We start from the raw sequence: 41,186 nt of genomic DNA, 5'->3' as shown, positions 1-41,186 counted from the left end.
CCGTGAGGGCGCCGGGCACCGAGGCGAGCCGCTCGCCGACCGCGATGACCGCGCCGTCCTCGTGCAGCGCCGCGGCCGCCGCCGCGCCGTCGCCCTCGACGCCCGTGGACGACGCGAGCGCGTCCAGCCACTCCGTCTCGGTGCCCGGCGCGGCGGGCAGCAGCGTGCCGCCCGCCTTCTCGAGCCCGCGCGTCGCGAACGGGGCGACCGCGTACGTCCGCTGCCCGTGCTTGCGCCACGCCTTGCGCAGCCGCAGGAAGACGCCCGGCGCCTCCTCCTCCGCCTCAAGGCCGACGAGCAGCACCGCGGGCGCCGCCTCCAGCGACCTGTAGGTGGCGGACGCGTCGCGGCCCGCCACGTGCCAGGCGAGGAAGTCCGCCTCCTCCGCGCTGTGCGCCCGCGCGCGGAAGTCGATGTCGTTCGTGTCGAGAGCGACCCGCGCGAACTTCGCGTACGCGTACGCGTCCTCGACCGTCAGCCGGCCGCCGGTCAGCACGCCGGCCCTGCCGCGTGCCGCGCGCAGCCCGTCGGCCGCGGCGGCCAGCGCCTCGGGCCAGGACGCGGGTTCGAGCGCGCCCGACTCGCCCCGCACCAGCGGGGTGGTGAGCCGGTCCTTGGCCTGCGCGTAGCGGAACGCGAAGCGACCCTTGTCGCACAGCCACTCCTCGTTGACCTCCGGGTCGTTGCCCGCCAGGCGCCGCATCACCTTGCCGCGCCGGTGGTCCGTGCGCGTCGCGCAGCCGCCCGCGCAGTGCTCGCACACACCCGGCGACGACACCAGGTCGAAGGGTCGGGAGCGGAACCGGTACGCCGCCGACGTCAGCGCGCCGACCGGGCAGATCTGGATGGTGTTGCCGGAGAAGTACGACTCGAACGGGTCGCCCTCACCCGTCCCGATCTGCTGGAGCGCGCCGCGCTCGACCATCTCGATCATCGGGTCGCCGGCGATCTGCTCGGAGAAGCGCGTGCACCGCGCGCACAGCACGCACCGCTCGCGGTCGAGCAGCACCTGCGACGAGATCGGCACCGGCTTGGCGTACGTCCGCTTGCTGCCGTCGAACCGGGTGTCCGGGTCGCCGACCTGCATGGCCTGGTTCTGCAGCGGGCACTCGCCGCCCTTGTCGCAGACCGGGCAGTCGAGCGGGTGGTTGATCAGCAGCAGCTCCATCACGCCGCGCTGCGCCTTCCCGGCGACGGGGGACGTCAACTGCGACTTGACGACCATGCCTTCGGTGCAGGTGATCGTGCAGGACGCCATCGGCTTGCGCTGCCCCTCGACCTCCACGATGCACTGCCGGCAGGCGCCCGCCGGGTCGAGCAGCGGGTGGTCGCAGAACCGCGGGATCTCGATGCCGAGCATCTCGGCCGCCCTGATCACGAGCGTCCCCTTGGGGACGGAGATCGGGATGCCGTCGATGGTCAGCGACACCAGGTCCTCGGGCGGTACGGCCGCCTCGCCCGAACCGCCGGAGGAGGGAGCACCGGTCGTCACTGTCATGCGTTCACCTCCAGGTTTCCGGACGTTCCTGTCGCCTCGTCGGACCAGGCCGTCGACCGCGCCGGGTCGAACGGGCAGCCCTTGCCGGTGATGTGCTCCTCGTACTCCGCGCGGAAGTACTTCAGGGACGAGAAGATCGGCGAGGCCGCGCCGTCGCCCAGCGCGCAGAACGACTTGCCGTTGATGTTGTCCGCGATGTCCGCGAGCTTGTCGAGGTCGGCCATCTCGCCCTTGCCGTCCTCCAGATCGCGCAGCAGCTGGACCAGCCAGTACGTGCCCTCGCGGCACGGCGTGCACTTGCCGCACGACTCGTGCGCGTAGAACTCCGTCCAGCGCGTGACGGCCCGCACGACGCACGTCGTCTCGTCGAAGCACTGCAGCGCCTTCGTGCCGAGCATCGAGCCCGCGGCGCCGACGCCCTCGTAGTCGAGCGGCACGTCGAGGTGCTCGTCGGTGAGCAGCGGCGTGGACGAGCCGCCCGGCGTCCAGAACTTCAGCCGGTGCCCGGCGCGGATGCCGCCGCTCACGTCGAGCAGCTGCCGGAGGGTGATGCCGAGCGGCCCCTCGTACTGGCCGGGGTTGGTGACGTGCCCGCTGAGCGAGTAGAGCGTGAACCCGGGCGACTTCTCGCTGCCCATCGACCGGAACCACTCCTTGCCCCGGTGGATGATCGCCGGGACCGACGCGATCGACTCGACGTTGTTGACGACGGTCGGGCACGCGTACAGGCCGGCGACGGCCGGGAACGGCGGCCTGAGCCTCGGCTGGCCGCGCCGCCCCTCCAGCGAGTCGAGCAGCGCGGTCTCCTCACCGCAGATGTACGCGCCGGCGCCCGCGTGCACGATGACGTCCAGGTCGAGGCCGCTGCCGAGGATGTCCGTGCCGAGGTAGCCCGCCGCGTACGCCTCGCGCACCGCCTCGTGCAGCCTGCGCAGCACGGGGACGGTCTCGCCGCGCAGGTAGATGAACGCGTGCGAGGAGCGGATCGCGTGGCAGGCGATGACGATGCCCTCGATCAGCGCGTGCGGGTTGGCGAACAGGAGCGGGATGTCCTTGCAGGTGCCGGGCTCCGACTCGTCGGCGTTGACGACGAGATAGTGCGGCTTGCCGTCGCCCTGCGGGATGAACTGCCACTTCATGCCGGTCGGGAACCCGGCGCCGCCGCGGCCGCGCAGGCCGGAGTCCTTCACGTACGCGATGAGGTCGTCGGGGTCCATCGCGAGGGCCTTCTTCAGGCCCTCGTAGCCGTCGTGGCGCAGGTACGTGTCGAGCGTCCACGACTCGGGCTGGTCCCAGAAGGCGGACAGGACGGGCGCGAGGATGTCCTGCGGCGCGGCTCCGTCGCCGTTGTTGCTGTCGCCGCGCTCGTGCTCGTCGCCGCCGCGTTCGGTCGTCATCGTCATCACTCCCCTCCCTCTTCGACAGGGCCCGCGGGATGCTCGGGATCGGAGGCCGAGGTCGGCTGCGGTGCGTCGTGGGAGCTGAGGTGCTGGGAGCCCGGCTGCGGCGCGTCCTCGGGGTGCGCGCCGTCCCTCGGCCGCACGACCCGCTGGGGCGCCTCGCCCTTGGCGATCCGCAGGCCCGTCAGCGAGGCGGGACCCGCCCCGCCGCCTCCCGCGACGGCGCCCTCGCGCGTGTCGGGGAACCCGGCGAGGATCCTCGCCGTCTCCTTGTACGTGCACATCGGCGCGCCCCGCGTCGGCTCGACGGGGCGGCCCGCGCGCAGGTCGTCGACGAGCCGCTTGGCGGAGTCGGGGGTCTGGTTGTCGAAGAACTCCCAGTTCACCATCACGACGGGCGCGAAGTCGCAGGCCGCGTTGCACTCGATGTGCTCCAGCGTGACCTTGCCGTCCGGGGTGGTCTCGTCGTTGCCGACGCCGAGGTGCGCCTTGAGCTCGTCGAAGATGGCGTCGCCGCCCATCACCGCGCACAGCGTGTTGGTGCAGACGCCGACCTGGTAGTCGCCCGACGGCTTCCTGCGGTACATCGTGTAGAAGGTCGCCACGGCCGTGACCTCGGCCGTCGTCAGGCCGAGCAGCTCGGCGCAGAACGCCATGCCCGTACGGGTCACATGCCCCTCCTCCGCCTGCACGAGGTGCAGCAGCGGCAGGAGCGCGGAACGCGAGCCCGGGTAGCGGGCGATGACCTCCCGGGCGTCCGCCTCCAGGCGTGCCCTCACCTCGGCCGGGTACTCGGGGGCCGGCGGCTGGGGCATCCCCAGCGGGACGGGGCTTGACGGTGTGGTCGTCACCGGTCGACGCCTCCCATCACGGGGTCGATGGACGCGACGGCGACGATGACGTCGGCGACCTGGCCGCCCTCGCACATCGCCGCCATGGCCTGGAGGTTGGTGAAGGACGGATCGCGGAAGTGGACCCGGTAGGGGCGCGTGCCCCCGTCGGAGACGACGTGCGCGCCGAGTTCGCCCTTGGGCGACTCGACGGCCGCGTACGCCTGGCCCGCGGGGACGCGGAAGCCTTCGGTCACCAGCTTGAAGTGGTGGATGAGGGCCTCCATCGACGTGCCCATGATCTTCTTGATGTGGTCGAGCGAGTTGCCGAGGCCGTCGGGGCCGAGCGCGAGCTGCGCGGGCCAGGCGATCTTCTTGTCGGCGACCATCACGGGCCCGGGCGCCAGCCGGTCGAGGCACTGCTCGACGATGTTCAGCGACTGCCGCATCTCCTCCAGACGGACGAGGAAGCGACCGTACGCGTCACAGCTCTCGGTGGTCGGGACGGTGAAGTCGTACGTCTCGTAGCCGCAGTACGGGTCGGACTTGCGCAGGTCGTGCGGGAGGCCCGCGGCGCGCAGGATCGGGCCCGTCGCGCCGAGCGCCATGCAGCCGGTGAGGTCGAGGTAGCCGACGTCCCGCATGCGGCCCTGGAAGATGGGGTTGCCGGTGGCGAGCGCGTCGTACTCCGGCAGGTTCTTCCTGAGCGTCTTGATCATCTCGCGCAGATGGTCGACCGAGCCGGGCGGCAGGTCCTGGGCGAGACCGCCCGGCCTGATGAACGCGTGGTTCATGCGCAGGCCGGTGATCAGCTCGTACGCGTCCAGGATCAGCTCGCGGTCGCGGAAGCCGTAGATCATGATGGTCGTCGCGCCGAGTTCCATGCCGCCCGTGGCGATCGCCACGAGGTGCGAGGAGAGCCGGTTGAGCTCCATCAGCAGGACGCGGATGACGGTGGCGCGGTCCGGGATCTGGTCCTCGATGCCGAGCAGCTTCTCCACGCCGAGGCAGTACGCCGTCTCGTTGAAGAACGACGTCAGGTAGTCCATGCGCGTGACGAACGTGGTGCCCTGCGTCCACGTGCGGTACTCGAGGTTCTTCTCGATGCCGGTGTGCAGGTAGCCGATGCCGCACCTGGCCTCGGTGACGGTCTCGCCGTCGATCTCCAGGATCAGCCGCAGCACGCCGTGCGTGGACGGGTGCTGCGGGCCCATGTTGACGACGATGCGCTCGTCGTCGGAGGTGACGGCGGACTGCACGACCTCGTCCCAGTCGCCGCCCGTGACCGTGTAGACGGTGCCCTCTGTGGTCTCGCGAGGTGTCGCGTGTGAGGTGGACATCAGGTGTACGACCTCCGCTGGTCCGGAGCCGGGATCTGGGCGCCCTTGTACTCGACGGCGATGCCGCCGAGCGGGTAGTCCTTGCGCTGCGGGAAGCCCTGCCAGTCGTCCGGCATCATGATCCGGGTGAGGGCGGGGTGGCCGTCGAAGATCAGGCCGAAGAAGTCGTAGGTCTCGCGCTCGTGCCAGTCGTTGGTCGGATAGACCTCGACGAGCGACGGCACGTGCGGGTCCGCGTCGGGCGCGGAGACCTCCATGCGGACCAGCCGCCCGTGCGTCAGCGACCGCAGATGGTAGACCGCGTGCAACTCGCGCCCCTTGTCGCCCGGGTAGTGGACGCCGGAGACGCCCGTGCACAGCTCGAAGCGGAGCGCGGGGTCGTCTCGCAGCGTGCGGGCCACCCGTACGAGGTGCTCGCGCGCGACGTGGAACGTCATCTCGCCGCGGTCGACGACGGTCTTCTCGATGGCGTTCTCCGGGAGCAGGTCCTGCTCCTCCAGGGCGCCTTCCAGCTCGTCGGCGATCTCGTCGAACACGCCCTCCTCGCCGGGTCCTGTGCGCGGCCCGCCGTACGGGCGCGACGCGGCGCCGGGCAGCGCCACCGTCCTGACGAGGCCGCCGTAGCCGGAGGTGTCGCCGCCGTTCTGCGCGCCGAACATGCCCTTGCGCACGCCGATGACCTCGCCGGTGGCATCGCGGGCGGCGGGCACCGCGCCCTCGCCGCCGCGCTCGTCGCCGCGCGGCTCCTGTTCGCCCGTCATCGGAGCAGCCCCTTCATCTCGATCGTCGGGAGGGCGTTCAGCGCCGCCTCCTCCGCCTCGCGGGCCGCCTCGATCGCGTCGACCCCGAGCTTCGAGGTCTGGATCTTGTGGTGGAGCTTGAGGATCGCGTCCATCAGCATCTCGGGGCGCGGCGGGCAGCCGGGCAGGTAGATGTCGACGGGGACGATGTGGTCGACGCCCTGCACGACCGCGTAGTTGTTGAACATGCCGCCCGAGGAGGCGCACACCCCCATGGAGATCACCCACTTGGGGTTCGGCATCTGGTCGTAGACCTGCCGCAGGACGGGCGCCATCTTCTGGCTCACGCGCCCCGCGACGATCATCAGGTCGGCCTGGCGCGGCGATCCGCGGAAGACCTCCATACCGAACCGCGCGAGGTCGTACCGTCCCGCGCCCGTCGTCATCATCTCGATGGCGCAGCACGCGAGGCCGAAGGTGGCGGGGAAGACGGAGGACTTCCGCACCCAGCCAGCGGCCTGCTCGACGGTCGACAGGAGGAATCCGCTCGGCAGTTTCTCTTCGAGTCCCATTGGTGACCCCAGCCCCTCTGACCCTCTAGTCCCATTCCAGGCCGCCGCGGCGCCAGACGTAGGCGTACGCGACGAAGACGGTGAGCACGAAGAGGAGCATCTCCACGAGCCCGAAGATCCCCAGCGAGTCGAAGGTGACGGCCCAGGGGTAGAGGAAGACGATCTCGATGTCGAAGACGATGAAGAGCATCGCCGTGAGGTAGTACTTGATCGGGAAGCGACCGCCGCCGGCCGGCGTGGGAGTGGGTTCGATACCGCACTCGTACGCTTCAAGTTTCGCCCGGTTGTACCGTTTTGGGCCCACGAGCGTGGCCATGACCACGGAGAAGATCGCAAACCCAGCTCCGAGGGCGCCGAGCACGAGGACGGGTGCGTAGGTGTTCACGCTCCCCAGCTCCTTCCAGTCGTCCTTGACCGTCTGACCGATGGACCGCACCGACCGTGAACGAACCGGCACCGTCGGCGACATATCCCCGGTGAACCCCGAAGATCGCCACCATGTGAGGCAGTTCACAAGCCCGTTTGACGGGCATCTTATGCCCGGCGGGCTGTGATCTGCGACACGGGGTACCGGACGGTCTTTGTGATCTCCACCACCTGACGAAGGATCATGAAGTCGGATGAGCGTTGATCTTCGTACGCGGTGTACTCAAATGATCACCAGTCGTGACAGACAAGCCTGTTGTCGCTGGTCAGGGAGCGGCGTTCATTATCAGGAGATGCCCGATCCAGGCAAATTAGCTCTGGAATGACCATGGATGATATGGGCCTCATGGCACCCGATGCGTCGATCCGCCGCGCGTCCGCACGGTCCCCCGAAGGAGGGGCCGGACCGCCCCGCGGTGGACGCAACCGCCGGCGACGCCGGGGCGTCCCCTCTTATGCGGGGGTGCGCGCACGCTGATGCGTGTGTGCGCACGCGTGCACGTGCACCGGTTCACGAGCGCGGGCCGGCCCGGGCCGGGGTGCGCCGGTGCGTCCGGCGCCCGTCGTCCGTCGTCCGTCGTCCGTGGCGGGGGTTCACCCGGAGCGCCCTCCGGGTATACGGACGGCAGAACGGCAGACGGGGTCGGACCGTCTCGGTAACCCTCGGGCCGCCCGGGGCCGCCGGCGGCGGGACCCGTCCTACCGCCCCGCCCCTCGCGTAGCCAGCGGAGCGACAGCCGATCCACAGAACGTGACACGCCTGTGACCTGCGCCACGGGCCGCTCCGTGCGCGAAAAAGCTGGCTTGGCCATGCGTCCAAGGGATGCTAGGCCGGGGGCAATTCGGACCTTTAGCTGAAACACAGAGATCACGACCATGATCTGCCGCGCCCGTTTCGTCCGTTACGGCGTCAATAAAGGGCCCGATGAACCGGATTCGAGGGTTCCGGACGTAACTGTGGCGCAACCCACGCTGCTTGACGGCAACCGGCCGCCCCGGATACCGGTTGTTCCCATGCCCCACACCGCTCCCATACGAACCCACCGGAAGCCCCGCCGGAACGCACCCAGGACGGTGCTTCGCGCAGGAGTTGCCGGCGGCGTCCTCAGCACCATCGCGGTTGCCGGTGCTGCCGGAACGGCGCACGCCGAGCCCGTGACCGAGACCATCGAGATGCCCACGCTCTCCGCGAACCTCTCCGCGGCGGTCGCACAGTCCGCCGCGGCGACACAGCAGGTCGCCCTGGACATGCAGATGCGCGCGCAGCTGCAGAGCCAGGAGGACACGGCGGCCAAGGACGCCGCCAAGGCCGCGAAGAAGGCCAAGTCCAAGGCAGAGGCGGAAGCCAAGGCCAAGGCGGAGGCGAAGAAGAAGGCCGAGGAAGCGGCCCGCGCCAAGGCCGCAGCGGCGGCCCACGCCTCCCGCTCGTCCGCACGCACCGAACTGGCCTCGTACTCCAGCCCGTCGGACTCGTCCTCCTCGTCCTCTTCCTCCTCCTCGACGGCGACCGGTTCCGCCGCGGCGATCGTCTCCTTCGTCGAGTCGCACATCGGCGACGCGTACGTGATGGGCTCGACGGGCCCCAACGCCTTCGACTGCTCAGGCCTCGTGCAGGCCGCCTACCGCACGGTGGGCGTGGACCTGCCGCGCGTCTCGCAGTCGCAGTCGACCGCGGGCACCCAGGTCTCCCTCAGCAACGTCCAGCCCGGCGACATCCTCTACTGGGGCAGCGCCGGCAACGCCTACCACGTGGCGATCTACGTCGGCAACGGCAAGTTCGTCGGCGCGCAGAACCCGAGCAGCGGCGTGGTCGAGCACGACCTCAGCTACGACCAGCCGACGGGCGCGGTGCGCGTCCTCTGACGCTCGGTCGCCCTCTCTGTCGTTGAAGGTCCGCGTCCCCTCCCCGGGGGGCGCGGACCTTCGCGTTTCCCGGGCAGCCGCCAGTAAGGTCACTATGAGTGACTGATAGAATCCGCCACGTCATAGCACTGGAGTCCGACCACTCCGGGAGGGGGGACGGAACATGGTTGACCGCCTCAAGGTAGAGGCCGAGTCCCTGGGCCGCCTGCTGAAGCAGCTGCACGACAGCCAGGACGACCTGCGCAAGGCGCTCTCGGCGATGGAGGACATCGGCCCGAAGAGCACAGGCAGCGTCGAACTGGACCACGCGTGCGACGAGTTCCACGACAGCTGGGACGACGTGATCGGCAAGATCGCCGACGGAACCGGGGCGATCGAGGACAAACTGCGCGCCACGAAGAACGACTTCGCGGCAACGGACGAGGCGATCAGGGCGGCGTTCGCCGCGGAGGCGAAGCGGCAGGCGCCGCCGACGTCGCCCGGGCCGCCGGGGCTGCCCAACGGCTTTCGATGGAAGGGCACACCATGAGCGCCGACGAGTACCCCACACTCGGCTTCGACCCGGCGCCGGGCAAGCCGGCTTCGGTGAACGACCTGGCGACCAAACTCTCGACAGCGGTCGGCGGCCTGGAAAAGGCGAGCTCGACGCTGACGGGGATCGCGAAGGGGGGAGAAGAGAAGAGCGTGTGGGAGGGCGAGGCGGCCACGGCGTTCTCCAAGCGGGTCGGCGAGCTTCCGCACTACCTGAAGGACAGCCATGACGCCCTGAAGTCGGCGGCCACGCAACTCACCACCTGGCACACCAAGCTCGTCGGGTATCAGGCCACGGCTCGGAAGTACGAGGCAGAGGCGAAGACGGCCAAGAGCCACGAGGCCACCGCCCAGAAATCGCACGATCACAAGGCGTCGGCGTACAACGAGGCGGGCGCGGACCCGGCATTCGGCCTGGTCGGCCGCGCGTACGGCACCCAGGCGGAGGCACACGCGGCGCAGGCCAAAATCGACGCGGCCAGCGCCCGCGTAAAACGCGCCGGCCACGCACTGGACACAGCGACGAAGCAACTGAACGCGGCCCGCGACGAACTCGAAGCGATCGTGCAGAAGGCGAAGGACCTCCTCGACCACCACCAGGCCGAGGCCCGCTCGATCGCGGCGAAACTCCGCAAGGCGGACGCCAAGGCGCCAAACCCGAGCTTCTGGGAAGGCGTCGGGGATGGCTTCAAGAAGCTGGGCCATGGCATCAAGGACTGGTGCACGAAGCACGCGGACCTCCTCAAGACGGTCGGCGACTGGATGAGCACGGCCTCGGGCATCCTCGGCGTAGCCGCCCTCGCCACCATGTGGTGCCCCCCGCTGGCGGGCGGCCTCGCCCTGGCCGGAGGCATCGCCGCAGGCGGCGCGCTGGCCGCACACGGGGCTGCGAAGCTGGGCGGCGCGGATGTGGGTTGGACGAAGCTGGCGTTCGACGGAGTGGGAGTGGTTCCTGCGGGCGGCTTCGGCAAAGACCTGGTTGCTGGGGTGAAAGTCTCTGTGAAGGCAGCAAAAGCCGGGGACGCAGCCAATAAACTCGCACTAAAAGGCGTGAACACCATCAGTAAACTCAAGTCGGCCGGCTTCGAACTAACTAAAGATACCGAAAATGAAGCGAAACTTGCCGCCGGGAATAAATACGAGTTCACACGAGATAATTTGGGGATCAAGGGAAAGTTGAGCCTCGCCTGGCACCACAATGTGGTTAAATTTTCCGAAGGGACCCTCCTTGCTGACGGAGTCAGCAAGATTTTCACCGCAGAGCAGATGCCAAAGTTGCCCGGCATCGTTTCTGCAATGCGACCAGACGGGACCCTTGATCCTATGTCATGGTGGTCACGCGGAGTGCAGATCAGTAAAGGCCTGGGGCTTCCAGGAAAGCTCCAAGAAGATTTTTCTTCCGGCGCGCCAGCAGCAAGCTCCCTGGGGTGAGGAAAATAAAAGAAAGTCAGATGTTCACGAGCTATCACGTGCCCCTTGAGGAGAGGAACAAGTACCCTGCAAATACCTACTTCGCGATCTACCCCCGCCCACTACTGCCCGACAGCAAACCCATTGCTGTGGTGATTCCTGAACTCGATGTAACTGAAGATCCATCGAGCAACAGGGCTCCAAACGGAAGCGCTACGGAGGGGCCCCACACAGACGGCAATCCAGTCAATGACGTGCTCAGTGAGTACAGGAAGGACAGTGAAGACCTCCATCTGCGCCGCGAACGCATCAAACGGCCGTTCAAAATCGCATCTCCAAAGCTTGAACAGATGTGCCTCGTAGAGTACGTAGCGACTGAATCGGCCCACTACGTGTACGCTGCCGATGGCGCTCTTCTAGCGAGAATTTATAGAACTCCTGGCCGCCTCTATCCTTGGCCTCGGCGCGTGAGGTGGCATCTGGAAGTCGCCCACAGCGACGAACCCTCTACGCGCTACTCCGCTCCGCAAGGAACCATCCGAGCCTGGACATCATTCGTCATCTTCTCACCTCTTTGGGTCGCACTCATTCTCCTTCGGCTCCTCGGCGAGTTCCTTGACTCGACCGATACCGATTACGTATGGGGATTGCCCATCCGAGCGAAATGGCGCACAGGAGTGGTCAAGTGGGGGCTGGACTACCACGGAGTAGGCAACACGTATTACATCAACCCGAAAGCTCTGGATCCTCGGGTAGCCTACGCTCAGGCCATCATCCATAACTGGACGCCACGCAGAGAAAAGAAGAACCAGTCGCAATAAGGGCACCGACAGCGCCCGCTTCTCTGGGATATGTAACGAGAAAATGGGAAAGATCAGACTCGCGATCAGCCAGCAGACGCCTGACAACGGAGGAAATGACTATCCTGCAAACGCGTGCTTCATAAGAGTGCAGTACCCCGAACCCAGACGTACGGTCGCCGTGGTGGTATCGGAACCCACAACGCCAGCGGAAGTACCGGTAGAGGAATCACCCTACAGTGACCAGAAGCTCGAGGTACCGTTCACCATCTCATTGCTAAACCTCGAAAAACTGTGTCGAGTGGAGCCTGAGAAGGAAGAGGTGGGCCACTGCGTCTACGCAGCGGACGGCACCCTGCTAGCAAGAATTCGTAGAACACCAGGTCGCTTCTTCCCGTGGCCCCGTCGAGTAACATGGCGCACGGAAGTTACTAACGTCGACGCAGCTCCCTCACTCTATGTCGCGCGAAAAGGAACTGTGCAAGGCTGGGCATCCTTTGTGGTTTTTTCTCCCCTATGGATTGCATTGCTGCTCTTCCTGCTACTCGGCGCCCTATTGGGAGAGAGCGGCGATCCAGCTGATCTTCTATGGGATCTTCCCGCACGCACAAAATGGCGTACGGGGCTCTTCGGCGGGGGTCTAGATTTTCGCGGCATACGTGGCGCCTACTATCACAACGCAAGGAAAATGGATCCTCGTGTGGCATACGCTCAACTCATAATCCACAGTCGGACTCGTTAAGAACAAGAAGTGTGCGATGCCTATCCAGTATCTCCGTGGTCGGTAAGCTGCCCGCGTCCACACCCCATGCCCGTGGTTGCAAGAATATGCCCCCTGGGGAAGTAAGTTGACGAACGTTCCACCCAGCCTGGCCGACATCGCAGGACCCAAAACCTTTATCGACGCCGACATCTCCTTCCGTATCCCCGAGGGAATGCACTCCCTCGGCCTCGACCTGTCCCCCGAGGACCGCGCCGAGCACATCAGGCACGTGGCCGACGAGGTGTGGGCCGCCGGGACGGACTACCAGCGGGAGACGACGGCGCAGATCTACAGCGAGGTCGCCGACAGCGCCGCCGAGGACGGCGCCCTCTACGCCGGCGTGGCTTTCCTTGCGCTCGACGACGGTCAACCCGCGAGTGCCTCCCTCGTCGTGCGTGCCGAGGCGACCGACAAGACGGACGCCGACGTAGTCGCCCACGGCATCGTCGAGGGGCTGTCGGCGCAGCCCGGGAAGGAGGCGTACCGGACGACCGCGGCCGGGCGGCCCGTCGCCGTGGTCTTCTCGGTGGTGGGTGCGGCCCTGGACGACGAAGACACAAGCACCCTCGACGCCGTGGCTGCGCCCGTGCTCCCGGTCGCTACTGCCGAGGCGTACGTCCCGCTCCCCCAGATCTCCCAGCTCGTCGTCCTCGGCATCAGTACCCCCACGCTGGAGATCTTCCCCGACCTGGTCGCCCTGCTCTCCGGTATCACCGAGACCCTTGAGGTAGGCGCGACCAGCGCGGATGGGGCGAGCGACGACAGCCGCAGAGCACCTGGCGCCGTCGCGCCGCGCCCGTCCCGCATCAGCGAGTTGTAGGGGAGGGGCAGGGGGCGCCTGGACAGCGCCACCGACCCGATGGGCTCAGCCCGGCTGCAGGACCATTCGGTAGCGCGCGCCGCCCGACAGCATCTTTCGGTAGGCCGCGTCGGCCTCGTCCAGTGGTACGACCTCGACCGTCGGGCGGATGCCGTGCAGCGCGCTGAAGTCCATCGTCTCCTGGACGTCCTGCGCGCTGCCCGACGGGTGGCCGCGCACCACGCGGCCCTTCAGCAGCAGCTGCAACGGGCTGATCGCCATGGGCTCAGGAACCGCGCCGATGACGACCAGCTCGCCGCGCGGCGTCAGCCCCTCGACCGTCTCGGAGATCGCCGCGGAGTTGCCCGCCGTGGCCAGCACCGTCTTCGCGCCGCCCAGCGCCTGCAAGGCCTCGGCCACCGGCGTGCCGCCCGTGCTGTCGATGTAGTGGTGGGCGCCGAGTTCCGCGGCGAACGCGGCCTTCTCCCGGCCCCTGGCGATGGCCACCGTCTCGAAGCCCATCGCGGCCGCGTACATCACGCCCAGGTGCCCGAGGCCGCCGATGCCGAGGACGGCCACGACGTCGCCCGGTTTCGCGGGGCTGCGCCGCAGGCCCTGGAAGACGGTCACGCCGGCGCACGCCATGGGAGCGGCGTCGGTCGCGGACAGCGCGTCCGGGATCCTGGCGAGCGCGTCGACGGGCGCGATCAGCGCCTCGGCGTAGCCGCCGTCGTACGCCCAGCCCGGGACCTTCAGGTTGTCGCACACCACGAAATCGCCCTGGCGGCACGGCCTGCAGTGGTGGCAGCTGCCGCCGAACCATCCGACCGTCACCCGGTCACCGACCTGCCAGCCGAGTTCCCGCGCGCCCTCGCCCAGCTCGTCGATGCGCCCGGCGACCTCGTGCCCGGGGACCACCGGGAACTGGACCCCGGGGTACGCGCCCTCGACGAATCCGGCGTCGCTGTGGCAGACACCGCACGCCTCGACGTCGATCCGCACGTGGTCCCGGCCCGGCCTGCGGACCTCGCGCTCGACGATCTCGAACGACCCGCCGGCGGCGGCCACCTGGGCCACACGGTATGTGTTCGTCTGACTCGTCTGACTCATCTCGACCTCGCCAGGAGCGGTTCGTGGATGACAACGATCACTTCAACGATCACTTCATGGAAACACCGACCTGGCCCGGCCGCCCGTCGTCAGCCCAGCCCGCTCACCGCGTCCCCGACGTACTTGGCGCCGAGGACGACGAGACCCGTCATCACGATCGCCGTGCTGTGCGCGGACATCCACGTCTTCCAGCCGCCCAGCACCCGCGTCGAGCGGTCGCCGCCCAGGAAGTACACGGTCAGCGGCACGAGCGTGCACAGTGAGCCGAGCACGACCATCACCGCGGCCGCGGCGGCGCGGCCGCCGGCCGTCGTGCCGCTGCCCGAGATGGACAGGGCGCCGCCCACCGCCAGGGCGAGGTTCTTCGGGTTGGCCACGGCCAGGAGGGCGGCCAGACCGGCGGCCCGGCCGGCGTGGAACGTGTCGATCGCCTTCATCCAGCCCGGTTCGTCGGCCGCCCCTCCCTGCCGGGGTCGCCCGCGCCACTCGAGTACGGCCATGGCCAGGAACAGGATCCCCAGGCCCAGCTTCACCCACAGCACCCAGGCGGCGGGGGTGTCGCGGCCGGCCGAGGCGCTCCTGCCGGGGGTCGCGACGAGGACGACGGTCACCACGATGCTCAGCGCGGCGAACCAGGCCAGGGCGAAGGCCGGACCGTTGGTCCGTCCGCGCGGAGTGGCGAGCATGAGGACCACGGCGATCAGCGGTACGGGGCTGATCCCGATGCCGACAGCGGAGGTCAGGATCTGCCCGATCGCGTCGCCCATGAACCGCCTCCGTTGACACGCCTCGGCCGGAAAGTGCAGGTCCGGCCAGTCAACCGGGACGGTCGCGGGCCCGGCGCGCCGAGCCGCGCCATACGGGCGAACCGCCGGCCGCCGTAGGCACGCCCGTACGCGCGCCCTCCGCGAGCGCCGCGCGTCCCGCGCGCGTCCAGCCTCGCGCCGTCCCTCGTACGGTCCACGGCGGTGGCCGCCCCCGCGCCCCTGCGGAAGCGTGGCAGGGGCCCACTGGCACCAGCAGCAGCACCAGCACGCGCACCAACGCCGGACGAGCCGCACCGCGAGGGAGACCAAGCATGGCCGAGGCCACCAAGTCAGCAACGTCCACCGGGCCGAAGCCCGCCGAACCGGCCGTCGCCGCCGGCAACGCCGCCGTGCGCGAGCGCTTCCCCTTCGACGACTCCCAGGACTTCGACGACGCCAAGCGCGGCTTCATCGGCACGGCCGACGAGACCGAGACGGAGGTGCGCGGCAGCGACGGCCGCGGCGTGTGGGGCCTTGAGGCGTACGGCTTCCTCGACCGGGAGTGCCCGGAGACCGCCAACCCCAGCCTGTGGCGGCAGAGCAGGCTGGTCGCCCAGCACGGCCTGTACGAGGTGACCGACAGCATCTACCAGGTGCGTGGCTTCGACCTGTCGAACATGACCCTGGTGGAGGGCGAGCAAGGGGTGCTCGTGATCGACCCCCTGCTCACGGCCGACACCGCCGCCGCCGCGATCGCCCTGTACCGGCGCCACCGCGGCGAGCGGCCCGTCACCGGCGTCGTCTACACCCACAGCCACGTCGACCACTTCGGCGGCGTCCGCGGAGTGGTCAGCCAGGAGGACGTCGACGGCGGCGTGCCGGTGTTCGCACCGGACGGCTTCCTCGACCACGCCGTCAGCGAGAACGTCTACGCCGGCACGGCCATGAACCGCCGCGCCGCCTTCATGTACGGCGCGGCGCTGCCCAAGAACGAGCGCGGCGGGATCGGCGCGGGGCTCGGCCAGACCACGTCCACCGGCACCGTCGGGCTGATCCGGCCCACCGTGGACGTCACCGCCACGGGGCAGAGCGAGACCGTCGACGGCATCCGGATGGTCTTCCACCTCACCCCCGGCACCGAGGCCCCGGCCGAGCTCAACATCCACTTCCCGGGCCGGGCCGCGCTGTGCATGGCGGAGAACGCCACGCACAATCTGCACAACCTGCTGACGCTGCGCGGCGCGCAGGTACGCAACCCGCACGTGTGGGCGCACTACCTCACCGAGGCCATCGCGCTGTTCGCCGGCTCCGTCGACGTCGCGTTCGCCTCGCACCACTGGCCGGTGTGGGGCCGCGAGCGCGTCCTCACGTTCCTGTCCGAGCAGCGTGACGTGTACGCCTACCTGCACGACCAGACGCTGCGCATGCTCAACCAGGGCCTCACCCCGCTGGAGATCGCCGAGACGATCGAGATGCCGCCCGCCCTCGAACGTGCCTGGCACACCCACGGCTACTACGGCTCGGTCAGCCACAACGTCAAGGCCGTCTACCAGCACTATCTGGGCTGGTTCGACGGCAACCCCGCCCACCTGTGGGAGCACCCGCCGGCCGAGGCCGCCAAGCGGTACGTGGACTTCATGGGCGGCCCGGAGAACGTGCTGCGGCGCGCCCGCGAGTCGTTCGCTGCCGGTGACTTCCGCTGGGTGGCGCAGGTCGTCAACCACGTCGTCTTCGCGGCGCCGGACAACGCCGAGGCACGCGCCCTGCAGGCCGACGCCCTCGAACAGCTCGGCTACGGCAGCGAGAACGGCACCTGGCGCAACTTCTACCTGACGGGCGCACTCGAACTGCGCGAGGGGTCCGTCGGCACGCCCACCTCCACCGTCGCCCCCGACATGCTGGCGGCGCTCACCCTGGACCAGCTCTTCGACTCGCTCGCCATCCGGGTCGACGGGCCGCGGAGCTGGCACGCCGACATCACCGTCCGCTTCAACGTGCACGGCGCGGACCCGGTCAACCTGCGCCTGCACAACGGCGTCATGGTCCACACCACCGGCGCGACGCCCGAAGCGTCCGAACCGGACGCCGAAGTCACCCTGAACGAGGCCGATTTGCGGGCCCTCCTACTCGGCACCGCCGACCTCGACGGCCTCGCCTCCCAGGGCCGGGCCGACGTCACGGGCGACGCGGGAACGTTCACGGAACTCCTCGGCCACCTGGGCAGTCCGGACCCCGGCTTCGCGGTCGTCACGCCTTGACGGCCCGTGTTCTGACCGCCACCGCCGTCTCTGACCGCCGCCGTTCCTGGCCGCCGCCGTTCCTGAGCGTCGCCGTTCCTGACCGCCGCCGTCCGCCCGGCATCGGGCTGAGGGAGCAGCCCATGCCGGACCACGAAGCCTCCGCCGGGGACGACGCCGCACGCGGCTCGGATGCCTCGGCCCGGAGCGAGGTGGAGGGCCCCGGCCTGCGGAACACCCTGGCCAACGAGCGGACCCTGCTGGCGTGGTTCCGCACCGCGCTGGCCCTGCTGGCCGCCTCGTTCGCCGTGGTCAAGCTGACCGACATCACACCTCACGCCCTGCGCCTCGCGATGGGCTCCTACCTCATCGCGCTGGCCGTCGGGGTCGTCGGCGCGGGCTACCTCCAGTGGCGCGCCCGTCAGGCCCGGATTCGTCAGGCCAGGATCCGCGGGCCCGACGCGCTCGACCGCGGCCGGAGCGCGCTGTCACTCACCGTGGCCCTGTTCCTGCTCGCCGGCTTCGTCATCGCGGTCATCGTCGTAGCCCCCTGAGCGGGCACACCGGCTGCGGCCTCGCCGCCCGAACAGCAGGAGTCCCGAAAAGCAGGAGTCCCGAACAGCAGGAGTGGAAGAGAGCGCCCGATGCGACCCGTCCGCCGACCGTCCGTGGTCCGCCGCCGCTCGTACCGCAGCGCGCACCGCGCGGCCTGGCCCAACCGCGGGCTGGCCGTCGTACTCGCGGGCGGCGGGGCGCTGCTCGGCTGGTGGCTGCCGCACGCGGAACGCTCGCACCATCTCGGCGGCCTGTCCTACGACCCGGCGGCCGCCCAGGCGACCCTCGGCGCCATCGCCGCCGGCGTCATCACGCTCACCGGGTTCGTGCTGACGGCGATCACCCTGGTCGTCCAGTCCGTGCAGAGCATGTCCCCGAGGCTCGCAGGCGTCCTGGGTTACTTCGAGCGCTCGCTGGTGCTGTTCGGCGCGCTGACCGGCACCGCCGTCTACGCCCTGGTCGTCCTCGCACAGATCAGCGAACGCCACGTGCCGCGCCTGTCGGTCACGCTGGCCATCGTCTTCGTCGTCCTGTCGACGGGGGCGATCCTGCGCAGCCTCGCCGAACTGCGCGAAGTGGTCACGGGCGGCGGCCTGGTGCGGGCCGTCGCCCAGCGGCTGCATGCCGCACTCGACCACACGTGGCAGGAGGAGCGGTCACACGCGCAACCGCCCACCGACGCGCCCCGCGAGCCGCATACGTCTCTCACCGCCGACAGCACCGACATCGCCGCGACCGACCGCGGCATCGTCCAGGACATCGACGACCGCGCCATCGCGGCGACGGCCGCACGCTGCGGCACACACGTCACGTGCCTCGTCGCCGTCGGCAGCTTCGTCGAACCCGGCGTGCCGCTCCTCCGCGTCGCCCCCGCGCCGCCGTCCGCGGCCGACGCCCGCCGCCTGACCCGCGCCGTGCGCATCGGCCCGTCCCGCCGCGTCGACCACGACCCCGCGTACGGGCTCCGCCTGCTCGTGGACGTCGCGATCCGGGCCCTCTCCCCCGCCGTCAACGACCCGACGACGGCCGTCCAGGCGCTCGACCAGATCGAGTTCGCCCTGCTGCGCCTCGCACCGCGCCCGCTCGGCACGGCCACCGTCCGCGACCCGGGCGGCACGGCCCGCCTCACCATCCCCCGGCCCGGCTGGAACGCCCTGCTCGACCTCGCGCTCGCCGAAGTCCTCCTCTACGGCGCCGACGCCCTCCAGGTCCACCGCCGCCTGCGCGCCCTGCTCGACACGCTCGCCCGGGCCTGCCCGCCGTCCCGCGCGTCGGCCCTCGTCCCGTACCGAGCGGCGCTCGACCGCACCGCGCAGGCCCTGGCCGACCCGGCCCTGATCGCCACCGCCACTGTCCCCGACCCGCAGGGCCTCGGCGGCTCTGACCCGCGTGACGGCACCGCGGCGGACGCCTGAGCGGGTCGTACGATCAAGGACCGAAGCGCAGGACGCCCCCGGAAGGCCAGGAGGCCCGCCCGCATGCCCGAAGCCGCCGCCCCTCGCACGGCACAGCAGCGCAAGAAGGACACGCTGCACCGCCTCGAACACGACGTCGACGCCTGGGTGTCGACGGCCGACCTGGAGACCGGCGCGCCCTACATGGTGCCGCTGTCGTTCCTGTGGACGGGCTCGTCGCTCCTGCTGGCGACCGCCGCGTCCACCCCCACGGCCCGCAACCTCTCGCTGAGCGGGACGGTCCGCATGGGCATCGGCGAAACGCGCGACGTCATCCTCGTCGACGGCACGGCCCAGCCCGTACGCCCGGCGGATCTGCCTCCGCAGGAGGCCGACGCGTTCGCGGCGAAGACAGGCTTCGACCCGCGCGAGGAGGCGGCCCCGTACCTGTACTTCCGCGTCAGCCCGCGCAGGCTCCAGGCGTGGCGCGAGGTGAACGAGTTCCCGGGCCGCGACCTGATCGTCGACGGCCGCTGGACGGTGGCCTGACGGCGAGCCGCCCAGCGGGGCGCGCCAGGCAGCGGGCGCACTACTGCCGGGACAGACCGGCCGGGTCGATCTCGACGGCGAACGGGGCGCCCAGGCGGGTCGTCACGCCGGAGAGCGCGGTGGTCCGCTCCACGTACCGGCCGCCCCGCAGCTCGTAGACGGCGAGCATGGGCACGGGATCGAACTCGAGGCGCCAGAAGTGCGGGATGGCGGCCTCGGCGTAAAGCATGGGCTTGAGCTTGCGGTCGATGGTGCTGTTGCCGGGCGAGACGAGTTCGACGACGAGCCGCACGTTCTCCGCGTCGACGCTGACACCGTCCTCCGCGGCCGCGTCGGCGTCGACCACGAGGAGGTCGGGCACGACCAGCCCGGAGGGCACGGTGACGCTGACGGCCCCCAGCACCTCGACCGGAGCTCTGGCGGCCCGAGCCGCCGCATGCAGGACGGTCGCGAGCCGGAACGCGGCCCGCTGGTGGCGGACGTCGGGGGCGGGAGACCTTACGAGGGACTCCCCCAGCAACTCGTGACGGTGGGTGCGGTCTTCGGGCAGGGCCAGGACGTCGGCGACGGTCCAGGGGCCGTGGTGGTCGGTGGACACGCTCAGAAACTCCGTTCGCTCAATTCCACTTGCAGGCAACGCCCGTGCCGCCATCAGCCACGAACGTGCACCAGACATGCTTGCGGCCGACGGCATGCGCGCCGTGGATCGTCATGCCCCAGGCGTGGGCCAGGCTGCCCACCAGCCGCATGCCGCGCCCACCCTCACCGGGGCCGTCCCCGTCCGGGCCCGCACCCACACCCACTTCGCAGAGATCCTGTCGTCCCGGCACGGGCAATGCCCACGGCTGATCGTCGGCAACGTAGAGGGTTGTGGCCCCCGAAGCCATGACGACGTCGAGCCCGATCGCGGGCGTGTCCGTGTGCCGGTATGCGTTGGTGACGAGCTCGGTCACGCACAGCCGTGCGTCGTCAGCGAACGCGGCGCGCCCGCGCTCGCGCAGCAGCAGGCCCACGAAGTCGCGCGCCAGCTTGGGAGCGCTGGACGAAGGCGCCAGCACGAGCCGGTAGCACTCGCCGCCCTCGCTCGGCCCCTCGGATGCATCAGCCATGTCCGGCCTCCCCTTGAGGTACGCACTCGCCGACCGTGGCTTCGGCCGCACGGAGGTACGGCTGCACTTCGGTTCCTGTGAGCGAGCGCTGCACTACTGACAGTAGGGGCATAATTGCTACGAGGCAAACCGACCACCTAACTTGCTGACGGTTGGACCGGAAGCCGGCCCACGGGCCAAACTGGAGGCAGACAGGGGAAGGTGACATGCCGCCAAGGAATAACCCGACAGTGCGCCAGGCCCGGCTGGGCCGGGAGTTGAGACGGCTGCGCGAACGAGCCGGCAAGGCTTCGCGCGAGGCGGCGGCCATGCTCTCGACCGACCAAGCGAAGATCAGCCACATCGAATCGGGCCGCAACGGCATCAGCGAGGACCGCATCAGACGGCTGGCGACCTTCTACTCCTGTGACAGCACCGCACTCGTCGATGCGCTCTGCTCGATCGCGCGCGAACGCAGCGGGCAGTTCTGGTGGGACGAATACCGAGGCGTCCTGCCACCCGGCTTCCTGGACATCGCCGCGCTTGAGCACCATGCCACGTCTCTCCAGTACTGGCAGCCCGTCACCATTCCGGGGCTCTTCCAGACGGAGGACCAGGCCCGCGCGCTGTTCGACACCGTGCTACCGAAGCTGCCCACCAGCGAGGTGGACGCACGCGTGGAGCACCGCATGCGACGCAAGAAGGTCTTCGAGCGGGACACACCAACCGACCTCGAGGCCATCGTCCATGAAGCGGCTCTGCGCATGCGCATCGGAGGACGCAAGGTCGCGCGGGGCCAGCTCGAGTACCTGCTGGAGGCGTCCGAGTGGCCGGGCGTGATGCTTCGCGTCATCCCCTTCTCTCACGAGAGCTACATCGACGTCATGCAGACGGTGCTGTACGCCTGCGGCCCTGTCCCTCAACTCGACACGGTGCACATCGACAACGCCGCGCGTGAGTCCTACCGTGACAGCCCAGCCGAACTGGCGAAGTACCGGACGCACTTCGACCTGGCCGAGCAGGCATCGATGGAGCCGGATGAGTCACGAGAGTTCATCCGGCACATTGCGCGAGAGCTGTAGGAGCAATGATGAGCACAGAGCCCACCTGGCAGAAGTCATCCTTTTCAGGAGGCGGCGACAGCTCGCAGTGCGTCGAGATCGCCGAACTGGGCGGGAAGATCCTCATCCGCGAGAGCGACGACCCGGCAGGCATCACCACCACGACCCCCGCCAACCTGGCCGCGTTCATAGCAGGCGTCAAGGCGGGCGAGTTCGACCACTTCACCAGCTGAAATTCCTGGGAATGTCAACTGTTGCCATGGTCTCCAGGTGCGCCAGGAAGGATCGCACGCTGCTCTTCGCTCCACCCTTGCGGTGGCACAAGCGAGGGGTGGACTTGAGACACCATGACGCGTGAGTCCATTTCCTCGTCCGCCTCTGCGTAGCAAACCTCGAACCTCCGCTGCGGATAGGCGATGCCCAACCTGGCGCCCCACGCTTGAACCAAAACAAGCGCTAGTTCGCGATTAGCGCTTTCCACCAAATCCGCAGGCCCTCTATTTTGCCGAAACATATGAGCGACTTCGAAGGTGTTGAAACTATCGACGATTTTTTGCCATGCCATAGGCGCCGAGCTACCGCTTGGCGCAGGCGCCCGAAGGCGACCGTCAATATATTCGCGGTCATCACCCCAGAGAGCTACAAATACGGCTCCCTCAAGCTCCACCAGCTTCGGCCAGAAAAGTCGAGAGTAGACCAGAGCTTGCACTGAATCTCCCAGTTCGCTTACGTACGAGATGGGATCGGCAGAACCCACGTCCGGGTAAGCGCGCTGCAGGATTTCCCCCACTGTAGCTTTCTCGCACATCTTCTTGTCCCTGCTCATCGAGGTGGCCGCGGAGGAGTTCATCACATTCGACCACTTCACCGGCTGACGCCTGCTGAGGACGAGTCAGGCCTGCCGATTCCTGGCACACGTCCCAGGTTCTTGGCCAGGATGCGGGGATGTCGCCCGCCACGACGGTGAATTCCGTCCGCTAGCCACACTGACGCAACGGCTCCCGATCTCGACGTGAGTAGCCACAGTTGTGAGAGTCTCACGTTTGCTCGGCTCGGGTGACCGAGTTTCTGTCGCGCCAGAGGGGCCCTTCAGGATGCGGGGCCGACGGCAGTCCAGGAACGCCAGCGCGACATGCCCGACCGCACCACGTCCCGCAGGGCTGCTACGAGCAGAGGGCCCACGGTCTCGCGCGTCCGGGGGGCCTGCTCGGCCGTGTACCCGTGGGGTACCGCCTCCACCAGCATGATCAGGTACAGGTAGCAGCGATGCAGGGCAACGTGAGAGTCCGAGGGGCGGATCTGCATAAATTACCGAAGCCGCCACAACAATGATCAAGCCGCAATCGTTTCTATCAAACGAAGGGACCATCGAGTACTTCATATTGGAGCCACGTCCCAATGACGTACTGTTTGGAATATTCACCTCCTTCCCCAACCTGCTCCGGTGACCACTCATCCGGCCCTGGATCAAGATCTAGAACGCATCGCTCAGATGCACAGTCCAACTTCAGACCATCCGAGAGGACAGAATACGATTGCTGCTTGCTGCAGGCAAATTGATATTCATAGACGCCCCCGACTGCAAGCCGAACAAGACGCCATTCATTGCTGGAGCTCGCATCCACTGCCTGGATATCGAGTGTAGCAAGCCGATCAACCGTCAACCTCCTCGGCAAATGAAGTTGAATCCCGGTGACCACAGCATCTTCAAACTTTCCAAATCTTGCAACAAATTTACTAAGACCATCTGCCGCAAGTCGCACAAAAGGCATTTGCAGACCCTCTTACTGTCAGTCAGGCAAACCCGTCAACCGAAGGCTCTCGGATCGAGTCTAAGGACCTCAAAGATAGTTTCCCCCGAAGCAGGCCCCAGCGGAGAGACACACGATGGCACGGCCCATCCTGCTGCTGTCAGATGACAGATGCCTGCCACGGTGCGCCAGCAGCAACGAGGACTGGCGCACTAGAGGACCGCTGGCGGAATACCAGAGAACCAGTGGCGCGTTTGCACAGCACGCCATTCACACAGACCTATTCCGCCCAGCCCTGCGCATTCGACATTGATTCAATTGGGAATCCGCCGACCACCCGCATTTTACTGCCGACTTTTTTCTCGTAAACGCTAGGACAGAGATAGAGAAGCCCCTCGGCGGCCTGGAAAAATGGCCTGACGAAACACGTAAACTCCGAGGTCGACCTCAAGGCCGCATTGTACGCATCCCTGCCAGCCAATATGCACGCGCAACGCGAATACAGGAAGTGGTCACTTGTTTGCAGCAGCTCCAAGCCAACCGCCAACGCCACTGGGATCTCCGCTAGCTGCCGCCTGTCCATCCCGTACAGAGCCTCACGCAGCTCTTCGGAAAACTTGACCAGATCGGTCGCATCCAGCCCATCAAGTCGCCCAGAGACCCGATCGAGAGCTGACCGCACATCGTCTCCCGACTGAGCGGGATTCGACCCGATGATGTTCCAGAAGTCGGTCACGTGATCCACCCTCACTGTCGGCGTACGGCCTTGGCTCCCCAGTTGCGATGCCGCCATACCGCCCGCGCGGCCGGACGCGCCACCCTGACCAACGACGAAATCACTCTGCTGACTACCGAGTTCGATCAGGCCGTCGGGGTCGGACGCTCCAACAACCCCGATCCGCCGCCGAAGACGCCCGGCAGCTAATCGACCGTCTGCACCGCCGGCGCGACGACATCCTGCGCTTCCTACACCACCTGACGGTGCCCTTCACCAACAACCAGGCCGAGCAAGACATCCGCATGGCCAAAATCCAGATGAAGGTCTTCGGCGGCTGGCGCACCCTCGATGGCACCAACCGTTGGCGGCCTGTGCGCTCCTACCTCGCCACCGCCCGCAAACACGGCCTCAACCCCATGACCGCCCTCCGCGACCTCTTCGCCGGGAACCTCTGGCTACCACCTGCTCACAAGTAATCAAGCAGCTGAGTAGTCACTCCAGGGTCACTCGAACGCATTCCAGCCAGTCTGTCCACGCGGCCAGATCAGTAGGGTTCCCATCCGCCTCGAGGGAAATATCACCCAATAGCGTAAGCAGATCATCCCCCGCTCGATTTGCAAATTGCCAGATGAATCTTGACATTGCCTCAAATGCCTCGCGTTCATCCAGTGAATAACTACCCACAAGATCCTCCCTAACGGGGTGTCGGGTTCATCCCGCCGTTTGTAATTGTGGTTCCGTTTCTGACCTCGGCCCACGCCTGTGTGCCGTCAGGGAGAGTCTCAAAGTATTTTTCCAACGTACCGCCGTCATGCGGAAGCTCGATCTTCGAGCGGAGGTTCTCCGGCTTGATTGCCCTCTGAATTATTGCGCGATTCTCCGGCGTATCCACCTTGAGGTGCCCAGGATGGCCATCTCGGAAGATATGTGCAGTGTTTGATCGGAACTCTGGCCTACAACCCGTATTATGCACCAATACCGGGGTAGCCCCAGCCAGCACATAGTACGTGTGGAGCTGGTTGACGGTGAGGTTGTACCGGTCGGCTGCTCCGGATGTGGGACGGGCGCTGAGCAGAATGGCGTGCTTCGACATGTTCGTGATGAGGGCGTCACCAGGGGTGAGGTCGCCCGCTTGAACCCACGAGTGTGTCGTGGCATCCCAGAAGGGGTGGTTCGAGGTAGTGTGGAGGATTGCCGTCTTACCTGAAGGCTGGCGGATGGTGACGTCCAGCAGATCGTGATCGTGATTGACCCAGCGCGCCTTGACCTCACGTGTTCCCTTGTGGTGGCCGGTGTTGGGGTCTGCCGCCTCGACCATGTCACCAGGCTTGATCTTGGAGATTGCCTTGGTGCGGCCGTGGTCCATCAGAACCGGGGTGTTGGGTGCGAAACTGCACTGCGGTGGCTTCGACTCGCCCGCGCGTGTTGAGGCGTCTGCGGACCCCTCGGATGCGGTGGCGTCGGCTTCGGAGGCTGCCTCGCCGGCGCCCTCCGCGGTTGCTGATTCCTCGACGCCCGCGGCGGTGCCCTCGGCCGCTACGGTGGCGCCCTCACCCGCCCCGGCCTCGATGGCCGCGCCTACGAGAATGGGGCCGCCGCAGACCTCAGCCAGAATACTGAAACACGCCGCGACCCCGAGTACTGTCCCAGTGGCAGCCAAAGCCATCACCGGGTGCTTCGTCACCGCGTGGTAGGCCGACTTGGCGATGTGAGCGACGCCGTGACCGAACGCCTTCCCGGCGTGGGACACATGCTTCCAGGCGGAGCACCACCAGCAGCTCTTGTGGGTCGTCGGGTGGTAGCTGCCGCCTCCCTCGTAGCCGGCGTAGTGCGACGCCGTGCCGCCGCCCGTGGCCTTGCCGTGGTGGGAGAGGCTGCCGTCGCCGTGGGTGACGACCCCGGAGCCGCAGCCCGGCATACCCGGGCCGCCGCAGGCCAGGCCCTCGCCCGTCGGGTCCGACGACGTGACCGGGTTGTCGGCCGCGTAGGTGTAGCCGTTGATCGTCTGCGAGATGTTGGTCTGCAGGAGCGGGTCGAGGCTGACGAAGCGCCCGGTCGTGGTGTCGTAATCGCGGGCGCCGAGGTGGGTGAGGCCCGTGCCGGTGTCCTGGATGCCGCCGACGAAGCCCTTGTCGCCTAGCCAGTCGGTCGAGTCGGGGTTGCCCGTGCCGCTGCCGTCGGCGCCGGGGCCCCTGGCGTTGCCGTACGGGTCGGTGTAGCGGCGTACGACGGACTGCGTGGTGTTGTCGATCTGCGTGGATGCGGTGTCGTGCCGGTCGGTGAGGACCCAGTCCAGCTTGCCGTCACTCGTGCGGACCGCGACGGTCTGGCCCGCCCAGGCGTAGTAGCGCGTGCCCGTGGCGGTTGAGGCGCCCGGCGCGAGGTGGATCTCCATGTCGCCGAGGTAGAGCGTCGTGCCGGATGTGTCGCGCGACAGGAGGCGGTTGCCGTCCGCGTCGTAGACGTAGGAGACGGAGGTGCCGTCGGCGTTCGTGACCTTCGCGAGGTTGCCCTCGTCGTCCCATTCCAGGCGCTGGGTCTTGCCGCCCACCGTGCGGGTCGTGGTGTTGCCCGCCTTGTCGTAGGCGTAGGAGGCCGTCGTGTCCGGCCGGCCGGACTGCGTCGTCACGGACGAGTCCAGCGTGTGGGGCTGATCGGTGCCCGGGACTGGGTACGTGTACGTCGTCGTCTTGTCGGACGTGCCCGACGTGGCGCCGTGGTCCACCAGCGTCGTGCGGTCGCCGACCGGGTCGTAGCCGTAGCTCTGCCAGTAGGGTGCCGGGCCGCCGAGCATCGCCTCGGACGGGTCGGCGGCGCATCCGTTCGTCGGGGTCCAGGCCTGGATGAGGCGGTCGTGGCCGTCGTAGCGGTAGCACTGCCTGTCGTTCGCGCCGTCGGCCCGGGTGTCCACCGTGGTCGGGTTGCCCGAGTCGTCGTAGGTGTAGTGCGTGTCCTGGACCGGCGCGGAGTCCGTGTCGTCCGTGACCAGTTGGCGGCCCAGACGCCGGGTGCCGTCCTCGTAGGTGTTGCTGATCTGCACCCACTTGGCGCTGTCGGCGGTCGATGTACCCAGCGTCAACTGGGACACGTCGCCGGGCTTGGTGTAGTCGGTGTTCAGGACGTAGCCGCTGGTGCCCTTGAGGGACTTCGGCATGCCGAGTTCGTTGTAGCCGAACACCTCGGACTCGCTCGGCAGGCCGCCGGCCGCCGGGTCCGTCGCCGAGTACTGCGTCCCGTCCAGGTTGTAGGCCGAGCCGAAGCTGTACGTGCCCGCCAGTGCCTCCTCGCCCGCGACCGACGGCACCGTGACCCGGGTGAACGTTGGGTGGTAGAGGGCGTCGTAGCGGACGGTCTGGCTGGTGTAGGCCTTGCCGCCGGTGCCGGAACCGCCGACGTAGCGGATGGACGCCGAGGGTTGACCCTTGGCGATCGTGTCGTACGTCCACTTCGCCAGCTGGTGATCGGCGTCCTGGACCGTGCCGTCGTACTCAGCGGTCTTCCGGCCGAGTGCGTCGTATGTGTAGCTGAGGGTCTTGCCGCGGCTGTCCGTCGTCGACGTCGTCCGGTCCAGGTTGTCGTACGTCGTCGTGCTCGTGCCGCCGTCCGGGTCGGTCGTGGACGTCTTGCGGCCGAGCAGGTCGTAGCCGTAGTGCCAGCTGTTGCCGTCCGCGTCGGTGATCTGAGCCAGGCGGCTCTTCGCGTCGTAGCGGTAGTCGACCGCCGTGTAGGAACCGGACGACGTGCCGTTGTCGTAGTCCCGGGTCTCGGTGGTGCGTCCGAGGGTGTCCACGAGGGTGGTGGTGGCCACGCCGCCCTTCGGCGGGACGACGGTCGTCCGGTCACCGCCGTAGGTGGTCGTGGTCGTCCACTTCTTGCTGCCGTCCGCGTAGAAGTCCTTCGCCGTGGCCCTGCTGTCTCCGTCGTAGGTGGTGAGGGTCTGCGACGGCTGCGCGGAGGTGATGTTCGCCAGGGTGCCCGACGGATCGCTGCCGTCGGAGTAGTCGGCGTCCGCCTCGACGGCGAGGCCGCGCGTGTCGTACTTCGTCTCGCTGATCACCCTGCCGCCGCCCGGCGCGGCCGTCTGGGTCTGGCGGGGACGCAGGAGCGCGTCGTAGATGGCGTACGAGTAGTCGTACGTCGAGCCGTCGTTGCGGAGCTTGCCCGTGCGCACGTACGAGGCCGAGGTGTTGGACAGCTCGTAGTCGTAGACGAGGCTGGCCGTCTGGCCGGCCGCCTTCGAACGGTTGGGCTGCCAGAGGCTGGTCAGCCGGCCGAGCCCGTCGTAGGCGTAGTCGGTGCGCTTGTTGTTCGGGTCGATGACCGACGTGGCGAGCCCGCGCGCCGGGTCGTAGTCGGTCGTCGTCTGGTAGTTCTTCGCGTCGTAGCTGATGGTGCTGGTCAGCGGGCCACCGGTGGCGGGGGTGTAGGCCGTCTTCGTGGTGTTGCCGTCGGCGTCGGCCACGGAGGTCACGCGGCCCTGGCTGTCGTAGGCCGAGGTGGAGACGGTCTGGTAGACGGGGGAGCCGTCCTTGTACGAGGCGAGCCGCTGGGTGGACGTCTCGTCGCCCTTGGTGGGGGCGACCCCGAAGGCCTGGCCGTCGTAGAGCGTGCGGTTGTCGGAGATGACGTCGTCTGGCCGTTTCGGAGTCGTCCCGCACGGTACGTCGACGATCTCCACGCGCGTCGGCACGGCCCTGAGCCATGCACTGTCGTTGTTGACCAGCGTGTTGCGTGTGCACTGCTCGTCGCCGCTGGTGGCCGTGTCGCCACTGTCGTCCACCTGGAGCGTCGCTCCCGTGGCCGGGTCGTACGTGGTGTGGACCGCTGTGTTCCGCGTGCCGCCGCTCGAGAGGTCCGTCCGGTTGTACACGGCCGACGGAGCCACATAGTCGGACGTGCGCGTGCCGTCCGTGCCCGTCTGGTGGTACCACTCGTCGGTGATCGTCCCGGACACCTCGTGCGTGCCGTTGTAGGTGATCGACTCACGGACCGATCCGGCGAGCGGGTTGGCGTCGGTGACCGCGGTACCCTTCGAGTCGGTGATCTTGACGCTGCGCTTGCTGCCGTCCGCCTGCTTGTCGCCGTCCATGCCGCGGAAGTACGTGTCCACGGTCTTGGTCCTGGTGGACTGCGCGTCACCGGTCGTCGTCGTGACGCTGCCGTAGCCGCGCCACTGCGACCACGTGATCCGTTTGGCGGGCGAGGTCACGTCGTCGATGTCGTAGTGCCACGCGGGCGCGCCGTTGTAGGTGTAGTCGGTCTCCTTCAGCGGAGCCCCGCCCGTCGGATCGGACTCGTTCACCTGCTCGACGACGTACTTGTGGAAGTAGTCGAGTTGTGGTGCGTCGGTGTACGGAGGCTGCCAGTAGGTCGGATAGCAGAGCTTGGTGTCCGCGTCGGGCGCGCTCGGCATGTTCGAGCCGACGACGCACTGCGGGTCCGAGTAGTTGACGGTCAGGACGGAGCCGGTCTCCGACGTGATGGTGCGGACTCGCCACTTGATGAGTGCGGCGATGTCGTCGTGTGTCGTGTCGACACGGTTGGCCATCTGGACGCCGGTGAAGGTGACCGGCTTCATGTCGACGGCCTTGCCGTCCTCGCCGGTCCGCGTGATCGATTTCAGCCAGAGCCCGGCCGAGGTGCCGTCGCCCGGGTCGGGGAAGGACTGGTCGAGCTTCCAGGAGTCGACGTCCTTGTAGGCCGCCGGGCTCGCCGAGGCGTCCCAGACCTTGGTGGTGACGGCCGTGAGCCGCTTGCGGGAGAAGAAGGTCGGTGCGGGATCGTTCTTGCACACCTTGCCCGTGCCGCAGAGCTCGTCGTAGGGCACGTCCGGCCAGTACTTGGCGGTGGTCGACGTCAGCGAGTCGCACTTCTCGGTGCTGGTGGGCAGGCAGCGCTCCGCGGTCGTGAACACCACTTGGTCGGGCGCGGTGCCGAAGACCGTGGACGACGTGATGCCGTAGTCGATGCGGGAGAGGTAGCCGCCGCGGTCGTAGGAGGTGCCGTCGGCGGTGGTGGTGCCGTCCTTGGCGTAGTGGTTGAACTCCTTCGTGTACCAGTACGACATGGCGTTGCCGTGCGGGTCGACGACGTAGTCGAGGTTCCACCGCCACGCCTGGTCGCAGGAGCTCGCGGCGAAGGTCGAGGCGTGGCAGGGCTCACCGGAGTCGTCGCCGAAGACGGGCACGTGCCACACCGAGTTGGTCTCCGGCTTGCCGGTGCTCCAGCCGGGCAGGCGGTTCTTGCCGAAGACGTACTGCGTGCCGTCGGTCGTGGTGACGGTCCAGTACTCGCCGTCGTTGTCCCCGTTGACCGCGCCGGTGGAGTGTACGATCCGCTCGCCGTTGTCGCCCTCGGGGTGCCAGTCGCCGGTCTTGGTGTCCTTGACGAGACGGGTCGAGTGCCCGTTGAGCACGAGGACCGCGTTGTCGCCGGCCCAGCACTCGTCCTGCTTCTTCGACTGCCCGTCGTCGTCGCACGCGTCGTACGACCGCTCGATGTAGGAGGTCGGCAGGTCCCAGCCCTCACCCACCCAGGACGGCTGGTTGTTCGTGGACGGGAGGCGTCCGTCGACGCTACCCGAGTCGTAGTTGATCGCGAGGGTGGGGGCCGGGCCGCCGGCGGAGGGAGGCACCGACAGCGGATACGACCAGTTGAAGTCGCCGCTGGAACCGCCTGCCTGCCATGAGGCGGACGGAGAGAGGGATGTCGCCTTGTAGGAGCCTGCTCCCGAGGTCGGGGCGGCTGTCGCGGCGAGGACGGTGAAGCCGTTGCCTGCGGCGGTTCGCACGGTCGCCGGGGATGCGGACGTCTCGACGGCGCTCTGCCACAGTCCTGTGGTGGTGTGCTGCGGGATCGCGACCGTGGCGGTCAGGGTGTGGTGCCGGATATCGTTGTGGGTCTTGACGGGTGTCTTGGTACGGCATCCCGGCGTGCCCGGCCTGGTGAGGGCACACGCCGGCAGTCGGACGAGCGAGAGCCTGGAGGCGTAGTCGCCGCCGAAGGCGTCGGCGAACCCTGAGTAGTCCAGCGTGAGTTGCGCCGAACCGGTGTGGTGGCCCGCCGTCCCGCCCGTCACCGTGAGCAGCGCGCCGTCCGCTCCAGCGTCAAGGGCCGCGGTGTGACCGGCGACCTTCACGGACACGGAGTCCGGTGCGGCGGCCGTGTGTGGCGATGCGGCGGACAGCTTGACCGGGAGGCCGCCGACGGATGCGGCCTTGGCGGAGTGCCCGGCCGGCGCCACCGAGAGTGTGGCATCGGCTGTCTTCGGCCACTTCACGGCCTTGTTCACGGTGGCGGACGTCCGTGCGGCTGCCGCCTTCGCCGGGTTCTTCGGCTTGGCGGTACTCGCCTTGAACGGGACGGCGGTCCCGGGCTTCGACTGCTGCGCCTGCACGGTGCGGTGGCCGTGGTGCTCGTTCGCCCAGGCGGCAGGCGCCGTGCCGAGCAGGGAGGCAGTGGCCGCTCCCGTCACCAGTACGGCGACCCAGCCCCGTATGCGACTGAACCGCTGTCCGCGCCAGGCGGGCGCTCTGAACGGGCCCGCGTGTGTGCCGCCACGCATGTGTGAACTCCGCATCCTTCGGGATGGTGCGAACCGATGTGCCACGGACGTCGCCGCGGGGTTTCTGCCGTCTGGAACCGTGGGTGCTGACAGGGGTCAGAGCGGGAAGAGGTACTCGTCGTAGTACATCTGCGCGATGTCCGGACCCGACATGACACCGGTCCAGACGCGCACGCGCTGGACGAGGCCGGTCGCGTAGTCGCCGTAACCGCCTGATGCGGTGCGGCCGCGCCCGATCGAGAAGGTCCCGGTCGCCTGCCACGGCTTGTCGAACGTGACTCCCCCGTCGGAGCCCTCGTCGGACGCACTGTCGCCGACCGTGCCCTGCGCAACGCCGTTCACGTACAGCGTCAGGTTCTGGTGTGCCGCGTCGTAGACGCCGGTGAGCAGCGTCCACGCCGTCGGGTCCGCGAGTTCCGCGGAGCCGATGCCGGTCGGGTCGGACACGACGGTCGCCGTGGTGGAGTCGGCGGTGGTCCTGCCGAACATCCAGGCTCCCTGCGTCGATCCGGCGGGCTGGCTGTACCACAGCGACCAGGAGTCGCGTTTGCCTCCGGACTGGCCGGCGATCGTGACGGTGTGGGCCACCGAGGTGTCCGCCAGTGAGGCCGAGTCCAGCTTCGCCCAGGCGGCGATGGTGAAGGCACCCTGGGAGTCGACCACGGGTCCGGCCGACGACACGTAGCCGTTCGACGTTCCGTCGAGCGCGAGGGCGTTGCCCATCCCGCCGTCGACGTCGTCCGTCCAGGAGGCGCCGCTGCCGAGGGTGGCCGTGTGGCCGTAACCCGAGGTGTCCTGCGCTGTGGAGCCGGAGGTTCCGCCGAGTTCCCAGTCGGCGGCCAGGGTCGGACGGGCGTCGCCCTGGGCGTCCGTCATGTCCTGGAGGTCAGCGACTTCGTCCGACGACATGATGCGGTTCCACAAGCGGACGTCGTCGATCTGGCCCGTGAAGTAGTCGGTGAACGACCCGCCGTACTGGCCGCGCCCGATCTGGAGCCCGCCCGTGGCCTTCCACGGTGTGGTGAAGGAGACCGGGTCGCCCTGCGGAACGCCGTTCACGTACAGCTGGATCGTCTCGGCCTGCGCGTCGTACACGCCGAGCAGGTGGGTCCATACGCCCATGGCCGGCGTCGCCGTGGAGACGGATCGCACAATGGTCGGCGTGGTGGAGTCGGACGTGTACCGGTTGAAGATCCACGCCTTGTACGCCGTGGAGTAGTACAGGGCGAACGACGAGCCGTGCGCACCGGCCTGCGCGGCGATCACCGCGTTGTGGGAGAGGTCGGTGAGGCGTGCCCAGCCGGAGATGCTGAAGGACTTCGTGGTGTCGAGTCCGGTGCCACTGACCGCGGCGTACCCGCTGCTGCCGTCGACGGCAAGGGCCCCGCCGGACCTGGCGAGCTTCGACCACGACGCTCCGGACGCCGAAAGCGTGGCCGGGTGGGAGCCGGCACTGTCCGCCGCCGAACCACCACTCCCCTCGTCGAAGGCCCACGCATCGACCGGCGGCGCGCCGGCACCGACCTTGAAGAAGTACGTGTAGCTCGCGGACACGTTGCCCGCCGCGTCGGCCGTCTGCACGGTCAGCGCGTTGAGTCCGCGCACGTCAGGCGCGAGGTTCAGGGCGAGACTCGACGTGGGTGACGAAAACGACTTCGTGACCTGCCGCCCCTGGTTGAGCGTGTAGATGTACTTGACCACGTCGGAAGCGCCCGCGTCGAGCGTGAAGGTGGCGGGCGCCCCTACGCCGCCGGAGGCCGAGCAGGAGTCGGGGTCGTCGGCGGTCGCGCACTCCGGGTACGCGGTCGAGGTGACGGTGGGTGGCGCGGGCCTGCTGGTGTCGACGTGGAAGGCACAGGCACCGATCGTCGTCCAACCCGAGTACATCGACGCACTCTTGCCGTCGAACGAGTACTGGTACTCCGTCCTGGCCTTGAACCAGTAGGTCTGCCCGTTCTGGAGCGTCGGCGTCTTCCAGGTTCCGGCCTTGCCGGACGTCGTCCAGGAGGACGGGCTGCCGGAGGCGACCAGCGGATCAGGGATGTCCGGGTCGTACCGGTAGAGCTGGAAGTTGGGGCGCAGCTTCGACTGGGAGCCGTCGGCCGACTTGGGGGACGCGCTCAGTGTCGGTGTGAGCGTGCGGATGTTGACGGCCACGCTCGAACTCTTGCCGCACGCGAGGTTCGGGGAGGAGAGCTTGAGGGAGGTGGGCGTGCTCGGCTTGGACACGAAGGTGACGGAGAGCGTCGGCTTCTTGGTCGCCGGAGAGGCGAACTGCTTCCACTCGAGGTCGTTCGACTCGCTGCTGGCCCGAAGACCCACCGTGGTCGTGGCGCCGGAGCGGGCAGCTCCGTACGCGACGGCACTCGTCGCGTCGAAGGAGACGTTGCCGCCCGGGCAGGAGGATGAATAGCCCTTGGCCGCGGAGACGGTGTCGATCCTCGACATCCAGGACGGCTGCCTCTTCCACGTGGACGCGGACGAAATGCCACCGGTGTGCCACAACTCGACAGGCTGCTTGGTGCAGTTCGCCGCCCATACCTCCAACGCGGTGAATGTGGCCGAAAGGATCTTCTTTCCGCTGAGGCTGTGGGTGTCGAACTGGTAGAGGGAGCGGACGACCTTGCTGTCGGCCCACGAGTCGTAGCCGGAACCGAGAGTGTGCTTGGTCTTCCAGAAGGACGTCGACGGCTGGCCCGACCACAGGGCCGTCCAGCCCGCGAGCGACGAACTGGTCGTCTGCGGGTCGAGGACGACCGGGTACGTCGTGGTGGGATCGCTCAGGAACGACCGGTCGGGCGAGACGGACAGCGTGTCGCCTGTCGCGGAGACCCCCATGACGGCCGTTTTGGCGCCCGGCCCGGGGCCGTCCGCTGCATCCGCCGGGGTCGTGTCGGCGGACGTAGCGGCGGTTTGTGCGGCGGCCGCTTCACCGGACGCGGTACTGCGGCTCGCGGTATCCGGGGTGGCAGCGGGATCGGTGGTGGACGCGGGCGTGGAGTCCCACATCAACGCGGTGCCCGTGGTGAACTGCGGGCGGCCGGAGCCATCGACCAGGGCCACCCCACCGTCGGTCTGCGAGGTCAGGGTCACGCCGCTGGTCTCCACGGGGAAGCGCACCGTGGCGAGGTCGGGGTCGAGTGCGGCCTGGCGCGTCTTGACCACGAGGTTCTCGCTGAACCCGTCAGGCAGCGCCGTCACCACGAGGTCCACGTCCGGGAGGACCGACGCGTATGTGGCGTCCGCGCCGGACAGCGTCGGAGCGGGCAGCGTCCAGGGCGACTTGATGCTGTAGGAGACACCATCGCGGGAGATCGTCGCCAGCGGAGCGGACGATCCACCGCCGGAGAAGGTGATCTTCGAGGTCGCCGCCTTGGGGCTGATCGTGCCGCCGGGTGCGGACTGCAGTGTCGTGTCGATGGGCACCCAGTCGGACCCGACCTTGGCACGCTCCGGCACCACAGCGGTGTTGAGCACGAACGTGCCGTCCGGCTGGGCGGACACCGTCTGGGTGGGCGTGGTGTCGGCAGGGACGTCCACGGGCGCCCCGGTCTCGGCCGCCTTTGCCGAGGCCTGGGCCTCCGGCGACAGGTCCTGGCCGGCGCTGTCCGCGGCGGAGCGGGCGGTCGCGGCCGAGGGCTGCGCTACGGCGGCCCAGGCACCCGCGCCGAGAGCCGGTTGCACCGCGAGCACCGCGGCGACCAGCCATGCCCGCCCAGCAGGCATGCGTCTGCCCGTCTTGTTCCTGCCCAACATGTGCCCCCCCCCCCGGGCCTATGTACGTGCAGACACCATTCGTTTACATGTCCACGATCGCGACATCGATCATGGCGTAAGGCGTGGCAAGGCGATGCAAACGGAACGACAAGTTCACCCTCGTCTTCCGTCACGGACCAGGCAAGAGCGGAAAGTTCTCGCCATATTCTCGACACATTTTTCGCATGTGTGAACATGACGTGACCGGATGTCGGACGCGTGCCGGGTCACCGCGACGCGCCGGCCAGCCTCGCCACATCCCGCAGGGCCGCTTCGAGCTCCGGGCCCACGGTCTCGCGCGTCCAAGCGGCGTGTTCCGCCGTGTACCCGCGGGGTACCGCCTCCACCAGCATGATCAGGTACAGGTAGCAGCGGTACAGGGCAACGCGCAGTCGGAGGGAGGTGCCAAAGTCCGCTTGGCCGCCGGCGGCGGCGTAACCGGCCAGGAAGTCGGTGTCGTGCTCGATGTCGGCGAACAGGGCGAGCGAGACAAAGTCCGCGGCGGGATCGCCCCAGAACATGCGCTCGCCGTCGATGATGCCGCCGAGCGCGAGGGAGCCGGGCTCACCGTCGAGCAGCAGGTTGCCCTGCCACAGGTCGAAATGGACCAAAGCCGGGCGCACCACGTGGTCCAGGACGTCCGAGGCCGCGCCCATGGTCGCGTCGATGCGGTCCGGGGTCTCCGGCAGCCAGGCCCGGTAGCGGACCGCGTCCGCCAGGACGGCGTCGGTCATCGCCGTGAACGCCTGGCGCCAGGTCCCGGACAGCGGCCCCAGCGGCTGCGCCGGGTAGCCGAAGCCCGGCCCGGTGACGTCGTGGAGGCGGGCCACTTCCCGCCCGACCTCGTGTCGCAGTCGGCGTTCCTCGTCGTGGGTCATCGAGGCGGTCTGCTCGGGCCACGGCACCCCGGGGCGAGCGGTCATGACCAAGTGCGGGACCACGGGCGGGGCGGGATCGAACACGGCGTGCACGACCTCGGGCACCGGCACGCCGACGGCCGAAGCGGCGCGGTAGAAGGTCGCTTCGCCGCGGAGCAGACCACGCTCGTAGCTCATGCCCGGTGCCCCCGCCGGCGGAGGGATCTTGACGACCCACTCGCGGCCGTCCGCCAATGAGACGCGTACGACCGTGTTGTACGTCCCACCGCTCAGCGGCGCGATGCGCGCGGCAGCCGGGTCGGCGACGCCCGCCGCTTCGAGTATCGCGGCGACGGCCGCCTCGCCCTCGTGCCGGTCCGTCCTCACGTGCGTCGCACCCACCCCCACTTGTCGGACAGGCCGGTCGAGCGGGCTACTTCAGGTGTTGGGTGAGGTCGTCCACGGTCCAGTCGGCCTGGCGGAGGAGCGAGCGCAGAGTGCCAGGCGCGAGGGAGCGGTGCAGGGGCACGATCACGGTGCGGTCCCCGTCGCGGTACTTGGCGTGGCTGCCGCGCGTCGAGATGTGGTCGAAGCCCGCGCGCTCCAGGGCTTTGGCGATGTCAGGCCCGGACAGGCCATGGGGAACAGCGGGGCTCATGCGACGCGGACCTCAAGCGGTGCGGTGATCACGTCGGTGACCTCGGGGGCGGGGGCGTCCTCGAAGTAGAGCTCCAGCGCCTCGCGCAGGTTGGAGAGCGCCTCCTCGATGGTCTCGCCCTGGCTGGCGACCTCGACTTGCAGGCAGCGGGCCACGTACCACTCGCCTTCGTGGGTGATCGCGGCAGTCAGATGCAGTGCGTGCGTCATGGGCAAATTCTGGCACGTCTGCCGGGCGCCTCGGCGGCCTCGCGGCTGTTCCGGCCGGTGCGACGGCGGGTCCCCGTGGGTCGCGGGACCGCCGTCGCGCCGCGAGCGCGCGGGCGGCGTCAGGTGCGCTTGCGGCCCACCGCGCCGTAGAGGTGCGTGTGGTCCGACGACGTGTCCGTGCCGTCCGGGTGCCAGGTGTGGACCTCCACCAGGCCAGGCGGGACCAGGTCGAGGTCCGCGACGAGGGACTCGATCGCCGCTCGCGGGCGGACGTTCGCCGGTATGCCCTGCTCGGCGTAGACGCGTTCCGTCTCGCGCCAGGCCTCCGGCGCGAAGTCGTCCGTCACGTGGCTGAAGATCACGCAGCTGCCCGGGGCCAGCGCCGAGAGGTATGACGTGACGGCCGCTCGCGCCTCTTCGTCTTCGGGTACGAACTGGAGGACCGAGCAGAGCAGCAGCGCCACCGGGCGGTCCAGGTCGAGCGTCCTGCGGGCGATCGCGAGTACCTCGTCGGGCTCGCGGAGGTCGGCCTCCGCGTAGTCCGTCGCGCCCTCGGGGCCGCTCTGCAGCAGCGCCTCCGCGTGGCGCAGCACGATCGGGTCGTTGTCCACGTACACGACGCGGGACGCCGGGTGGACCGACTGGGCGATCTCGTGCGTGTTCGGCTTCTTCGGGACGCCCACGCCGACGTCCAGGTACTGGTCCATGCCCAGCTCGCGCGCCGCGTACCGGACCGCGCGGTCGTGGAAGAGCCGCGCGCCCGTGCCGATGCGCTGGATCGCGCCCGGCGCGCCGAAGACCTCCGTCAGGCGCGTGCCGGCGTCCTTGTCGACGCCGTAGTGGTCCTTGCCGCCCACGTACAGGTCGTACAGACGCGCCGAACTGGCCCGCGAGGTGTCGATCTGCCGCTTGGGCGTGCCGTCCGGCGTGTCCGTCATCGCTGCTCCCGTGATGGTGAGAGGTGGAAAAGCCGCTTCTTTCAGCTACGCCCTCGGGGCGACCTTCGTCAAACCGTTGATGATCCTGTCCATCGCGTCGCCGCCCGTCGGGTCCGTCAGGTTGGCGAGGAGCTTCAGCGTGAACTTCATCAGCAGCGGGTGCGTCAGTCCGCGCTGCGCCGCCAGCTTCATGATCGTCGGGTTGCCGATCAGCTTCACGAACGCGCGCCCCAGCGTGTAGTAGCCGCCGTAGGTGTCCTTGAGCACCTGCGGGTAGCGCTGCAGCGCCCGCTCGCGCAGCGCGGGCGTGGCGCGCGCGTGCGCCTGGACGATCACGTCGGCCGCGAGCTGCCCCGACTCCATCGCGTACGCGATGCCCTCGCCGTTGAACGGGTTGATCATGCCGCCCGCGTCGCCCACCAGCAGGAGCCCGCGCGTGTAGTGCGGCTGCCGGTTGAACGCCATGGGCAGCGCGGCGCCGCGGATCGGCTTGGTCATGTTCTCCGGCGTGTAGCCCCAGTCCTCCGGCATCGACGCGCACCAGGCCTTGAGCACCTCGCGCCAGTTCAGCTCGTTGAACGCGGCCGACGAGTCGAGGATGCCGAGGCCCACGTTCGACGTGCCGTCGCCCATGCCGAAGATCCAGCCGTAGCCGGGCAGCAGGCGCTCCTGCGCGCCGCGCCTGTCCCACAGCTCCAGCCACGACTCCAGGTAGTCGTCGTCGTGGCGCGGCGAGGTGAAGTACGTACGGACCGCGACGCCCATCGGGCGGTCGTCGCGCCGGTGCAGGCCCATGCCGACCGAGAGGCGCGTCGAGTTGCCGTCGGCGGCGACCACCAGCGGCGCGTGGAACGTGACCGGCCGCTTCTCCTCGCCCAGCTTCGCGTGGACGCCCGTGATGCGGCCCGTGCCGTCCGTGATCGGCTCGCCGACGTTGCACAGCTCGTACATGCGCGCGCCGGCCTTCTGCGCCTGCCGGGCCAGCTGCTCGTCGAAGTCGTCGCGCTTGCGGACGAGGCCGTAGTCCGGGTAGGCGGCGAGATCCGGCCAGTCCAGCTCGAGGCGCATGCCGCCGCCGATGATCCGCAGGCCCTTGTTGCGCAGCCAGCCGGCCTCCTCGGAGATGTCGATGCCCATCGAGACGAGCTGCTTGGTCGCGCGGGGCGTGAGGCCGTCGCCGCACACCTTCTCGCGCGGGAAGGCCGTCTTCTCCAGGAGCAGTACGTCGAGGCCCGACTTGGCCAGGTAGTACGCCGTGGTCGAGCCGGCTGGGCCCGCCCCGACGACGATGACGTCGGCGGTGTTCTCGGAGAGGGGCTCGGTCACGGCGGGGGCTCCCGAAGGGTCGGCGCGGATACCGGCTCGATACAGCGGCTGGAAGTTTCGCGGTGGAGTATCGAAAGGCAACGGACATGGGCAGTCTATGGGGGCGTACCGACAAGCCGGCTCGAAGGGCACCCTCCGTGAATGATTCGCCGAACGATCCGCGGCACGATTCGTCCCGGCCGTATCCGCCGGTGCGACTGCGCGTCCCGACCGACGAGGACGCCTACGCGTGGCACCGCGTCTTCGCCCACCCAGACGTCATGGAGTTCCACGGCGGACGGCCGAAGGAGCTGTCCGTGTACGAGGAGCTCACGGCCCGCCAGCGCCGCCACGCCGCGGAGCGCGGCTTCTGCCTGTGGACGCTCGTGGACGCCGAGGGCGAGGTGATCGGCTTCACGGGCGCGCAGCCGTGGCCGCACGAGTCGTTCGGGCCGTACGGCGAGATCGAGATCGGCTGGCGCCTCGGGCGCGCCCACTGGGGCCGCGGCTACGCGACGGCGGCCGCGCGGGCGACGCTGGAGCGCGTGCGCGCGGCGGGCGTCGAGCAGGTCGTGGCGATGGTGAACGCGCGCAACGAGCGGTCGATCGCCGTGACGCGCCGGCTGGGCATGCGCCTGGCGAAGACGTTCACGTACGCGTCGAAGACGGTGCCGAGCACGGAGCTCGTGGGGCACCAGTACGAGCTGGCGCTTTAGCCCTGCGGGGGCCGGCTCGCGCCGGCACGAGCGGGTTGCGTGGCTTCGGCCCCCTCGGCCGGGGCGGGTCGCGGCGCGCGGCCGTCCGCGTTCGGGCGGGTGCCGCCCGCGGCCGTCCGCGTTCGGGCGCGTGCCGCCCGCGGCCGTACCCCCGCGTGGCGCTCCGGCGAGAGCCCTGCCCAGCGGGGGCTGCTCCCGTAGCCCACGGCCGGGGCTACTCCCGTACCGCCCTGTGCAGTGCGACCACGCCGCCCGTCAGGTTCCGCCACGCGACCCGCGACCAGCCGCACCGCTTCATCCGAGCCGCGAGGCCCCGCTGGTTGGGCCAGGCGCGGATCGACTCGGCGAGGTAGACGTACGCGTCCGGGTTGGACGAGACGGCGCGTGCCACCGGCGGCAGCGCGCGCATCAGGTACTCCTGGTAGACCGTGCGGAACGGGCCGAACACCGGGTCGGAGAACTCGCAGACCACGATGCGCCCGCCCGGCTTCGTGACCCGGCGCAGCTCGCGCAGCGCCTGCTCCGAGTCCTCGACGTTGCGCAGCCCGAACGAGATCGTCACCGCGTCGAAGACCTCGTCGGCGAAGGGCAGGCGCGTGGCGTCGCCCGCCGTGAACGGCATCCAGGCGTAGCGCCGCTTGCCCTCGCGCAGCATGCCGAGGGAGAAGTCGCAGGGCACGACGTACGCGCCGGTCCGCGCGAACGGCTGGGAGGACGTGGCCGTGCCGGCCGCGAGGTCGAGCACGCGCTCCGCGGGGCGCGCGTCGACGGCCTTCGCGACCTCCTTGCGCCACAGGCGGGTCTGGCCGAGCGACAGCACGTCGTTGGTCACGTCGTACTTCGCCGCCACGTCGTCGAACATCGTGGCGACTTCCTGCGGCTTCTTGTCCAGGGATGCACGGGTCATCCGCCCATTGAAGCAGGCGGCATGTCCTGCCCCGCGCTCGCGCGGCGGCCCCGCGCCCAGCGGCCGCGCACCCACCGGCCGCGCGCCCCCCGGCC

At 68.7% G+C, this 41,186-nt stretch carries 35 protein-coding genes; 13 read left to right on the top strand and 22 right to left on the bottom strand.

The annotated features are described in order from the left end of the window. The 7 genes from JFN87_RS14390 to JFN87_RS14360 form a co-directional block, all read right to left on the bottom strand. Nucleotides 1-1,498, bottom strand: a 1,498-nt coding sequence (locus JFN87_RS14390; protein WP_209340431.1) for an NADH-quinone oxidoreductase subunit G, incomplete at its 3' end; no start/stop codon positions are given. Then, entirely contained in the window at nt 1,495-2,901 is a 1,407-nt protein-coding gene (gene nuoF, locus JFN87_RS14385; RefSeq protein ID WP_209340430.1) for an NADH-quinone oxidoreductase subunit NuoF, read from the bottom strand. The genes JFN87_RS14390 and nuoF, both read right to left, overlap by 4 nt. Next, complete coding sequence (gene nuoE / locus JFN87_RS14380; RefSeq protein WP_209340433.1) at nt 2,901-3,713, bottom strand: NADH-quinone oxidoreductase subunit NuoE; 813 nt, start codon at nt 3,711-3,713, stop codon at nt 2,901-2,903. The genes nuoF and nuoE overlap by 1 nt, the downstream gene beginning before the upstream one ends. A gap of 32 nt (nt 3,714-3,745) precedes the next feature. Next, nucleotides 3,746-5,068: an NADH-quinone oxidoreductase subunit D gene (locus tag JFN87_RS14375; protein WP_209340429.1), complete on the bottom strand. Its 1,323-nt coding sequence runs from the start codon at nt 5,066-5,068 to the stop codon at nt 3,746-3,748. Then, nucleotides 5,068-5,829, bottom strand: a complete 762-nt coding sequence (locus JFN87_RS14370) for an NADH-quinone oxidoreductase subunit C (RefSeq protein ID WP_209340428.1) — start codon at nt 5,827-5,829, stop codon at nt 5,068-5,070. The genes JFN87_RS14375 and JFN87_RS14370 overlap by 1 nt, the downstream gene beginning before the upstream one ends. Then, nucleotides 5,826-6,380 (bottom strand): NuoB/complex I 20 kDa subunit family protein, encoded by a 555-nt coding sequence (locus JFN87_RS14365; protein ID WP_209340427.1) that lies wholly within the window; start codon nt 6,378-6,380, stop codon nt 5,826-5,828. The genes JFN87_RS14370 and JFN87_RS14365 overlap by 4 nt, the downstream gene beginning before the upstream one ends. Nucleotides 6,381-6,405: 25 nt before the next feature. Next, nucleotides 6,406-6,765, bottom strand: coding sequence for an NADH-quinone oxidoreductase subunit A (locus JFN87_RS14360; protein WP_030904068.1), 360 nt, complete (start codon nt 6,763-6,765; stop codon nt 6,406-6,408). Between the two features lie 1,055 nt (nt 6,766-7,820). Between JFN87_RS14360 and JFN87_RS14355 the strand changes: the two genes are divergently transcribed. From JFN87_RS14355 to JFN87_RS14335, 5 genes are all read left to right on the top strand, one after another. After that, on the top strand, nt 7,821-8,669 hold the full coding sequence (locus JFN87_RS14355) for a C40 family peptidase (protein WP_209340426.1): 849 nt from the start codon (nt 7,821-7,823) through the stop codon (nt 8,667-8,669). A 163-nt stretch (nt 8,670-8,832) separates the two neighbouring features. Next, nucleotides 8,833-9,198, top strand: coding sequence for a DUF6317 family protein (locus JFN87_RS14350; protein WP_209340425.1), 366 nt, complete (start codon nt 8,833-8,835; stop codon nt 9,196-9,198). After that, nucleotides 9,195-10,631: a putative T7SS-secreted protein gene (locus JFN87_RS14345; RefSeq protein ID WP_209340424.1), complete on the top strand. Its 1,437-nt coding sequence runs from the start codon at nt 9,195-9,197 to the stop codon at nt 10,629-10,631. The genes JFN87_RS14350 and JFN87_RS14345 overlap by 4 nt, the downstream gene beginning before the upstream one ends. Nucleotides 10,632-10,651: 20 nt before the next feature. Beyond that, the gene (locus JFN87_RS14340; protein ID WP_209340423.1) at nt 10,652-11,431 is read left to right on the top strand and encodes a hypothetical protein; all 780 of its coding nucleotides are present in this window, start codon (nt 10,652-10,654) and stop codon (nt 11,429-11,431) included. 827 nt (nt 11,432-12,258) lie between these two features. Continuing rightward, entirely contained in the window at nt 12,259-12,993 is a 735-nt protein-coding gene (locus JFN87_RS14335) for a hypothetical protein (protein ID WP_209340422.1), read from the top strand. Between the two features lie 45 nt (nt 12,994-13,038). Here the strand turns inward: JFN87_RS14335 and JFN87_RS14330 are convergent, their stop codons facing one another. Further along, on the bottom strand, nt 13,039-14,082 hold the full coding sequence (locus tag JFN87_RS14330) for an alcohol dehydrogenase (RefSeq protein ID WP_209340421.1): 1,044 nt from the start codon (nt 14,080-14,082) through the stop codon (nt 13,039-13,041). A gap of 89 nt (nt 14,083-14,171) precedes the next feature. Then, entirely contained in the window at nt 14,172-14,849 is a 678-nt protein-coding gene (locus JFN87_RS14325) for a GAP family protein (protein ID WP_209340420.1), read from the bottom strand. Between the two features lie 311 nt (nt 14,850-15,160). Between JFN87_RS14325 and JFN87_RS14320 the strand changes: the two genes are divergently transcribed. The 4 genes from JFN87_RS14320 (at nt 15,161) to JFN87_RS14305 (ending at nt 19,563) form a co-directional block, all read left to right on the top strand. Next, nucleotides 15,161-17,086 (top strand): alkyl/aryl-sulfatase, encoded by a 1,926-nt coding sequence (locus tag JFN87_RS14320; RefSeq protein WP_209340419.1) that lies wholly within the window; start codon nt 15,161-15,163, stop codon nt 17,084-17,086. A 122-nt stretch (nt 17,087-17,208) separates the two neighbouring features. Next, nucleotides 17,209-17,619, top strand: coding sequence for a YidH family protein (locus JFN87_RS14315; protein WP_209340418.1), 411 nt, complete (start codon nt 17,209-17,211; stop codon nt 17,617-17,619). 90 nt (nt 17,620-17,709) lie between these two features. After that, nucleotides 17,710-19,035 carry a DUF2254 domain-containing protein gene (locus tag JFN87_RS14310; protein WP_209340417.1) on the top strand — a complete coding sequence of 442 codons (1,326 nt, stop codon included), beginning with the start codon at nt 17,710-17,712 and terminating at the stop codon, nt 19,033-19,035. 63 nt (nt 19,036-19,098) lie between these two features. Then, the gene (locus JFN87_RS14305) at nt 19,099-19,563 is read left to right on the top strand and encodes a pyridoxamine 5'-phosphate oxidase family protein (RefSeq protein WP_209340416.1); all 465 of its coding nucleotides are present in this window, start codon (nt 19,099-19,101) and stop codon (nt 19,561-19,563) included. A 40-nt stretch (nt 19,564-19,603) separates the two neighbouring features. On the opposite strand, the gene JFN87_RS14300 is transcribed toward JFN87_RS14305, so the two are convergent. Beyond that, the gene (locus JFN87_RS14300) at nt 19,604-20,161 is read right to left on the bottom strand and encodes a Uma2 family endonuclease (protein WP_372449231.1); all 558 of its coding nucleotides are present in this window, start codon (nt 20,159-20,161) and stop codon (nt 19,604-19,606) included. 19 nt (nt 20,162-20,180) lie between these two features. After that, nucleotides 20,181-20,672 carry an ATP-binding protein gene (locus JFN87_RS14295; protein WP_209340415.1) on the bottom strand — a complete coding sequence of 164 codons (492 nt, stop codon included), beginning with the start codon at nt 20,670-20,672 and terminating at the stop codon, nt 20,181-20,183. 206 nt (nt 20,673-20,878) lie between these two features. Between JFN87_RS14295 and JFN87_RS14290 the strand changes: the two genes are divergently transcribed. Both JFN87_RS14290 and JFN87_RS14285 read left to right on the top strand, forming a co-directional pair. Continuing rightward, nucleotides 20,879-21,733, top strand: a complete 855-nt coding sequence (locus tag JFN87_RS14290; RefSeq protein WP_209340414.1) for a helix-turn-helix domain-containing protein — start codon at nt 20,879-20,881, stop codon at nt 21,731-21,733. An 8-nt stretch (nt 21,734-21,741) separates the two neighbouring features. Further along, a complete protein-coding gene (locus JFN87_RS14285; protein WP_245179631.1) occupies nt 21,742-21,945 on the top strand; it encodes a DUF397 domain-containing protein in 204 nt (67 codons plus the stop codon). Nucleotides 21,946-21,959: 14 nt separating this feature from the next. Here JFN87_RS14285 and JFN87_RS14280 read toward each other — a convergent pair whose 3' ends face one another. The 3 genes from JFN87_RS14280 to JFN87_RS14270 form a co-directional block, all read right to left on the bottom strand. Beyond that, entirely contained in the window at nt 21,960-22,580 is a 621-nt protein-coding gene (locus JFN87_RS14280; RefSeq protein WP_209340412.1) for a hypothetical protein, read from the bottom strand. A gap of 484 nt (nt 22,581-23,064) precedes the next feature. After that, nucleotides 23,065-23,484, bottom strand: a complete 420-nt coding sequence (locus tag JFN87_RS14275) for a hypothetical protein (RefSeq protein ID WP_209340411.1) — start codon at nt 23,482-23,484, stop codon at nt 23,065-23,067. 259 nt (nt 23,485-23,743) lie between these two features. Next, nucleotides 23,744-24,199: a DUF4240 domain-containing protein gene (locus JFN87_RS14270; RefSeq protein ID WP_209340410.1), complete on the bottom strand. Its 456-nt coding sequence runs from the start codon at nt 24,197-24,199 to the stop codon at nt 23,744-23,746. Between the two features lie 47 nt (nt 24,200-24,246). Here JFN87_RS14270 and JFN87_RS14265 point away from each other — a divergent pair, with 47 nt between their 5' ends. After that, complete coding sequence (locus JFN87_RS14265) at nt 24,247-24,657, top strand: IS66 family transposase (protein ID WP_209340409.1); 411 nt, start codon at nt 24,247-24,249, stop codon at nt 24,655-24,657. Between the two features lie 218 nt (nt 24,658-24,875). Here the strand turns inward: JFN87_RS14265 and JFN87_RS14260 are convergent, their stop codons facing one another. From JFN87_RS14260 to JFN87_RS14230, 7 genes are all read right to left on the bottom strand, one after another. Beyond that, nucleotides 24,876-31,745 carry a polymorphic toxin-type HINT domain-containing protein gene (locus tag JFN87_RS14260; protein WP_209340408.1) on the bottom strand — a complete coding sequence of 2,290 codons (6,870 nt, stop codon included), beginning with the start codon at nt 31,743-31,745 and terminating at the stop codon, nt 24,876-24,878. Between the two features lie 96 nt (nt 31,746-31,841). After that, nucleotides 31,842-35,471, bottom strand: a complete 3,630-nt coding sequence (locus JFN87_RS14255) for a LamG-like jellyroll fold domain-containing protein (protein WP_209340407.1) — start codon at nt 35,469-35,471, stop codon at nt 31,842-31,844. Nucleotides 35,472-35,728: 257 nt separating this feature from the next. Further along, on the bottom strand, nt 35,729-36,745 hold the full coding sequence (locus JFN87_RS14250) for a phosphotransferase family protein (protein WP_209340406.1): 1,017 nt from the start codon (nt 36,743-36,745) through the stop codon (nt 35,729-35,731). 46 nt (nt 36,746-36,791) lie between these two features. Then, nucleotides 36,792-37,016 carry a type II toxin-antitoxin system HicA family toxin gene (locus JFN87_RS14245; RefSeq protein ID WP_209340405.1) on the bottom strand — a complete coding sequence of 75 codons (225 nt, stop codon included), beginning with the start codon at nt 37,014-37,016 and terminating at the stop codon, nt 36,792-36,794. After that, the gene (locus tag JFN87_RS14240; protein ID WP_209340404.1) at nt 37,013-37,225 is read right to left on the bottom strand and encodes a type II toxin-antitoxin system HicB family antitoxin; all 213 of its coding nucleotides are present in this window, start codon (nt 37,223-37,225) and stop codon (nt 37,013-37,015) included. The genes JFN87_RS14245 and JFN87_RS14240 overlap by 4 nt, the downstream gene beginning before the upstream one ends. A gap of 119 nt (nt 37,226-37,344) precedes the next feature. After that, on the bottom strand, nt 37,345-38,163 hold the full coding sequence (locus JFN87_RS14235; RefSeq protein WP_209340403.1) for an SAM-dependent methyltransferase: 819 nt from the start codon (nt 38,161-38,163) through the stop codon (nt 37,345-37,347). Nucleotides 38,164-38,208: 45 nt separating this feature from the next. Beyond that, nucleotides 38,209-39,489 carry a geranylgeranyl reductase family protein gene (locus JFN87_RS14230; protein ID WP_209340402.1) on the bottom strand — a complete coding sequence of 427 codons (1,281 nt, stop codon included), beginning with the start codon at nt 39,487-39,489 and terminating at the stop codon, nt 38,209-38,211. Nucleotides 39,490-39,686: 197 nt separating this feature from the next. Here JFN87_RS14230 and JFN87_RS14225 point away from each other — a divergent pair, with 197 nt between their 5' ends. Beyond that, complete coding sequence (locus tag JFN87_RS14225) at nt 39,687-40,184, top strand: GNAT family N-acetyltransferase (protein ID WP_245179633.1); 498 nt, start codon at nt 39,687-39,689, stop codon at nt 40,182-40,184. A gap of 214 nt (nt 40,185-40,398) precedes the next feature. Here JFN87_RS14225 and JFN87_RS14220 read toward each other — a convergent pair whose 3' ends face one another. Then, on the bottom strand, nt 40,399-41,091 hold the full coding sequence (locus JFN87_RS14220) for a demethylmenaquinone methyltransferase (RefSeq protein ID WP_209340400.1): 693 nt from the start codon (nt 41,089-41,091) through the stop codon (nt 40,399-40,401). Nucleotides 41,092-41,186: the final 95 nt, after the last annotated feature.

Origin of the sequence: Streptomyces montanisoli, from assembly GCF_017813245.1 — a bacterium.
Taxonomy (GTDB): Bacteria; Actinomycetota; Actinomycetes; order Streptomycetales; family Streptomycetaceae; genus Streptomyces; species Streptomyces montanisoli.
The sequence above is the reverse complement of the archived record's forward strand: the minus strand, read 5'-3'. Positions and strand labels throughout refer to the sequence as shown.

Bases quoted from the DNA above. Each gene is read 5' to 3' on its own strand.
- nuoF (WP_209340430.1), bottom strand. From the start codon at position 2,901: ATGACGATGACGACCGAACGCGGCGGCGACGAGCACGAGCGCGGCGAC.
- nuoE (WP_209340433.1), bottom strand. From the start codon at position 3,713: ATGCCCCAGCCGCCGGCCCCCGAGTACCCGGCCGAGGTGAGGGCACGC.
- JFN87_RS14375 (WP_209340429.1), bottom strand. From the start codon at position 5,068: ATGTCCACCTCACACGCGACACCTCGCGAGACCACAGAGGGCACCGTC.
- JFN87_RS14370 (WP_209340428.1), bottom strand. From the start codon at position 5,829: ATGACGGGCGAACAGGAGCCGCGCGGCGACGAGCGCGGCGGCGAGGGC.
- JFN87_RS14365 (WP_209340427.1), bottom strand. From the start codon at position 6,380: ATGGGACTCGAAGAGAAACTGCCGAGCGGATTCCTCCTGTCGACCGTC.
- JFN87_RS14355 (WP_209340426.1), top strand. From the start codon at position 7,821: ATGCCCCACACCGCTCCCATACGAACCCACCGGAAGCCCCGCCGGAAC.
- JFN87_RS14350 (WP_209340425.1), top strand. From the start codon at position 8,833: ATGGTTGACCGCCTCAAGGTAGAGGCCGAGTCCCTGGGCCGCCTGCTG.
- JFN87_RS14345 (WP_209340424.1), top strand. From the start codon at position 9,195: ATGAGCGCCGACGAGTACCCCACACTCGGCTTCGACCCGGCGCCGGGC.
- JFN87_RS14340 (WP_209340423.1), top strand. From the start codon at position 10,652: ATGTTCACGAGCTATCACGTGCCCCTTGAGGAGAGGAACAAGTACCCT.
- JFN87_RS14330 (WP_209340421.1), bottom strand. From the start codon at position 14,082: ATGAGTCAGACGAGTCAGACGAACACATACCGTGTGGCCCAGGTGGCC.
- JFN87_RS14325 (WP_209340420.1), bottom strand. From the start codon at position 14,849: ATGGGCGACGCGATCGGGCAGATCCTGACCTCCGCTGTCGGCATCGGG.
- JFN87_RS14320 (WP_209340419.1), top strand. From the start codon at position 15,161: ATGGCCGAGGCCACCAAGTCAGCAACGTCCACCGGGCCGAAGCCCGCC.
- JFN87_RS14315 (WP_209340418.1), top strand. From the start codon at position 17,209: ATGCCGGACCACGAAGCCTCCGCCGGGGACGACGCCGCACGCGGCTCG.
- JFN87_RS14310 (WP_209340417.1), top strand. From the start codon at position 17,710: ATGCGACCCGTCCGCCGACCGTCCGTGGTCCGCCGCCGCTCGTACCGC.
- JFN87_RS14305 (WP_209340416.1), top strand. From the start codon at position 19,099: ATGCCCGAAGCCGCCGCCCCTCGCACGGCACAGCAGCGCAAGAAGGAC.
- JFN87_RS14295 (WP_209340415.1), bottom strand. From the start codon at position 20,672: ATGGCTGATGCATCCGAGGGGCCGAGCGAGGGCGGCGAGTGCTACCGG.
- JFN87_RS14290 (WP_209340414.1), top strand. From the start codon at position 20,879: ATGCCGCCAAGGAATAACCCGACAGTGCGCCAGGCCCGGCTGGGCCGG.
- JFN87_RS14285 (WP_245179631.1), top strand. From the start codon at position 21,742: ATGAGCACAGAGCCCACCTGGCAGAAGTCATCCTTTTCAGGAGGCGGC.
- JFN87_RS14275 (WP_209340411.1), bottom strand. From the start codon at position 23,484: ATGCCTTTTGTGCGACTTGCGGCAGATGGTCTTAGTAAATTTGTTGCA.
- JFN87_RS14265 (WP_209340409.1), top strand. From the start codon at position 24,247: ATGCCGCCATACCGCCCGCGCGGCCGGACGCGCCACCCTGACCAACGA.
- JFN87_RS14260 (WP_209340408.1), bottom strand. From the start codon at position 31,745: ATGCGTGGCGGCACACACGCGGGCCCGTTCAGAGCGCCCGCCTGGCGC.
- JFN87_RS14255 (WP_209340407.1), bottom strand. From the start codon at position 35,471: ATGCCTGCTGGGCGGGCATGGCTGGTCGCCGCGGTGCTCGCGGTGCAA.
- JFN87_RS14245 (WP_209340405.1), bottom strand. From the start codon at position 37,016: ATGAGCCCCGCTGTTCCCCATGGCCTGTCCGGGCCTGACATCGCCAAA.
- JFN87_RS14240 (WP_209340404.1), bottom strand. From the start codon at position 37,225: ATGACGCACGCACTGCATCTGACTGCCGCGATCACCCACGAAGGCGAG.
- JFN87_RS14235 (WP_209340403.1), bottom strand. From the start codon at position 38,163: ATGACGGACACGCCGGACGGCACGCCCAAGCGGCAGATCGACACCTCG.
- JFN87_RS14220 (WP_209340400.1), bottom strand. From the start codon at position 41,091: ATGACCCGTGCATCCCTGGACAAGAAGCCGCAGGAAGTCGCCACGATG.